This is a genomic window from Pseudomonas sp. R-28-1W-6, from assembly GCF_009799925.1.
GTDB lineage: Bacteria > Pseudomonadota > Gammaproteobacteria > Pseudomonadales > Pseudomonadaceae > Aquipseudomonas.
The window spans coordinates 363,474-421,144 of the sequence record NZ_WELK01000003.1; the positions used below are offsets into that span (position 1 = coordinate 363,474).

Consider the following 57,671-nt stretch of genomic DNA (forward strand, 5'->3'; position numbering starts at 1 on the left):
AAGACGTTTTAATCAGCAGTACCCGCAAACTATTCGACCTCGACCGGATCGGCGACCAGGCGATCCAGCGCCTCGATCACCGGGCGCGGCTTGAGTTCGCGCAGGCAGTTGTAGTGGCCGAAGCGGCAGGTGCGCTCGAAGCACGGGCTGCAGTCCAGGCCCAGGCGCACGATCTCCACCTGCTCGGCCAGCGGCGGGGTGAACTGCGGCGAGGTGGAGCCGTACACCGCCACCAGCGGACGATTCAGCGCGGCGGCCACGTGCATCAGCCCGGAGTCGTTGGAGACCACCGCGCTGGCGGCGGACAGCAGATCGATGGCCTCGGCCAGCGAGGTTTCTCCAGCCAGGTTGACCGCTTCCTCGCGCAGACCGGGAATCAGGCGATTGCGGATTTCCTCGCCGACGGCATGGTCGTTCTTCGAGCCGAACAGCCACACCTGCCAGCCGGCGCGGATCTTCAGCTCGGCGACCTTGGCGTAGTGCTCGGACGGCCAGCGCTTGGCCTCGCCGAACTCGGCGCCGGGGCACAGCGCCAGCACCGGGCGGTCCAGGCTCAGGCCGAACTTGGCCAGGGCCGCGGCACGGCTGGTCTCGTCGATCGCCAGGCGCGGCTGCGGATAGGGCTTGGCCAGCTCGGTGCCGGGCTCGAAGGCGAGCGCCATGAAACGCTCGATCATCAGCGGGTAGCGCTCCTTGTCCAGCGCGCGGATGTCGTTGAGCAGGCCGTAGCGCAGCTCGCCCTTCCAGCCGGTACGCAGCGCAATGTCGGCGAAGAACGGTACCAGGGCGGACTTGAACGAATTGGGCAACAGGATCGCCTGATCGTACTGGCCGGCCAGGGACTTGCCGATGCGCCGGCGGCTGGCGATGTCCAGCACGCCGTGGCCCAGCGGGAAGCTCAGCGCCGCGCGCACCTCGGGCATGCGTTCGAGGATCGGCCGGCTCCACTCGGGCGCCAGCACGTCGATCTCGCAGTCGGGGTGACGCTGCTTGAGGCAGACGAACAGGGTCTGCGCCATCACCATGTCGCCTACCCAGCTCGGCCCAACGATCAGTATTTTCATGTTCATTCCAGAAACGACCAGGGAGGCTTGCGCCTCCCCGTCATGCCGTAGAGGGCGGGTTACTTGACCAGGGTGCGCCACTCCGGGTGGGCACTGGTCTGGCCGGTGACCAGGTCGAAGTAGGCCTTCTGCAGCTTCTCGGTGACCGGGCCACGGCTGCCGATACCGATGGTGCGGCCGTCCACTTCGCGGATCGGCGTGACTTCGGCGGCGGTGCCGGTGAAGAAGGCCTCGTCGGCGATGTACACCTCGTCGCGGGTGATGCGCTTCTCGACCACCTGGATGCCCAGCTCGCCGGCCAAAGTCAAAATGGTGCTGCGGGTGATGCCGTTCAGGCAGGAGGTCACTTCCGGGGTGTACAGCACGCCGTTCTTGACCAGGAAGATGTTCTCGCCGGAACCCTCGGCCACGTAGCCTTCCGGGTCCAGCAGCATGGCCTCGTCGGCGCCGCCGGAGATGGCTTCCTGCAGGGCCAGCATCGAGTTGATGTAGTTGCCGTTGGCCTTGGCGCGGGTCATCGAGATGTTGACGTGGTGGCGGGTGAAGGAGCTGGTGCGCACCTTGATCCCGGTCTGCAGCGCCTCGTCGCCCATGTAGGCGCCCCAGTGCCAGGCCGCGACTATCACCTGGGTCTTCAGGCCGGTGGCGCGCAGGCCCATGGCTTCCGATCCGTAGAACACCATCGGGCGGATGTAGGCGCTTTCCAGGTTGTTCTCGCGCACGGCGGCGCGGGTGGCCTCGTTGATCTCGTCTTTGCTGAACGGGATCTTCATGCCCATGATGTGCGCCGAGTCGAACAGGCGGTCGGTGTGCGCCTGCAGGCGGAAGATGGCCGTGCCCTGCGGGGTGTTGTAGGCGCGCACGCCTTCGAACACGCCCATGCCGTAGTGCAGGGTGTGGGTCAGCACATGGGTGGTGGCGCTGCGCCATTCCACCAGTTTGCCGTCATACCAGATCACGCCATCACGGTCGGCCATCGACATAGTTGCCTGCTCCTCGAGTGTTCGCTTGGTTCATCGGTTGCACTGCCGGTGGCGCGCCGCGAACGGCGGCCGCCGACGGATTCGTTCGGCGCCTCAGCGCAGGCCCAGCTCGCCCCAGATGCGCATCACCCCGCGGCGCTCGGCCGCGAACTGCTCGCCGCCGACCGTACCCGCCTGCTTCTGCAGGGCCTGGCGGTGCGCCGCGGCGCGGTAGGCCTTGTAGGCATCCTGCAGCAGGGCGACGTCTTCGGCGGGGATCAGGCCGGCATCACGCAGGCCGTCGAGAATGCGCATATTGTCGGTGAAACGCAGCAACTGCGGGTGTTCTCGCGACCACGCCAGGGCCGCGTATTGCACCATAAATTCAATATCGACGATACCTCCGGCGTCCTGCTTCAGATCGAAGGAGGTCGCCGCATCGAAGGCATTGGCCGCGGTGCCGGCGGCGGTGGCCGGGCTGCCGAGGTTGTCGCGCATCTTCGCGCGCATCTCGCTGACTTCGCCGCGCAGGGTCGCCAGGTCACGCGGGCGCCCGAGCACCGCCGCGCGCACCCGCTCGAAGGCGGCGCCCACCCGCGGGCAGCCGACCAGCACGCGGGCGCGCACCAGCGCCTGGTGCTCCCAGGTCCAGGCCTCGCTCTCCTGGTAGCGCTGGAAGGCACCCAGGGAGCTGACCAGCAGGCCCGAGGCGCCGGACGGACGCAGGCGCATGTCCACCTCGTAGAGCTGCCCCGAGGTGGTCTGGGTGGTCAGCAGGTGGATGATGCGCTGGCCCAGGCGGGCGAAGAACTGCGCACCATCGATCGGCTTGGCGCCGTCGGTCTCGGCCTGGGAGTCGCCGTCGTGGATGAACACCAGGTCCAGGTCCGATCCATGGCCCAGTTCGATGCCACCGACCTTGCCGTAGCCGACGATGATGAAGTCCGGATCGCACTGGCTGCCGTCGGCGCGCCTCGGCGCCCCGTGCTTGGCCACCGTGTGGCGCCAGGCCAGGGCCAGCACCTGCTCGAGGATGGCCTCGGCCAGCCAGGTCAGGTAGTCGCTGACCTTCATCAGCGGCAAGGTGCCGGCGATCTCCGAGGCGGCCACGCGCAGGCGGTGGGCCAGCTTGAAGTGGCGCAGGGCCTCCATCTGCTGCTCCAGGTCGTCCTCAGGAATGCGCGTCAGGCGCTCGCGCAGCTCGGCGGACAGTTCCTCGCCCTGGGGCGGGCTGAACAGCCGGCCCTCGTTGAGCAGCTCGTCGAGCAGCAGCGGGAAGCGGCTGATCTGCTCGGCGATCCACGGGCTGGCCGCACACAGGTTGAGCAGGCGTTGCAGCGCCGAGGGATTCTCGGTGAGCAGCACCAGGTAGGCCGAGCGCCGCGCCACGGCCTCGACCAGCGGCAGCACGCGCTCCAGCACCAGGTCCGGGTTGGCGTGCTCCACCGCCTGGGCCAGCAGGCGCGGGATAAAGGCATCCAGGCGCTCGCGACCGAGGCGCTGCATGGTGCGCACCTGCGAGCCACCGCGCAGGTCGATCAGGCGCTTGAGCGCCGCCGCCGGTTCACTGAAGCCGGCCTCGGCCAGCTGGCGGCAGGCCGTCTCCTCGTCCAGCGCCTCTTCCCACAGCGGCAGCCATTCGCCACCGATGCACACCTCGACCTCGGCGCCCTCCTCTTCGTCCGGGTCGGCGATGACCTGGCGGAAGTGCCACTCGATGCGTCCGCGCCAGTGCATCAGCTGCTCGTGGAACGCGGCCCAGGAGTCGAACCCCATGATGCAGGCGACCCGCAGGCGATCCTGCTCGTTGTCCGGCAGCATCTGCGTCTGCCGGTCGGCGATGGCCTGCAGGGCGTGCTCGACATAGCGCAGGAACTCGTAGCCCTGGCGCATCTCGACCACCACCGCCGGCGGCAGGTAGCCCTGCCCCTCCAGGGTGGCCAGCACCTTGAGCAGCGGCCGCTGCTGCAGGCTGAGGTCGCGACCGCCGTGGATCAGCTGGAAGGCCTGGGCGATGAACTCGATCTCGCGGATGCCGCCGGAGCCCAGCTTGATGTTGTCGGCCATGCCCTTGCGCCGCACTTCCTGCTGGATCAGCAGCTTCATCGCGCGCAGCGCCTCGATGGCGGAGAAGTCCAGGTAACGCCGGTAGACGAACGGCCGCAGCATCTCCAGCAGTTGCCGGCCGGACTCCTGGTCGCCGCCAACCACCCGCGCCTTGATCATCGCGTAGCGTTCCCAGTCGCGGCCCTGGTCCTGGTAGTACTGCTCCAGGGCATTGAAGCTGAGCACCAGGGCGCCGGACGAGCCATAGGGGCGCAGGCGCATGTCGACGCGGAACACGAAGCCCTCGACGGTGGTGGCATCCAGCGCCTTGATCAGGCGCTGGCCCAGGCGGATGAAGAACTCCTGGTTGTCCAGCGAGCGCCTGACCCCCTCGGTCTCGCCGCCCTCGGCGTAGCCGAAGATCAGGTCGATATCCGAGGACAGGTTCAGTTCATGGGCGCCCAGCTTGCCCATGCCCAGCACCACCAGATGCTGGGGCAGGCCGCTGCGCCGGCCGATCGGCGTGCCGAACTGGGCGCAGTGCTGCGGGTACAGCCAGCGGTAGGCCAGGTCGATACAGGCATCGGCCAGGTCGGACAGATCGCGGCAGGTCTCGCCCAGAGCGGCCAGGCGATTGACGTCGCGCCAAATGATGCGCACCTGCTGGCGATTGCGGAAACGCCGCAGGCGCCGGGCCAGCTCGTCCTCATCGGCGCAGTCGAGCAGGCAGGCCTGCAGCTGGCCGCGCAGCTCCCCCGGCGCCAGCGCGCGCTCCAGCTCGCCGCTGCCGGCCAGCTCCGGCAGCAGCTCGGCATCGCGCTGCACCTGCTGATAGACGAAGTCGCTGAGGGCGCACGCGCGCTGCCAGGCGGCCGCGCGCGCGGCGGGCCAGTCCGCGGACTGCAGGGCACTGGCGCGCTGGGCGAGGGGCTGAAGCGGGGCCGGCAAGGCGGCCAATGACGGCAGGCTCATGGTCTATCCTTGGGAGCGGAACGCGGCACTCGGCGATGGCCGGCGCCGCCTTCCGGCGGTCGAATATTTGTAGTTTTACTACTAAAGATTGTGTCTCCAGCACTGCGCGAGCCGTCGATTTGTAGTAAAACTACAGACAGCCGGTCTAACCCCGGCAACAACGACTTTAACGTAGCCCGCCCAAAAAGCGTGCACGAGCCCAGGCTTTCCGATTCTGGAAGCCTTTCCGCCCTGGAGCAAGCCATGCAAGACCTTGATCCCGTCGAAACCCAGGAGTGGCTGGACGCCCTGGAATCCGTTCTCGACCAAGAGGGCGAGAAACGCGCCCACTACCTGCTGACCCGCATGGGTGAACTGGCCACCCGCAGCGGCACCCAGCTGCCCTATGCGATCACCACGCCCTACCGCAACACCATCCCGGTCGGCCACGAGGCGCGCATGCCCGGCGACCTGTTCATGGAGCGGCGGATCCGCTCGCTGGTGCGCTGGAACGCGCTGGCCATGGTGATGCGCACCAACCTGAAAGACCCGGACCTGGGCGGCCACATCTCCAGCTTCGCCTCCAGCGCCACCCTGTACGACATCGGCTTCAACTACTTCTTCCAGGCCCCAACCGAGGAGCACGGCGGCGACCTGATCTTCTTCCAGGGCCACGCCTCGCCGGGCGTGTATGCCCGCGCCTTCATGGAAGGGCGGATCAGCGAAGAACAGATGAACAACTTCCGCCAGGAAGTGGACGGCAAGGGCCTGTCCTCCTATCCGCACCCCTGGCTGATGCCGGACTTCTGGCAGTTCCCCACCGTGTCGATGGGCCTGGGCCCGATCCAGGCGATCTACCAAGCGCGCTTCATGAAGTACCTGGAAAGCCGCGGCTTCATCCCCGCCGGCAAGCAGAAGGTCTGGTGCTTCATGGGCGACGGCGAGTGCGACGAGCCGGAATCCCTCGGTGCCATCTCCCTGGCCGGCCGCGAGAAGCTGGACAACCTGATCTTCGTGATCAACTGCAACCTGCAGCGCCTGGACGGCCCGGTGCGCGGCAACGGCAAGATCATCCAGGAACTCGAAGGCGTGTTCCGCGGCGCCGAATGGAACGTCAACAAGGTCATCTGGGGCCGCTTCTGGGACCCGCTGCTGGCCAAGGACAAGGACGGCATCCTGCAACGGCGGATGGACGAGGTGGTCGACGGCGACTACCAGAACTACAAGGCCAAAGACGGCGCCTTCGTGCGCGAGCACTTCTTCAACAGCCCCGAGCTGAAGGAGATGGTCAAGGACCTCTCCGACCAGGAAATCTGGAACCTCAACCGCGGCGGCCACGACCCGTACAAGATGTATGCGGCCTACCACCAGGCGGTCAACCACCAGGGCCAGCCAACCGTGGTGCTGGCCAAGACCATCAAGGGCTACGGCACCGGCGCCGGTGAAGCGAAGAACACCGCGCACAACACCAAGAAGGTCGATGTCGACAGCCTGAAGAAATTCCGCGACCGCTTCGACATCCCGGTCAAGGACGAGGAGCTGGAGAACCTGCCCTTCGTCAAACCCGAGCCGGGCAGCGCCGAGGCGCGCTACCTGCAGGAGCGCCGCGACAAGCTCGGCGGCTTCGTGCCGCAGCGCCGCGCGCAGAGTTTCAGCATCCCCACCCCGCCCCTGGAAACCCTCAAGGCCATCCTCGACGGCACCGGCGACCGCGATATTTCCACCACCATGGCCTTCGTGCGCATCCTCGCCCAGCTGGTCAAGGACAAGGACCTGGGCTCGCGCATCGTGCCCATCGTGCCGGACGAGGCGCGTACCTTCGGCATGGAAGGCATGTTCCGCCAACTGGGCATCTACTCCTCCGTGGGCCAGCTGTACGAGCCGGTCGACAAGGACCAGGTGATGTTCTACCGCGAGGACAAGAAGGGCCAGATCCTCGAGGAAGGCATCAACGAGGCCGGCGCCATGTCCAGCTGGATCGCCGCCGGCACCTCGTACTCCACCCACAACCAGCCGATGCTGCCGTTCTACATCTTCTATTCGATGTTCGGCTTCCAGCGCATCGGCGACCTGGCCTGGGCCGCCGGCGACAGCCGCGCCCGCGGTTTCCTGATCGGCGGCACCGCCGGACGCACCACGCTGAACGGCGAAGGCCTGCAGCACGAGGACGGCCACAGCCACATCCTCGCCGCGACCATCCCCAACTGCCGCACCTTCGACCCGACCTACGCCTACGAGCTGGCGGTGATCATCCGCCACGGAATCAAGGCGATGACCGAGGAGCAGCAGAACGTCTTCTACTACATCACCGTGATGAACGAGGCCTACGCCCAGCCGGCCATGCCGGAAGGCGTCGAGGACGGCATCATCAAGGGCATGTACCTGCTCGAAGAGGACAAGAAGGAAGCCGCCCACCACGTGCAACTGCTGGGCAGCGGCACCATCCTGCGCGAAGTGCGCGAGGCGGCGAAGATCCTGCGTGACGAGTTCAACATCGGCGCCGACGTGTGGAGCGTGCCGAGCTTCAACGAACTGCGCCGCGATGGCCTCGCCGTGGAGCGCTGGAACCGCCTGCATCCGGGGCAGAAGCCGCAGCAGAGCTACGTCGAGCAGTGCCTGGCCGGACGCAAGGGCCCGGTGGTGGCCAGCACCGACTACATGAAGCTGTTCGCCGAGCAGATCCGCCAGTGGGTGCCGAGCAAGGAATACAAGGTGCTCGGCACCGACGGCTTCGGCCGCAGCGATTCGCGGCAGAAGCTGCGCCACTTCTTCGAGGTGGACCGCTACTGGGTGGCGCTGACCGCCCTGGAAGCCCTGGCCGAGCGCGGCGAGATCGACGCCAAGGTAGTGGCCGAGGCCATCGTCAAGTTCGGGTTCAACCCCGACAAAGCCAACCCGCTGGATTGCTGAGGAGCTGAGCGATGAGTGAATTGATTCGCGTGCCCGACATCGGCAGTGGCGAGGGCGAAGTGATCGAACTGCTGGTCAAGGTCGGCGACCGTATCGAAGCCGACCAGAGCCTGCTGACCCTGGAGTCGGACAAGGCCAGCATGGAGATCCCCGCGCCCAAGGCCGGGGTGATCAAGAGCCTGAAGGTCAAGCTGGGCGACAAGCTGAAGACCGGCGACGAACTGCTGGAACTGGAAAGCGAGGGCGCTGCCGCCGCGGCGCCTGCGCCGGCTGCCGCCGCGCCTGCGGCAGCCGCCGCAGAACCTGCGCCGGTGGCCGCCGCTGCGGCCCCGACAGCAGCGCCGGCCGCAGAAAGCGTGCAGGACGTCCAGGTGCCGGACATCGGCTCGGCCGGCAAGGCCAAGGTCATCGAAGTGCTGGTCAAGGCCGGCGACGTGATCGCCGCCGACCAGTCGCTGATCACCCTGGAGTCGGACAAGGCCAGCATGGAAATCCCCGCGCCGGCCGCCGGCACCGTGGAAGCCGTGCTGGTGCAGCTGGGCGCCGACGTCGGCACCGGCGACCTGATCCTCAAGCTGCGCGTGGCCGGAGGCGCTGCTTCAGCAGCGTCATCCGCCCCGCAAGGGGCCGGTGCTGCGACTCCGGCCGCCGCCCCGGCAGCTCCTGCACCGGCAGCCTCGGCACCGGTACACACCACCCCGGCCGGCGCCGCTCCGGCCGTAGTCGCGGAAGTCGGCGCCATCGCCGCGCTGTCGGCCGCCGCAGCCGCCGTGGCCAATGCCCCGGCCAGCCGTGACGGAGCCAAGGTGCATGCCGGCCCCGCCGTGCGCATGACTGCCCGCGAGTTCGGCGTCGACCTGGCCGCCATCAACGGCAGCGGGCCGAAAGGGCGCATCCTCAAGGAAGACGTGCAGGCCTATGTGAAGGCCATGCTGCAGAAGGCCAAGGAAGCGCCGGCCGGTGCCACTGGCGGTGCCGGCATCCCGCCGATTCCGGAAGTGGACTTCAGCAAATTCGGCGCCATCGAAGAAGTGCCGATGACCCGCCTGATGCAGGTCGGCGCCAGCAACCTGCACCGCAGCTGGCTCAACGTGCCGCACGTGACCCAGTTCGACAACGCCGACATCACCGAGCTGGAAGCCTTCCGCGTGGCGCAGAAGGCGGTGGCGGAGAAGGCCGGCGTGAAGCTGACCGTGCTGCCGCTGCTGCTCAAGGCCTGCGCCTACCTGCTACGCGAGCTGCCGGACTTCAACAGCTCGCTGGCACCAAGCGGCAAGGCACTGATCCGCAAGAAGTACGTGCACATCGGCTTCGCCGTGGACACCCCGGACGGCCTGCTGGTCCCGGTGATCCGCGACGTCGACCAGAAGAGCCTGCTGCAGCTGGCCGCCGAGGCCGCCGAACTGGCGGAGAAGGCGCGCACCAAGAAGCTCTCGGTGGATGCCATGCAGGGCGCCTGCTTCACCATCTCCAGCCTCGGCCATATTGGCGGCACCGGCTTCACGCCGATCGTCAACGCGCCGGAAGTGGCGATCCTCGGGGTGAGCAAGGCGACCATGCAGCCGGTGTGGGACGGCAAGGCCTTCCAGCCGCGCCTGACCCTGCCGCTGTCGCTGTCCTACGACCACCGGGTGATCAACGGCGCCGCCGCCGCGCGCTTCACCAAGCGCCTCGGCGAGGTGCTCGGCGATATCCGCACCCTGCTGTTGTAACGACGCAAACCAAGCCGCCATGCCCAACCGGGCATGGCGGCTTTTTTGTGCCCGCACGATTCGCGCCGGCGGCGCGGCAACTGCCCAGGCCGGTCATCCCCCCGGGCAGGCCTCGCGTCAGTGGCGCCTGGCAAGATCGCCGGCAGGCTCTAAGGTTTTATAACCAGCCCACGCATGTGGAGGGAGCATGGAGATTCGCATCGTCGCCATCGAGAGTCAGCCACCGGTATGGCGGGTCTACCTCAACAGCTCGTTCATCGTCTGCCACAGCGCGGCCGCAGCGCGGGACACCGCGCACCGGGCCCTGGCCAGCTGCCGGCCATCCTGGCGCCAGCTGCTCGGCCGGCCGCGCAACCGATGGGGCGCCGACCGCGCGCCCTTCGTCGTGCTCTAAACGGAATACCGGCACAGAAAGCACGAGGCCCGGAGTGCCGGGCCTTGCTGGGAGAGCGCCTAGAACCCGTTCAAAGTCTCGCGAGCTAGAGCCAGGCAAGGCGCAACGACCACCGGGAGTAACAGCCGCAGGCTGGCCCGAAGGGTGAGCGCCAGCGAATCAACTGGGCGAAGAAGCGCAGTTTACGCGTTGTAAATGAGCATTCTGAGCCCGATTGACCAGCCTTCGGCTGTTACTGCGTTGCAACGCAGCATGGTCGACGCGCAGCAGACTTTGAGCAGGTTCTCAGCTCTTCTGCAGATTGCGGATCAAAAAGCTGATCGCCTTGGCCAGCTCGGCAGCCCCGTCATGGTCACGCAGCACCCGCAGCCACGGGCTGCCATCGGCCGGGTTCTGCAGCACGCAGACGATGCCGCTGGCCGGGCATTCGTAGCGGATGTAGGGGTCGAGACCGAACACCGACAGGCGCTGGTTGCTCACGGTCAGGCCGGTGCCCTTCTCCGCCCGCGACTCCTGGCGCACCAGCAGTTCGCCCGGGGCGGAAACGCTCAGCTGGTAACGCAGGTCGCTGCGCTGCGCCTGGCCCACCTGGTAGGCGGCGCGCAGGGCGTAGGTGTCCAGCAGGGCGTTGCTGTGGGCCAACAGCGCCTTGCGCTCGTCGCTGGTCAGATACAGGCGCTTGAGCTCGCTCAGGTAGCGTCCCTGCTCGTCGCCACCCAGCTGAGCCTCGGCCGCCGTCACCGCCGTGGCAGTGGCGCCACCACCCAGGCTCAGCAACAGCAATAACCCGCTCAGTCTTCTTGTCAGTCCCAGCCGCATAATGCACCCTTGCCGAACTTGATTGATGACACAGGCTCTTGGCCTGAACCCCAGCAGCATACTGGAAGCCAACCGCTTGATGAAAAGCCATCCCGATGCTGCCAGCCGTAAGGCAGCCGAGGTTGTGACGCAGTTGCCAGTGCCCTCGCGGCTCGGCATGCTGCGCTTCGAGCGCTTAAACGAACCTAGCTGGGCCCTGCTCTACCTCGACCCGGCCTGCGAACGCCAACTCGGCGTGGCCGCCAGCGAGCTGTGCGGCCTGCTCGACTCGCCCTTCGCCAGCCTGATGGAGCCGCAGGCGCGCTACCGCCTGCATGACCAGATCCAGCAGCAGCTGGCCAGCCTGCCGCACTACTCGGTGCACTACAGCCTGCACACGCCCCACGGCCCGCTCAACCTGCTGGAAATCGGCGAGGTCTTCCAGCAGCACAACCACGCGTTGCTGCGCGGCTACCTGATGGTCACCGCCGAGGCCGGCACGCCGCAGCACGAACAGCGCCAGGCCCAGCTGGAGGCGCAAAACAGCCGCCTGCAAAGCTCCCTGGAGCTCTACCAGCGCTCCCAGGAAGACCACCTGCAACACCTGGTGCGCTCGCGCGCCCAGCAGAGCCTGATCGTGCGCCTGGCGCGGCATCGTTACGGCGCGCTGGCGCCGCTCAAGGAAGCCGCCGAACTGATCACCCAGGCCGCCTGCGAGACCTATGACGTGGCCCGCGCCAGCATCTGGCAGCTGCGCGGCAACCTCCTGGAACCGGTGGCCCTGTACCGGCGTGACCTCGACCGCCACGAGCTGCCCGCCAGCATCGACACCAGCCAGTTCCCGAACTACCTGGAAGCCCTGCACAGCGGCCGCGTCATCGACGCGCACAACGCCCTGCGCGACCCGCGCACCGCCGAACTGGCGCACAGCCACCTGAAGGCGCTGGATATCCACGCCCTGCTCGACGCCAGCATCCGCCTGGGCGGCGAGGTGGTCGGCGTGCTGTGCCTGGAGCATGTCGGCGCCACGCGGGTGTGGCAGGCCGACGAGATCGCCTTCGCCGGCGAGCTGGCCGACCAGTTCGCCCAGGTCATGAGCACCCAGCAGCGTCGCGATGCCACCAGCGCCCTGCACCTGTTCCAGCGCGCCGTCGAACAGAGCGCCAGCGCCTTCCTGCTGGTCGACCGCGATGGCCGGGTGGAATACGTCAACCCGAGCTTCACCTCGATCACCCAGTACAGCAGCGAGGAGGTCCAGGGCCGGCGCATTGCCGACCTGCCGGCGCTGGAGAACCTCGGCGACGTGCTGTTCGATGCCCAGTCCGGGCTGGCCGAGCGCAGCAGCTGGCAGGGCGAGTTCCGCAGCCGGCGCAAGAACTTCGAGCCGTACTGGGGCCAGCTGTCGATCTCCAAGGTGTACAACGACGACGGCCAGCTGACCCACTACATCGGCATCTACGAAGACATCACCCAGAGCAAGCTGGCCCAGCAGCGCATCGAACGCCTGGCCTACAACGACAACCTCACCGGCCTGGGCAATCGCCCCTACTTCATCCGCGGCCTGGAGGAGCGCTTCGCGCGGGGTGGCAGCCAGCCGTTCTGCCTGCTGCTGGTCGACATCGACAACTTCAAGCGGATCAACGACAGCCTCGGCCACCTGACCGGCGACAAGCTGCTGGTCAGCCTGGCCCGGCGCCTGCGCAACAGCCTGGCGCAGAACACCAGCCTGGCACGCTTCGCCAGCAACGAATTCGCCGTGCTGCTCGATGGCGCCGACGAGCAGCAGGGTCTGCGCCTGGCCGCCGAACTGCTGCAGATCCTCGACAAGCCGCTGTTCGTCGACAACCAGCTGATCAACATCACCGGCTCGCTCGGTCTGGCCTGCGCGCCAGCCCACGGCGACGACCCGCACAGCCTGATGAAGCATGCCGGCCTGGCCCTGCACAAGGCCAAGGCCAACGGCAAGCACCAGGTGCAGGTGTTTACCGAGGCGCTGAATGCCGAGGCGCACTACAAGCTGTTCGTCGAGAACAACCTGCGCCGCGCCCTGACCCAGAACGAGCTGGAGGTCTACTACCAGCCCAAGCTGTGCCTGAAGAGCGGCCAGCTGATCGGCCTGGAGGCCCTGCTGCGCTGGCAGCACCCGGAGAAGGGCATGATCAGCCCCGATCAGTTCATCGGCGTCGCCGAGGAAACCGGGCTGATCATCCCCATCGGCAAGTGGGTGACGCGCCAGGCCTGCCGCGCCAGCCTGGAACTGGCGGCGCTCGGCATGGGCCAGGTGCAGGTGGCGATCAACCTGTCGCCCAAGCAGTTCACCGACCCCGACCTGGTCGGCTCGATCGCCGCCATCCTCGCCGAGGAACAGCTGCCGCCGCACCTGCTGGAGCTGGAGCTGACCGAGAGCCTGCTGCTCGAAGGCAGCGCCGACACCCGCCAGCAGATCGCGCGGCTCAAGGCCCTCGGCCTGACCCTGGCGATGGACGACTTCGGCACCGGCTACTCCTCGTTGAGCTACCTGAAGAAGTTCCCGATCGACGTGATCAAGATCGACCGCAGCTTCATCAAGGACATCCCGGCCAACCAGGACGACATGGAAATCACCGCCGCGGTGATCGCCATGGCCCACAACCTGCGCCTCAAGGTGGTCGCCGAGGGAATCGAGACCGCCGCCCAGCTGGCCTTCCTGCGCCGCCAGCGCTGCGACGTCGGCCAGGGCTTCCTGTTCGACCGGCCGATCCCCGGCCGCGAGCTGATCGACAGCCTGCGCCGCTACCCCTGCCGCAGCGGCGCAGACTGAAGCGCGCCGCTGCGACGTCCATCAGCCCGCTCCGGCAGTGCGGCGTCACGGGGTAGACTGTAGCCATCATCTGTTGCCCCGAGACTCCCGCCATGGTCCTGCGCTCGCAAATCCTCGCCCACAAGCTCGAACTGCCGACGGCCGAACAGGCCCTGCCCGGTCGCGCCACACCGATGCCGGTGCCGGCCCAGCACTTCGTCAACGGCAACCCGCTCAAGCCGCCCTTCCCCGCCGGCATGCAGCAGGCGCTGTTCGCCCTCGGCTGTTTCTGGGGCGCCGAGCGGCGCTTCTGGCAGCAGCCGGGGGTGTGGAGCACGGCGGTCGGCTACGCCGGCGGGCATACGCCGAACCCGAGCTATGACGAAGTCTGCTCCGGCCTGACCGGGCATACCGAAGTGGTGCTGGTGGTGTTCGACCCGCGGCAGACCAGCTATGAGGCCCTGCTCAAAGTGTTCTGGGAGTCGCACAACCCGACCCAGGGCATGCGCCAGGGCAACGATGTCGGCACCCAGTACCGCTCGGCCATCTACTGCAGCGACGCCGCCCAGCTGCAGGCCGCGCAGGTCAGCCAGGCGATGTTCCAGGGCCAGCTGGAAAAGGCCGGGTTCGGCCCGATCACCAGCGAGATCGCCGAGGCGCCGCCCTTCTACTATGCCGAGGCCTACCACCAGCAGTACCTGGCGAAGAACCCCGGCGGCTATTGCGGGTTGGGCGGCACCGGCGTGTGCCTGCCCGGCTGAGACCGACGACAAAAGCGCTTACACTTACCGGCAGCCTGCTGGCGACGCGCGCCACGCTGGGCCACTCATAACAAAAAGGAGCCCGTGCCCACGGCCAGCCATGCACAGCCCGCGCTTTTCCGATATCCACGAGATCCCGCCGAAGGCCTTCAGCCCGGCTGCCCTGACCCTGCAGCTAGCCCCCTGGCTGCTGATCGGCGCGGCGCTCTGGGGTGGCCTGCCGCTGTGGATCGCCGTAGTCTGCGGCGCCATTCTCAGTCTCGGCCTGCTGCCCGCGCTGGCCACCGCGACCCACTGGCCGGCGCTGATGCAGCCGCGCCCGGCAACTGCGACGACACCCGACTGGCTGCCGCCGCTGGCCGCCGACCTCAGCGCCCAGAGCGCCACCCAGGTGCAGCAGCTCGAACGGCTGCAGCACCAGCTGCACGCCCATGATGCCGCCCAGCAACAGCATTGGCAGCAGCTGAGCGAACAACTGGCGCAGCAGCGCACCCAGGCCATGCACCTGCTGGCGCCCATCCAGGCCGCCGCGCGCGATACCCAGGGGGCGCCCCCCGGCAGCGAGGCGGCACTCGCCAGCCTGGCGCACAGCCTGCAGCAAACCCGCGACCTGGCCGGCGAACTGGCCAGCCAGATGCGCCAGGTCACCAGCCAGGCCGAGGCGATCCTGCGCGCCAGCGATGACATGGACTCGATTGCCAAGCAGACCAACCTGCTGGCCCTGAACGCCGCCATCGAGGCGGCGCGAGCGGGCGACAGCGGACGCGGCTTCGCCGTGGTCGCCGACGAGGTACGCGCCCTGTCCAGCCGCTCGGCCGACTTCTCCCAGGAGATCCGCCGCACCGTGCTCGGCATGCGCGACGACCTGCAGCGCGCCGACCAGCACGCCTGCGGCCTGGCCGAGGCCGATCAGTCGGCCGTCGAGGACGCCCGCCTGCAGATTGCCGGACACATCGCCCTGCTCGCCGAGCAGCACAGCCAGGCCATGGGCGCCACCGCTCGGCTGGAGGAACTGCTACAGGCAACAGCAGCCCAGGCCAACGCCATCAGCCTGCCGCCACTGGATACCCGCGCCATGGCCGAGTTGCAGCAACATGGCCAGGCACTCGGGCAACTGGCCGAGCAGTTGCAGCTACGGGCGACGGCTGAGCAATAACCCGCAGACGGGACAGATTCACGTCCCGCCAAGAGCCTGCTCCAGTAGGGTGCGCCGCGCGCACCATCGGCATCGCGCAGACCCCGGTGCGCACGGCGCACCCTACGAAAGCTGCACCCAGCAAGCCTTTCAGGGTGGGAGCGCATCGCTTAACCACCAGGCGGCCCGGAGCGAACCAGAGCCATTCCCGAACAACCTCTTACAGCGCCTGCGTCGGCTCTCCCGCCTCGGCCTTCAGCCCCGGCTTCCAGCTCTTCAGCAACTGGCCGACCCGGTAGCCGCGCCAGCCGAGCATGCGCGAGGCGGTCAGCACCCCGGCCATCAGCGCGCCGCCGACCCCGGCGGTCACCGTATCGGCGCCGGTCAGGTAGAGGCCCTTGATCGGCGTCTGGCTGTGGATCCAGTGCTGCTCGAAGCGCGCCACCGTATGGTCGATGCCATAGATCTCGCCCTGCTCGTTCCACTGGTACCACTCGGTGGACAGCGGCGTGCCCAGCTCGCAGAAGTCCAGGGCGCCACGCAGTTGCGGCTGGTGCTGGTAGAGGGTCTCCAGCAGCTGCTCGGTCAACTCGGCCTTGAACGCCTCGTAGTCGGCGCCGCGCTTGCCCCAGGTGCTGCCCTTCCACTGGGCGAACCACTGCGGCTGGGTCGGCGCGACGATTTCCACCGTGGCCTTGTCGGGGTAGTGCGCCTCCCAGGCCGGGTCCTTGGCCGAGGGGAAGCTGATGTAGATCAGCGGCATCGCCGGGTTCTGCCCGGCCATGAAGCTGCTGACGTTGTGGTCGTGATCGTGGCCCGGGTAGACCCAATAGTTGGTCTTCGGCAGCTTCAGCGCGGCGGCGCTGCCCTTGAAGCCGGCGTACAGGCACAGGGTGGCGGCCGACAACTTGACCTTGGGCAGTTGCGCCAGCAGGCCATGGTCGTTGGCCACCTGCGGCTCGAGCAGGCGGGTATAGGTGGGCACCAGGCCGGCGCAGCTGACGATCTGTGGCGCACGGATCTCGAAGCCATCCTTCTGCATGCGCACGCCCACCGCACGCCCCTTCTCCACCAGGATCTTGTCGACCCCGGCATAGGTGAACACCTGGCCGCCGGCCGCCTCGATCACCGGGATGATGGTTTCGGAAATCTTCGTCGCGCCGCCCACCGGGTAGTTGCCGCCGGTGATGTAGTGCTTGGCGACCATGGCGTGCATGACGAAGGCGGCTTCGGCCGGCGGCAGGCCGTAGTCACCCCACTGGGCGGTGAGCACGCCGATCAGCTCCTGGTTGCTGGTCAGGCCTTCGAGTACCTCGCGGGTGGTCTTGAAGAAGTAAGCCGGCAGCCACAGGCGGCGCAGCTTGCCGTAGAGCATGCCCAGCGAGCGCGGCAGGGCTTGCCCGGCGAAGAAGCGCGGCACCCTGGCGCTGACCTCGCTGAGCAGGTCGACATAGCGATCAATGGCCGCGGCCTCCCCGGGGAAGTGCTGCTTGATCTCCGCCTTGAATTCCTCCCGCCCGGCCACGTAGTCGTAGGTCTGCTCGCCGATGACGATGCGGTCGTAGTGGGCATCCATCGGCGCCCATTCGAGCTTGCCATCGCTGATCACGTCGAACACCCGGCGGATCGCCGACCAGGGTTTGTGCACCTCGCCGATGTAGTGCACGCCCACGTCCCACTCGTAGCCTTCGCGCTCGTAGCTGTGGGTGTAGCCGCCGGCAGTGTAGTGCTGCTCCAGCACGCACACGCGCTTGCCGAGCTTGGCCAGCAGCGCGGCGGTGGTCAGGCCGCCGATGCCGGAGCCGATGATGATGGCGTCGTAGTCATCGCGAACCAGGCGCGGACGGAAGCGGGTACCGGTGCGTTTCATGGGTGGCTCCTGCGTTATTCTTGTTATGCAATTTTTTGCATACTAGGCAGCACTGGCCGACCATGCAACTTTTTGCATAATCCGTATACTGCGGCACACCCCAACAGCAGTCGGTAAAACCCGCCCATGTCGCTCAAGCACGCCATCCTCATCCTCCTAGAAAGCGAACCGGGCAGCGGCTACGACCTGCTCAAGCGCTTCAAGGATGGCCTCGGCTACTTCTGGAACGCCAAGCACCAGCAGGTCTACCTGGAACTGAAGAAGCTCAGTGAAGCCGGCTGGCTGGCGTTCGAGGCCGAGGCCCAGGACACCCGCCCGGACAAGAAGATCTACCGCCTCACCCCGAGCGGCCACGCCGAGCTGCTGCGCTGGCTGGACGAGCCGGTGCAGCCGAACAAGATCAACGATGCGCTGCTGGTCAAGCTGTATGCCGGCGCGCATACCTCGCTGGACAACCTGCGCGAGGAAATGCAGCGTCACGTGGCCGTGCACCGCAAGACCCTGGACAGCCTGCTGCACATCGAACGCGACTACCAGGCCTTGGCCGAGGAGCAACGCCAGGCGCTGCGCCTGCCCTACCTGACCCTGCGCCGCGGCATCCTCGGCGAGCAGTCGTGGCTGGCCTGGGCGGACGAAGTCGTGCAGGAACTGGAGCGCGGCTGAGCGCCCTTGCTGCTCAGGCAGGCAGACGCGGTTTAACCCGGATGTCGCAGGGGGCGCCGGCTCTTTTGTCAGCCCTGATGGTCCGCCCGCCCCACCGGACCTACTTCTCCTCGATCAGCCAGTCCAGCCGCCAGTCGCCCTTGCTCTGCGCCAGCTTGCCCGCCAGCCAGGGCAGCAGCTGTTTCAGCTCCTCTTCCAGGCCCCATGGCGGGTTGGCGATGGCCAGGCCGGAGCCGGAAAGGCGGCTGGCGTCGTCCGGGCTGTGGACGAACAGTTCGACGCGCAGCAGCTTGGGCGCGCTGGATTTCTCCAGGCCCTGGTAGAAGCGCTTGAGCTGGCGCTCGTCCTTGATCGGGTACCAGATCGCCACCACCGTCTGGCGCATGCGGGCGATGGTTTCGTTCAGCGCGGTGACGCAACGCTCCAGTTCGTCGGCCTTCTCGAACGGCGGGTCGATCAGCAGCAGGGCGCGCTTTTCCGCCACCGGCAGCAGGGCGCGCGGCACGTGCCAGCCTTCGCCCAGGTGCACGGCCACGCGGCGGTCGCCCTTCATGTTGTCCTTCAGCAGCTGGCCGTCCTGCGGGTGCTTCTCGTTGAGCAGCACGCGGTCCTGCATGCGCGTCAGCTGGCGCGCCAGCTCGGGCGAGCCGGGGTAGTAGCGCAGCTGGTCGTCCGGGTTGAGCGCGTGCAGCACGCCGAAGTAGTCGGCGGTCAGTTCGGGCAGGTCCGGCGCCTCCCACAGGCGGGCGATGCCGTCCAGCCATTCGCCGGTGCGGCTGGCCTCATCGCCCTTGAGGTCGTACAGACCGACGCCGGCATGGCTGTCGAGGCAGACGAACGGCGCCTCCTTGCGTGACAGCAGGGCGATGATCCGGCTCAGGGTGATGTGCTTGAGCACATCGGCGTGGTTGCCGGCATGGAAGGCGTGACGGTAGTTCATGGGGTCTTCATCTGTGGGTAGGCGTTGCAAGCAGCGGATTGTAGCCCGGATGGCCGGCGCGCCGCATGGCCTGGCAGCGGCCGGGTTCTACCGCTTTATCACGCCTGTGTATCTTGCTAGGCAGCCTTCATTCACCGACCTAGACTCCAGCCATTCCCCTGGAGGCACGCCCCATGTCCGAGACCCTGCTCAGTTCCCGCAACCTGGCCTTCGAACTCTACGAGGTGCTGGACGCCGAAGCCCTGACCCGGCGCGAGCGTTTCGCCGAGCACAACCGCGAGACCTTCGACGCGGCCATCGGCACCGCCCGCGGCATCGCCGAGGAGCTGTTCGCCCCGCACAACCGCAAGAACGACGAGCACGAGCCGCAGTACGTGGACGGCGCCGCGGTGCTGATCCCGGAAGTGGCGCCAGCGCTCAAGGCCTTCCACGAGGCCGGCTTCCTCAACGCCACCCGCGACTTCGAGCACGGCGGCATGCAGCTGCCCAACCTGCTGTCGCAGGCCTGTTTCGCCCACTTCCAGGCGGCCAACATCGCCACCAGCTCCTACTCGATGCTGACCATGGGCGTGGCCAACCTGATCGAAGCCTTCGGCAATGACGAGCAGAAGCGCAAGTACCTGCAGCCGATCATCGACGGCCGCTTCTTCGGCACCATGGCCCTGACCGAGCCGCACGCCGGCTCCTCGCTGTCGGACATCCGCACCAAGGCCGAGCCGCACGCGGACGGCAGCTACCGGATCAAGGGCAACAAGATCTTCATCTCCGGCGGCGACCAGCCGATTTCGGAGAACATCGTGCACATGGTGCTGGCCAAGCTGCCGGACGCCCCGCCCGGGGTGAAGGGCATCAGCCTGTTCATCGTGCCCAAGTTCCTGGTCAACGACGACGGCAGCCTGGGCAAGCGCAACGACGCTCTGCTGGCCGGTCTGTTCCATAAGATGGGCTGGCGCGGCACCACCTCCACCGCGCTGAACTTCGGCGATAACGACGACTGCATCGGCTATCTGGTGGGCAAGCCTCACCACGGCCTGGCCTACATGTTCCAGATGATGAACGAGGCGCGCATCGGCGTCGGCATGGGCGCCATCATGCTCGGCTATGCCGGCTACCTGTACTCGCTGGACTACGCGCGCAACCGTCCGCAGGGCCGCCACCCGGATGGCAAGGACCCGACCTCCAAGCAGGTGTCGATCATCGAGCACGCCGACGTGCGGCGCATGCTGCTGACCCAGAAGGCCTATGTCGAAGGCGCCTTCGACCTCGGCCTGTACGCCGCCCGGCTGTTCGACGACACCGAGACCCTGGAGACCGAGGAACAGCGCAAGACCGCCCTGGAACTGCTCGACCTGCTCACCCCGATCGTCAAATCCTGGCCGTCGGAGTTCTGCCTGAAGGCCAACGAGCTAGCGATCCAGATCCTCGGCGGCCACGGCTACACCCGCGAATACCCGGTGGAGCAGTACTATCGCGACAACCGCCTGAATCCGATCCACGAAGGCACCCACGGCATCCAGTCGCTCGACCTGCTCGGGCGCAAGGTCTCGATGAACGGCGGCGCCGCGCTCAAGCAGCTGCTCAAGCTGATCCACGGCACCTGCCAGCGCGCCAGCCAGTACGACTCGCTGACCGCCCTGCGCCAGCCGCTCGAGCAACTGCTGGCCCGTCTGCAAACGGTGACCCTGGCCCTGCTCGGCGACCTGATGGCCGGCAAGGTCAACCAGGGCCTGGCCAACTCGGCGCTGTACCTCAAGGTGTTCGGCCACACAGTGATCGGCTGGCGCTGGCTGGAACAGGCGATCCGCGCCGAGGAAGGCCTGACGCGCGGCAACGCCGCCGACGCCGACTTCTACCAGGGCAAGCTGCAGGCCGCGCGCTACTTCCTGACCTGGGAAGTGCCGGGCTGCCACCACGACCTGGCCATCCTCGAGGCCCGCGACGACACCTGCCTGGGCATGCACGACGCCTGGTTCTAAGCGTCGCTACGAACCGCGTAGGGTGCGCCGTGTGCACCATGGCCTTGTGCATAACCCCGGGTGCGCCCGGCGCACCCTAGGGATCTTGCCAAGCCCACGAAGCCACCCACCCGCCGCCAAAGGCATCGGCTAACCATCTGATTTATCTGGCAAGAAAAGCCCCGCCCAGGCGGGGCTTTTCTTTTGACAGCCCGGCAAAGCCACGGGTTAGAATCCGGCATGACCTCTGCATAGCAGCGGCGCCCCCGCCCTTTCGCCCGGAGTACGCCCTTGGACGCCAGCACCATCAACAGCCTGTTTCTGATCGGCGCGCTGCTGGTGGCCATGAGCATCCTGGTCAGCGCCTTCGGCTCGCGCTTCGGCATCCCGATCCTGGTGATCTTCCTCGCGGTCGGCATGCTCGCCGGCACCGACGGCCCCGGCGGCATCGTCTTCAACGACTACTCGCAGGCCTACCTGGTCGGCAACCTGGCGCTGGCCATCATCCTTCTCGATGGCGGCATGCGCACACGCGTGTCGAGCTTTCGCGTGGCCCTGTGGCCGTCGCTGTCGCTGGCCACCATCGGCGTGCTGGTCACCGCCGGGCTGACCGGCGTGGCCGCCGCCTGGCTGTTCCAGCTGAGCTGGCTGGAGGGCCTGCTGATTGGCGCCATCGTCGGCTCCACCGATGCCGCGGCGGTGTTCAGCCTGCTCGGCGGGCGCGGGCTCAACGAGCGGGTCAGCGCCACCCTGGAAATCGAATCGGGCAGCAACGATCCGATGGCGGTGTTCCTCACCGTGACCCTGATCGAGATGCTCGCCAGCGGCGAGTCCGGCTTCAGCTGGAGCTTCGTCGTGCACCTGATCCAGCAGTTCGGCATCGGCGGCCTGCTCGGTCTCGGTGGCGGCTGGCTGCTGTTGCAGGTGATCAACCGCATGAGCCTGGCCAACGGCCTGTATCCGCTGCTGGTGGTCAGCGGCGGGATCATGATCTTCGCGGTCACCAATGCCGTCGGTGGCAGCGGCATCCTGGCCATCTACCTGTGCGGCCTGCTGCTGGGCAACCGGCCGATCCGCTCGCGCCACGGCATCCTGCACATTCTCGACGGCCTCACCTGGCTGGCGCAGATCGGCATGTTCCTGGTCCTCGGCCTGCTGGTCACCCCCCACGAGCTGCTGCCGATCATCCTCCCGGCCCTCGGCCTGGCGCTGTGGATGATCCTGCTCGCCCGGCCGCTGTCGGTGTTCCTCGGCCTGCTGCCGTTCCGCGCCTTCCACGACCGCGAGAAGGCCTTCATCGCCTGGGTCGGCCTGCGCGGCGCGGTGCCGATCATTCTTGCCGTGTTCCCGCTGATGGCCGGCCTGCCGAATGCCCAGCTGTTCTTCAACGTGGCCTTCTTCATCGTCCTGGTCTCCCTGGTGCTGCAGGGCACCAGCCTGCCCTGGGCAGCCAAGCTGCTGAAGGTCACCGTACCGCCGGACCCGGCGCCGATCTCCCGCGCCGGCCTGGAGACCCACCCGACCAGCGAGTGGGAGCTGTTCATCTACCGCCTGGGCGCGGAGAAGTGGTGCATCGGCGCGCCACTGCGCGACCTGAAGATGCCCGAAGGCACGCGCATCGCCGCGCTGTTCCGTGGCCGCGAGCTGCTGCACACCTCCGGCAGTACCAAACTGGAAGCCGGCGACGTGCTCTGCGTGGTCGGCCACGAACACGACCTGCCGACCCTGGGCAAGCTGTTCATCGAGGCGCCGACGCGAACCCAGGACCTGCGCTTCTTCGGCGACTTCATCCTCGAAGGCGATGCTCAGCTCAGCGCCGTGGCCGCCCTCTACGGCCTGAAACTGCAAGGCGCCGAGGGCCAGCTGCACCTGGGCCGCTTCATCGCCCACCAGATCGGCGGCCAGCCGGTGGTCGGCGACCAGGTGGAATGGAACGGCCTGACCTGGACCGTGGCCGTGATGGAAGGGAACAAGGTGCGCAAAGTCGGCGTCAGATTCCCCGAAGGACAGGGCAAGCCCGGCCCCGGCCTGTTCCTGTAAGCACTTGTCCGGCAATCGGCAGCCGCGCACGCCACGCGACTGCCGGCCTGGCATATCATTAGCCGCATCATTTCCCGAGCCGCCCGAAGCGACCATGTCCGTATTACGCCCCTACCTCGCCGCCGCCCTGCTGGGCTTCTGCCTTCTGACCGCCGGCCATGCCGCCGCCGAAGCCCCGACCCGCGCGGCGGTGCAGCAGAGCCTGGACGGCCTGGCCGAGCGCAAGCTGCCGGAGGCCGAACAGAAGGCCCTGCAGCAGACCCTGGAGCAGACCCTGGCCTTTCTCGCCAGCCAGGCCGACAGCGAGCAGCGCCTGGAGGACCTCAAGCGCCAGCTCAGCGATGCGCCACGCCTGATCGGCGAGGCCCAGCGCGAACTCACCCGGCTCAAGGCCAGCCCGGTCAAACCGGTCGGCGAGCGCTACGGCAAGTCCAGCGCCACGCAGCTGGAAACCCTGCTCAGTGAACGCACCAGCCAGCTCTCCGCCTGGCAGCAGGAACTGGCCGAGGCCAACAGCCTGCTGATCACCGCGCAGACCCGCCCGGAGCGCGCCCAGGCCGAGATCAGCAGCAACCAGACCCGCACCCTGAAGATCAACAACCTGCTCAAGGTCGGCAAGGATGCCGGCAAGCCGATCGGCGCCGAGCAGCGCGACCAGCTCAGCGCCGAACTGGCGGCGCTGACCGCGCTGACCGAGCTGCGCCGCCAGGAGCTGGCCGGCAACAACCTGCTGCAGGACCTCGGCAACAGCCGCCACGACCTGCTCACCGAGCGCATCCGCCGCCTGGAACAGGAAAGCCTCGACCTGCAGTCGCTGATCAACGACAAGCGCCGGGAAAGCAGCGAGCAGACCGTCGCCGAACTGTCGCGCGAGGCCGAGAAGGCCACCCCGGACAGCCTGCTGGCCAAGGAAAGCGCGGAAAACCTCAAGCTCTCCGACCACCTGCTGCGCATCACCGACCGCCTCAACGAGCTGACCCGCCTCAACCTGCAGACCAAGCAGCAACTGGACAGCGTCAACCAGGCCGACCAGGCCCTGGAAGAGCAGATCGACGTGCTCAGGGGCAGCCTGCTGCTGGCCAAGATCCTCTACCAGCAGAAGCAGGCCCTGCCGCAACTGCAACTGGACAAGAACCTGGCCGACCAGATCGCCGACATCCGCCTGTACCAGTTCGAGCTGAACCAGAAGCGCGATGCGCTGAACAATCTCACCGAGTACGTCGACGGCCTGCTGGCCTCGCAAGCGCAGGAACAGATCACTCCCGAACTGCGCAAGACCCTGCTGGAACTGGTCACCACCCGCAGCGAGCTGCTCGACCGGCTGAACCGCGAACTGAATACCCTGCTCAACGAGTCGATCACCCTGCAGCTCAACCAGAAGCAGCTGCAGGCCACGGCCAGCACCCTGAGCAACACCCTCGAAGAACAGATGTTCTGGATCCCCAGCAACAAGCCGCTGGACCTGGCCTGGCTGAAGCAGGTACCGACCCTGCTGGAGCGCCAGCTGAATGCCGTGCCCTGGGGCGCCGGGGTGCGCGAGCTGGGCGCCGGCCTGGTCGACCGGCCCTGGCTGTTCATTCCGCTGCTGCTGCTGATCGGCGCCCTGATCTGGCGGCGCAGCTGGCTGTACGAAAAACTGCGCGGCCTGCATCAGGACATCGGCCACTACAAGCACGACAGCCAGCTGCACACGCCGCTGGCGATCTTCATCAACATCCTCCTGGCGCTACCGGTCACCCTGTTCCTCACCCTGTGCGGCGTGGCCCTGCTGATCGATGCGCGCGGGCAGAACGCCAACCTCGGCACGGCCCTGCTGGAAATGGCCCAGGCCTGGCTGGTGTTCTACACCCTGTACCGCATCCTCGCCCCGCATGGCGTCGGCGAGCTGCATTTCCGCTGGGAGCGGCCGCGGGTGGCCTTCCTCAACACCCAGGTACGCCGCCTGGGCCTGGTGGTCATGGCCCTGGTCGGCGTGGTGGCGGTGGCCGAGCATCAGCCGGCCGCCCTGGCCGAGGATGTCATAGGCATCGGCGTGGTGCTCAGCTGCTACGCCCTGATGGCCTGGCTGCTCGGCCGCCTGCTGCTGGCCGGGCCGATGCACGAGCGCGCCCCGGCATTGCGCGTGGTGGTCGGCGTGGGCTTCACCGCCCTGCCGATCGGCCTGTTCGCCGCCGTGTGCTTCGGCTACTACTACACCGCGCTGAAACTGACCGACCGGCTGATCGACACCCTCTACCTGCTGGTGCTGTGGTTCATCCTCGAAGCGGCCTTCGAGCGCGGCATGGCCGTGGCGGCCCGGCGCCTGGCCTACCAGCGCGCCCTGAGCAAGCGCCAGGCGCCACCCAAGGAAGGCCTGGAGGGCAGCGAGGCGGTGGTCGAGGAGCCGACCCTGGACATCGAGCAGATCAACCAGCAGTCCATGCGCCTGATCCGCCTGGCCCTGCTCGGCGGCTTCATCCTCTGCCTGTACTGGGTGTGGGCCGATCTGCTCAGCGTGTTCACCTACCTGGACAACATCACCCTCTACGAATACAGCAGCGGCAGCGGCGACGCGGCGACCCTGGTGCCGCTCAGCCTGCTCGACCTGCTCGGCGGCCTGATCATCGTCGCCATCACCGTGGTGCTGGCCAGCAACCTGCCGGGCCTGCTGGAAGTGCTGGTGCTGTCGCGCCTGTCGCTGGCCCAGGGCAGTGCCTACGCCACCACCACCCTGCTGTCCTACGCCATCAGCGGCATCGGCTTCGTCATGACCCTGTCGGTGCTCGGCGTCAGCTGGGACAAGCTGCAGTGGCTGGTGGCCGCGCTGTCGGTGGGCATCGGCTTCGGCATGCAGGAGATCTTCGCCAACTTCATCTCCGGCCTGATCATCCTGTTCGAGCGTCCGGCACGCATCGGCGACGTGGTGACCATCGGCAACCTGTCCGGCACGGTCAGCAAGATCCGCATCCGCGCCACCACCATCACCGATTTCGACCGCAAGGAAATCATCGTCCCGAACAAGACCTTCGTCACCGACCAGCTGGTCAACTGGTCGCTCAACGACACGGTCACCCGGGTCATCATCAAGATCGGCGTGGCCTACGAGACCGACCTGCCGCTGGCGCGCAAGCTGATGATGCAGGCCGCCATCGAGAACCCGCGGGTACTGCGCGAGCCCGAGCCGCTGCTGTACTTCCTCACCATCAGCGCCAGCACCTTCGACTACGAGCTGCGCTTCCACGTGCGCGAGCTGGGCGACCGCAACGCCGCCACCGACGAAATCCTCACCCGCATCGCCCTGAGCTTCCGCGAGCACAAGGTGGAGATGGCCTTCAACCAGGTCGAGGTGATGATCAAGAACCTGCACGGCCAGGAACTCAACCTGACCACCGGGCAGATGGTCGCGGCCACGGCCGCCGCCGATAGCCAGCAGCCAAAACTGCCGCCCGCCGCGCCGGCCGTCGATCCGCAGTAGCGCGCGCCAGCCGATAGGACTGGCCGGCTGGACGCTTCGCGACAAAACCGAGCAAAATGCTCGGAATTGTCGCGGAGCCCTGCAGTGAAAGCCCTCATCGACCTCGTCTTCGATAACCGCTACGCCCGCCTGGGCGATGCCTTCTCCACCCCCGTGCTGCCCGAGCCGATCGAGGCGCCGCGTCTGGTGGTGGCCAGCCCGGCGGCCATGGCCCTGCTCGACCTCGATCCGGCCGAAGCCGACAGCGAGGAATTCGCCCAGATTTTCGCCGGGCACAAGCTGTGGAGCGACGCCGAGCCGCGCGCCATGGTCTATTCCGGACACCAGTTCGGCAGCTACAACCCGCGTCTGGGCGATGGCCGCGGCCTGCTGCTGGGCGAGGTGGTCAACGCTGCCGGCGAGCACTGGGACCTGCACCTGAAAGGCGCCGGCCAGACTCCCTGGTCACGCATGGGCGACGGCCGCGCGGTGCTGCGCAGCTCGATCCGCGAATTCCTCGCCAGCGAATACCTGCATGCCCTGGGCATCCCCACCAGCCGCGCGCTGTGCGTGACCGGCTCAAGCACTCCGGTGTGGCGCGAGAAGCGCGAAAGCGCGGCGATGGTCCTGCGCCTGGCGCAGAGCCATGTGCGCTTCGGCCACTTCGAGTACTTCTACTACACCAAGCAGCACGAGCAGCTGCGCCAGCTGGCCGAGCACGTGCTGGCCTGCCATTTCCCCGAGTGCCAGGTCCAGCCACAGCCCTTCGCCGCGCTGTTCCGCGAAGTGGTGGAGCGCAACGCCGCGCTGATCGCCCAGTGGCAGGCCTACGGTTTCTGCCACGGGGTGATGAACAGCGACAACATGTCGATCCTCGGCATCACCTTCGACTACGGCCCCTATGCCTTCCTCGACGACTTCGACGCCAACCATATCTGTAACCATTCCGACGACTCGGGGCGTTACAGCTTCAGCAACCAGGTGCCGATCGCCCAGTGGAACCTGGCCGCCCTGGGGCAGGCGCTGACGCCGCTGGTCGAGGTCGAGCAGCTGCGCGCCAGCCTGGAACTGTTCCTGCCGCTGTACCAGGCGCACTACCTCGACCTGATGTGCCGGCGCCTGGGCCTGAGCAGTGCCGAGGACGGCGACGAGGAGCTGATCCAGCAGCTGCTGCAACTGATGCAGCAGAGTCGCTCGGTGGACTACAGCCTGTTCTTCCGCCGCCTCGGCGAGCAGGCGCCGCAGGCTGCCGTTGCCGAACTGCGCGACGATTTCGTCGACCGCGCCGCCTTCGATGCCTGGGCAAGCAGCTATTGCGCCCGCAGCGCCCGCGACGGCGCCAGCCAGGAAGACCGACGCCCGCGCATGCACGCGGTCAACCCGCTGTACGTGCTGCGCAACTACCTGGCGCAGCAGGCCATCGAAGCCGCCGAGGCCGGCGACTACGCCCCGGTGCGCGAACTGCACTCGGTACTCGCCCGCCCCTTCGCGGAACAGCCGGGCATGGCCCGCTACGCCGAGCGCCCGCCGGAGTGGGGCAAGCACCTGGAAATCAGCTGTTCGTCCTGATGCCAGCCCGAGCGAACATGGTTTATCGGTTAAACCGAATAAGCATATAAACCTATCCAAACATTCTTAGACTATCTAAGCGAAGGCCATTATCTTTTCGCCCCTGTGCGGCTGCCTGATGCCTGCCCGATACCTCATACGAGATTCACACGCTTAAGGAAGCCCATGTCCTGGGACTCGCTACCGCTTATTTTCGTCGCCGCCCTGCTGGTCTGGCTGCTGGTTTCCTTCGTGCGCGAGAAATGGAGTCCGGACGTGGTCGCGGCAATCGCCGTGGCCGCCCTGCTGGTGGCGCAGATCCTCACCCCCGGTGAAGTACTCGGCGTACTGAGCAACTCGGCGCCGGCCACCATCGCCTGCATGTTCGTGCTGTCCGCGGCGCTGGAGCGCACCGGCTGCATCGATGCCCTGGGCAACTGGCTCGGCGACCTGGTCGGCAATAACCCGGTGCGCATGCTGGCCGGCCTGATGCTCACCGCGCTGATCATCTCGGCCTTCCTCAATAACACCCCGGTGGTGGCCATCCTCACGCCAGTGGCCATCGCCCTGGCCAAGCGCGCCAATGGCTCGCCCTCCAAGCTGCTGATCCCGCTGTCCTTCGCCACCGTACTGGGCGGCATGCTGACCATGATCGGCACCTCGACCAACATCCTGGTCGACGGCGTGGCACGCAAGGCCGGCCTGGAGCCCTTCGGCATGTTCGAGATCACCCCGGCGGCACTGGTGTTCTGCGTGGTCGGCTTCGTCTACCTGATGCTGTTCAGCGACCGCCTGCTGCCGAATCGCGACACCCTGTCCAAGCAGCTGCGGCCGGACCTGGGTCGTACCTTCATGACCGAATTGCTGGTGCCGCACGACTCGCCGGTGATCGGCAAGAGCCTCAGCGAAGCCCACCTCAACGGCGGCAGCGGTTTGCAGGTGCTGAAAATTTTCCGTGACCAGCAGGAACTGACCGAACCGGCCGCCGAGACCCTGTTGCAATCCGGCGACCTGCTGGTCCTGCACGGCCAGGTCAAGGACATGGTCGACATGCGCGAGAGCAATCGCCTGACCTTCAACCGCGGCGAAGCCTTCGAGACCGTCAGCAGCCATGACGTGATCCTCGCCGAGGCCATAGTCGGGCGCGGCTCGCGCTACAGCCACCGGCCGATGCGTGACCTCGACCTGACGGCGCGCTACGGCATCGCCGTGCTCGCCGTGCATCGCCAGGACGAGAACATCCAGGGCAACCTCGACGAGCTGCAGCTGCAGTTCGGCGACGTGATGCTGGTCGAAGGCACTCCCGCACAGATCAAGCGTTTCGCCGACAACGGCGAGCTGATCAGCCTCAACACCGTGCAGGAGCGCGCCTACCGCCGCGACAAGGCGCCCATCGCGATTATCGCCACCCTGGCCGTGATGCTGCTGGCCGCCTTCGAACTGATGCCCATCGAGGGCCTGGCGATGATCGCCTGCGCCGTGGTGATCGCCACCCGCTGCCTAGATATCGAGGACGCCTACAAGGCGGTGGACTGGAAGATCCTCAGCCTGATCTTCGGCATGCTGGCCATCAGCATCGCCATGGCCAAGGTCGGCCTGATCGACCTGATCGTCAGCCACACCATGATGGCCATTCCCAATGCCAGCCCGTTGCTGGTGCTCGGCTTCGTCTACCTGCTGACCACTGTCCTCACCGAGATCCTCTCCAACAACGCGGTGGCGGTGCTGGTCACCCCGGTAGCGATCGGCATCGCCCAGAGCCTGGGCCTCGACCCGCGCCCCTTTGTGGTCGCGGTGATGTTCGCCGCCAGCGTCAGCTTCGCCACCCCGATCGGCTACCAGACCAACACCTTCGTCTACAACGCCGGCGGCTACCGTTTCAGCGATTTCATGCGCATCGGCATCCCGCTGAACATCCTCATGGTCGGCGTCGCCATGCTGGTGATTCCGCTGATCTGGCCGCTCAACCCGGCATAACTCCTAGCGAAAACGATCTAGCCCAAAGCCCGTTTCATTGCTCCAGCGCATTGACCGGGCCTTGCCGCCTTCTCCATGCTGCGAACCTTCCAATCTGCCCCTGAAGGAACGCTTGCATGAAACTGGAAACCCTGGCCATCCACGCCGGTTACAGCCCTGACCCGACCACCAAGGCGGTGGCGGTACCGATCTATCAGACCAGCTCCTTCGCCTTCGACGACACCCAGCACGGCGCCGACCTGTTCGACCTGAAGGTCGCCGGCAACATCTACTCGCGCATCATGAACCCGACCAACGCCGTGCTCGAAGAGCGCGTGGCGGCGCTGGAAGGTGGCATCGGCGCGCTGGCCGTGGCCTCCGGCATGGCGGCCATCACCTACGCGATCCAGACCGTGGCCGAAGCCGGCGACAACATCGTCTCGGTGGCCAAGCTCTATGGCGGCACCTACAACCTGCTGGCCCACACCCTGCCGCGCTTCGGCATCCAGACCCGCTTCGCCGCCCACGACGACATCGCCGCCCTGGAGGCGCTGATCGACGAGCGGACCAAGGCGGTGTTCTGCGAATCCATCGGCAACCCGGCCGGCAACATCGTCGACCTGGCAGCCCTGGCCGCCGCCGCGCACCGCCATGGCGTGCCGCTGATCGTCGACAACACCGTGGCCACGCCGATCCTCTGTCGGCCGTTCGAGCACGGCGCCGACATCGTCGTGCACTCGCTGACCAAGTACATCGGCGGCCACGGCACCAGCATCGGCGGCATAGTCGTCGACTCCGGCAAGTTCCCCTGGGCCGAGCACAAGGCGCGCTTCCCGCTGCTCAACACCCCGGACCCGTCCTACCACGGCGTGACCTACACGGACGTTTTTGGTGCGGCCGCCTTTATCGGCCGCTGCCGCGTGGTGCCGCTGCGCAACACCGGCGCGGCGCTGTCGCCGTTCAACGCCTTCCTCATCCTGCAAGGCCTGGAGACCCTGGCCCTGCGCATGGAGCGCCACTGCGAGAACGCCCTGAAGGTGGCGCACTACCTGCAGAACCACCCGCAGGTGGCCTGGGTGAAGTATGCCGGCCTGCCGGACCACCCGGAGCATGAGCTGGCCCTGCGCTACACCGGCGGCAAGCCGGCCTCGATCCTCTCGTTCGGCATCAAGGGCGGCCAGGAAGCCGGCGCGCGCTTCATCGATGCCCTGCAGCTGGTGGTGCGCCTGGTGAATATCGGCGACGCCAAGTCGCTGGCCTGCCACCCGGCCTCCACCACCCACCGCCAGCTCAACGACGCGGAGCTGGAACGCGCCGGGGTGCCGCGCGACATGGTGCGCCTGTCGATCGGCATCGAGCACAGCGACGACATCCTCGCCGACCTGGCCCAGGCGCTGGAGGCTGCGGCGAGCTGATCGCCCTTGATATCCGCGCAAGCGACTCCAGATTAGGCATACCGCCTCTGGAGTCGCCCATGTCCAACCCCCTGCTGATCCCCTGCCCGCACTGCAACGGCCTCAACCGCATTCCCGGCGAACGCCTGGGCGATGCGCCGCGCTGCGGCCGCTGCAAGGCCGACGTGCTGCCCGGCCAACCCTTCGCGCTGACCCAGGCCAGCTTCGCCGCACAGAACAAGGGCGACCTGCCGCTGTTGATCGATGTCTGGGCCAGCTGGTGCGGCCCGTGCCGCAGCTTCGCACCGATCTTCGAGCAGGCCGCCGACCAGCTGCGGGGCCGCTGCCGCCTGGCCAAGCTGGACAGCGAAGCCAATCCGCAACTGTCCGCCGAAATGGGCATCCGCTCGATCCCGACCCTGATCCTGCTCAAGGGCGGCGTCGAAGTGGCCCGCCAGAGCGGCGCCCTGCCGCTGCCGCAACTGCTCGGCTGGTTGCGCCAGCACGGCATCTGAGCGGCAGCCGCCGCGCACGACACGCCTCCTGAGCGGATCGGTCAGCCCCGGCGAGCGCACCCGTCATTGCCGCGCGCCCGGCAGGCGCTAGGCTGGCGGCATCCCCCATGAGGAATGCCGCCCATGCCACTGCCCGCCGAAATGGCCCGCCTGTTCACCGAAGAGAAGATCGCCTTCGTCAAGCGCTGCGGCCTCAAGGCCGAGGTTCTCGAACCCGGACGCGTGCGCCTGCGCATGCCGCTGGAGGGCAACCAGAACCATATCGGCAGCATGTACGCCGGCGCCCTGTTCACCCTGGCGGAAATCCCTGGCGGCGCGCTGTTCCTCACCAGCTTCGACGCCCAGCGCTTCTACCCCATCGTCAAGGAACTGAACCTGAACTTCCGCCGCCCGGCCGGCAGCGACATCCTGGTCGAGGCCTGCCTGGACGCCGCCGAGATCGCCCGCATAGAGGACGAGGCCGAGCGCGTGGGCAAGGCCGAGTACCACCTCGAACTGCAACTGCGCGATGCTGGTGGCGAAGTGGTGGCACAGAGCTGCGCGTTGTATCAATTACGCAAGCACTGACACACGGAACTTGCCGCGGATCAAAAGCAGGTCTATCAATGGGGGTCACACTAAAAACCCTCCAGAGGTTGCAGCACGTCGCGGCAGTTCGCGACGCAAAGGGGACTCCAGATGATCAAGCACATCCTTATCGCCCATGACTTGCGCAGCACTGCCGACCTCGCCCTGCGCCGCGCCGCGCAGCTGGCCCGCCAGCACAATGCCCGCCTGACCCTGCTCCACGTGCTCGACAGCCGCCTCGGCCAGGCCGAGCAGGACCGCGTCCACCAGGAGCTGGACAACAGCCTGACCCGGTTCGCCCCGCCCGGCAGCGAGCTCAAGCTGTGCCTGGGCAAACCCGCCGACGCCGTGCTGGAGCAGGTGCAGCAGCTCGATGCCGACCTGCTGGTACTCGGCGCCCACCACCAGCGCCATGAATTCTTCTCCGGCACCACCCTCGACCGCATCGCCCGGCGCTGTCCGGTGCCGCTGCTGCTGGTGGCCCGCGACGAAGACCAGCCCTACCGCGAGGCGGTTGCCGCCCTGGACTTCTCCCTGTGCGCCTGCACCGCCCTCAACCGCGCCTGCCAGCTGCTGCCGGCCGAAGCCAACATCCACGCCCTGCATGTGTTCGAGCCGCAGAAGAACCAGGCCGACAGCGCCACTCAACTGGCGACCCAGCACGCCCTGATCGACCAACTGATCGCCGACGAATCCCAGCAACTGCCACCCGGCAGCCCGAGCCTGTCCCATGAGATCAAGCAGGGCGGCATCCTGCGCGGCCTGCAGGAGTGCATTGGCAGCCGCCAGCCGCAGTTGCTGGTACTCGGCTGCCATGGCCGCGGCGCGCTGTCCCAGGCCCTGCTCGGCAGCCTGGCCCAGCACTTCCTGCACAAGGCGCCGTGCGACGTGTTTGTGGTGCGTTGAAAGCAGATAAAAGAAAGGCGCCCTCAGGCGCCTTTCTTGTTAGAGCCAGGGACTCAGCTTTCCAGCAGCTTGTGCAGCTCGACGAACTGCTGGGTCAGCTTGTGGCTGCGATCCAGGTGGATCAGCGGGATGCAGGCCTGGTGCGACTCGCGCATGCGCACCGAGCTCATCAGATTGACCGGTAACACCGGCAGACCTTCGGCAATCAGCTCGTCGAGCAGCTGCTGCGGCAGGGTGGCGCGCGGCTGGAACTGGTTGACCACGATGCCTTCGACTTCCAGGCCTTCGTTATGGTCCTCGCGCAGCTCCTCGATCTCGCGTAGCAGGCCGTACAGGGCCTGGCGCGAGAAGCTGTCGCAGTCGAAGGGGATCAGCACGCGGTCGGCGGCGATCAGCGCGGAGACGGTGTAGAAGTTCAGCGCCGGCGGGGTATCCAGGTAAATCCGCTCGTAGTCCTCGCCCAGCTCCTCCAACAGCTTGCGCAGCTTGTTGATCTTGTGTTTCTGCTCCAGCTTGGGCTGCAGATCGGCCAGCTCGGCGGTGGCGGTGACCACATGCAGGTTGTCGAACGGCGTTTCGTAGATATCCACCGAGCCCTTCTTGGCGAACGGCCCGGACGACAGGCTGCCCTTGAAGAACTCGGCGATGCCCATGGGAATGTCGTCGCCGGTCAGCCCGGTCAGGTAATGGGTCGAATTGGCCTGGGCATCCAGGTCGATCAGCAGGGTGCGATAGCCCTCCGCCGCGCTCACCGCCGCCAGGTTGCAGGCGATGCTGGACTTGCCCACACCGCCCTTCTGGTTGAACACCACTCGCCGCATGCCACACCTCCCTGAGCCCGAATGGAGAGGATTCTATGCAAAGCGCGGGGCAAGGGCGAGGAGTTCGGCAAAAAGCGCAAGACTGGCGCTGCGGGCAACTGTGTCAAAATTTGCGCAGTCAGCACGCTGACGGGATAATACCGGCTCCTCGCCATGACTTTTGCCGCAGCTCGCCTGCTGGCAGGGGTGTCGCTGTAGACAAGGAAGCCCAAAGGGGCCGGGAAGAGTGCTCCGCGTGACACATTTCAATATCGCCAGCTGGCGCGCCTGGGCTCCCGGGCTGGACGCCGACCACGACTGCCAGGCCTGGCTGCATGCCCCGCGGCACCTGAACGACAACGGCGAGCAACCGGACGTCAGCTTTCTCCCGGCCATGCAGCGGCGCCGCCTGAGCCGCCTGGCGCGCATGCTGTTCCACGTCGCCTGGCCCATCGCCGAAGCCCGGGGCCCGCTGCCGCTGGTATTCGTCAGCCGACACGGGGAAACCCCGCGCACCCTGAACATCCTCGCCGACCTGGCGCACAACGAGCCGCTGTCGCCGACCCAGTTCAGCCTCTCGGTGCATAACGCGATCATCGGCCTGTGGTCGATCCTGCGCGCCGACCGCAGCGAAATGAGCGCCCTGGCCGGCGAAGCCGATGGCCTCGAACAGGGCCTGCTGGAAGCCGCCAGCCTGCTCGGCGACGGCGTGCCCGCCGTGCTGCTGGTGGTCGCCGAGGAAACCCCGCCGGCGCTGTATGCGCCGTTCATCGACGATGTGCCGTTTTCCTACGCCGTCGCCCTGCTGCTCACCCCCGGCAGCGACTGGCAACTGAGCCTGCAGCCCGGCAGCGGGCCGCGCGCCGAGTGGCCGCACGCCCTGCAGCTGGCGCGCGCCCTGAGCAGCGGCCGGCGCGCGCTGCAGCATCATTGCAAGAACCGTCACTGGAGCTGGTCATGCAACAAGGCCTGAGCCAGCGCAGCGCCCCCTACGCCTGGCGCCTGCTCGCCACAGCCCTCAGCTTCGGCCTGTTCGGCATCGGCGGCGTGCTGCTGCGCGTGCTGGTGTTCCCGCTGCTCGGCCTGCTGCCCGGCGACGCCCTGGCCCGGCGCACCCGCGCCCGCGCCGTGGTCAGCTGGACCTTCTACCAGTTCGTCCGTTTCATGTACCACAGCGGCGTGCTGACCTATGAAGTCGAGGGCAGCGAACGCCTCGGCCGCCCCGGGCAGCTGGTGATCGCCAACCACCCCTCGCTGATCGACGTGGTGGTACTGATCGCCTTCATCCGCGACGCCAACTGCGTGGTCAAGCAGAGCCTGTGGGACAACCCGAGCATGCGCGGGCCGATCCGCGCCGCCGGTTTCATCAGCAACAGCGGCAGCCTGGACATGCTCGACGAGGCCGCCGGCGCCCTGCAGGAAGGCCAGACCCTGATCATCTTCCCCGAAGGCACGCGCACCACGCCGGGGCAAACCCCGGAGTTTCACCGGGGCGCCGCGGCCATTGCCGTGCGCGGCGCGCGCCTGGTGACCCCGGTGGTGATCAGCGTCAGCCCGACCACCCTGACCAAGGCCGAACCCTGGTACAGCATTCCGTCGCGCCGTTTTCACTTTCGCCTGCGCGTGGGCGAGGATATCGACCCGCGGCAATTCACCGCGCAGGCCCCGCTGCCCATCGCCTCGCGCAAACTCAACGACCATCTGCACCAACACTTTATGAAGGAGCTCGCAACAGATGAGCGATCTGCAAACTGAGATCAAGAACCTGATCATCGAAGCCCTCGGCCTCGAAGACATGGTCGCCGAAGATATCGCTGCCGACCTGGCCCTGTTCGGCGACGGCCTGGGCCTGGATTCGGTGGACGCCCTCGAACTGGGCCTGGCGATCCAGAAGCGTTTCGGCATCAAGATCGACGCCGAAGCCAAGGACACCCGCCAACACTTCGCCAACGTGGCCAGCCTGGCTGCCTTCGTTGCCGCGAAACAGGCCGCCTGAGGACGCCGCGATGCAAAGCCGTGAAGAAATTTTCGCCACCCTGCAGGACGCCCTGGTCGAGCTGTTCGAGCTGGACGCCGAGCGCGTGACCCTGGACGCCAACCTGTACCAGGACCTGGAAATCGACAGCATCGACGCCGTCGACCTGATCGACCATATCAAGCGCCAGACCGGCAAGAAGATCGCCGCCGAGGAATTCAAGGCCGTGCGCACCGTCGGCGACGTGGTCGAGGCCGTGTACCAGGTGGTCCACGCCGCCCCGGCGCAAGGCTGAACATGAGTCAGTTGCTGGGCCTGCTGCTGGTGGTGGCGGGGCTGCTTTATCCCTTTGCCGTGTACTTCGGCATGCAGCACCTGTCGCCGCGCGTGTTCGCCCTGCTGCTCGGCGGCCTGTGGCTGGCGCGCGCCCTGGTGCAACGCGGCAAGCCGGGCAGCCGCTGGATGGCCGGCGTGGCCCTGGGCTTCTGTCTGCTGCTCGGCCTGGCCGGTGAGCCGGAGCTGCTGCGCTGGTACCCGGTGCTGCTCAACGGCCTGCTGCTGGCGCTGTTCGGCCTCAGCCTGAAGTTCGGCCCGCCGCTGATCGAGCGCCTGGCGCGCCTCGGCGAGCCCGACCTGCCGGACGTGGCGGTGCGCTACACGCGCCGGGTGACCCAGGTGTGGGCGCTGTTCTTTCTGGGCAACGGCCTGGTGGTGATCGCCCTCAACCTGTGGGCGCCACTGAGCTGGTGGACCCTGTATACCGGGCTGATCGCCTACGGCCTGATGGGCTTGCTGTTTGCCGGTGAGTGGCTGGTGCGCCAGCGTGTAAGGAGAAGTGCATGACCTGGTTGCCCCTCAGCGACCTGCTGCTGGAGGCCCAGCCGGGCCGTCCGGTCACGCCGGACATGGCGCATGCGGCCCTGCGCCAGCGCGCCCTGGCCCTGGCCGGCGCGCTGCAGGCGCGCGGCGTGCGCCGCCTGGCCGTGCATATCGAGGATGCCGGCGAGCTGGCCATCGCCCTGCTCGGCGCCTGGCGGGCTGGCGTGCAGGTGCTGCTGCCGGCCGATGCGCAGGCGCAGACCCGCGAGCGCCTGGGCGCCCAGGTCGAGCTGTGGCTGGACAACCTGGACGGCCTGGACGGCGAACCGCTGCCCGCCGCCGCCCTCGATCTCGACCAGTGCCACCTGACCCTGTGCACCTCCGGCTCCAGCGGCGAGCCCAAGCTGATCGACAAATCCCTGCGCCAGCTGGCCAACGAAGTGGACGCCCTGGAGCAGTTGTGGGGGGCCGAGCTCGGCGGTGCCACCATCCTCGGCAGCGTCGCCGCCCAGCATATCTACGGCCTGCTGTTCCGCGTGCTCTGGCCGCTGTGCGCCGGGCGGCCGTTCCTGCGCCGCGCCCAGCCGTTCCCCGAAGACCTGCAACGGGAAAGTCTGCAGCATCCGACGTTTGCCTGGATCGCCAGCCCGGCCTTGCTCAAGCGCATGGGCGACAACCTCGACTGGCCGGCCCTGCGCCAGGTGCGTCGGGTGTTTTCCTCCGGCGGCGCCCTGCCGGCCGAGACCGCCGCCGAGCTGCACGGCCTGCTCGGCCAGTGGCCCACGGAAATCTATGGCAGCTCGGAAACCGGTGGCATCGCCTGGCGCCAGGGCGGCGAATACTGGACGCCGTTTGCCGGCGTCGAGCTGGGGCAGAATGCCGACGGCGCGCTCAACCTGAGTTCACCATACCTCCCAGCCGGGCAGCGCGAACAGACCGCCGACGCGGTGGAGATTGGCAGCGATGGGCGCTTCGTCCTGCGCGGGCGCCTGGACCGCATCGTCAAACTGGAAGAAAAACGCATCTCCCTGCCCATGCTGGAACAGGCCCTGCTCAGCCACGAGTGGGTCGCCGACGCGCGTCTGGGGGTGATCGAGCAGGGCCGTGCCTACCTCGGCGCGCTGGTCGCCCTCAGCCCGAGCGGCCTGCACGCCCTGCGCAACCAGGGACGCAAGACCCTGATCGAAACCCTGCGCCAACACCTGGCCGGGCACTGCGAGGCGCTGGCCCTGCCACGCCGCTGGCGCCTGCTCGCCGAGCTGCCCTACAGCAGCCAGGGCAAGCTGGCCCAGGCCGAGGTCGAGCGCATTCTGGCCAGCGAGCGGCCGACCCGCGTGGCGCCGCGCTCGGCTATCGAACAGGACGGTGAATGGCAGCTGGAGCTGGACATACCGCCGGACCTGGCGCACTTCACCGGCCACTTTCCGCAGACCCCGGTGCTGCCCGGCGTGGTTCAGGTCGACTGGGCCCAGCAACTGGCCCGCGAGCTGATTGCCGACCTGCCGCCGCGTTTCTGCGGCATGGAAGTGCTGAAGTTCCAGCAGCTGGTCCGCCCCGGCGACCGCCTGCAGCTGAGCCTGCGTTTCGACGCCGAGCGCGGCAAACTGTACTTCGCCTATCGCAACGGCGAGGCGGCCTGCTCCTCGGGTCGCATCCTGCTGGAGGCCGCCGGTGCATAAGGCCTGCGCGGTGATTCCGGTGTACAACCACGAGCATGCGCTGCCTATCGTGGTCGCCGCCCTGCGCGACGCCGGCCTGCCCTGCGTGCTGGTCGACGACGCCTCCAGCCCCGCCTGCGCCGCGGTGATCGATCAACTGGCCGAACAGGCCGATACCTTCCTGGTGCGCCTGCCGGTCAACCAGGGCAAGGGCGGCGCGGTGATGGCCGGCCTGCGCGAGGCGCAGCGCCTGGGCTTCAGCCACGCGCTGCAGGTCGACGCCGATGGCCAGCACGACCTCAGCGATGTCGCCGGCTTCCTCGGCGAATCCCGCGTCCACCCGCAGGCGCTGGTCTGCGGCTATCCGGTGTACGACGACAGCGTGCCGAAGAGCCGCCTGTACGCGCGCTACCTGACCCACGTCTGGGTATGGATCAACAGCCTGTCGCTGGCGATCCGCGACTCCATGTGCGGCTTCCGCGTCTACCCGCTGCCCGCCACCCTGGCGCTGATCGACAGCTGCCAGCTGGGCAAGCGCATGGATTTCGACACCGAGATCCTGGTGCGCCTGGCCTGGCGCAACCAGCCGATGCGCTGGCTGCCGACCCAGGTGCACTACCCGCTGGACGGCCTCTCGCACTTCCGTCTGTGGCTGGACAACGCGCTGATCTCGAAGATGCACGCAAAACTGTTCTTCGGCATGCTGCTGCGCGCCCCAATGATCCTCTGGCGGCGGTGGCAGGCATGAGCGAGCAACCGGCAGCCCACTGGGCCGGCCAGCGCGAGCGCGGCAGCTATGCGCTGATGAAGCTCACCGCGGTGCTGGCACGCCTGCTCGGCCGGCGCCTGATCAGCCCGCTGATCTACGCCATCGTCCTGTACTTCTTCGTCTTCGGCGCCCAGGCGCGGCGCAGCATCTGGCAGTACCAGGCCAATCTCGCCACCTGGAGCGGCCGCAACGAGCTGCGCCCGACCTGGCGCCAGGTGTTCCGCCAGTTCATGAGCTTCGCCGACACCCTGCTGGACAAGCTCGACGTGTGGAACGGCAAGCTCGGCCTGGAGCAGATCACCCTGGTCGACCCGCACGACCTTCGCGGCCAGCTGCACCGCCAGGAGCGCGGGCAGATGCTGGTCGGCGCGCACCTGGGCAACCTCGAGGTGTGTCGCGCCCTGGCTGAACTCGGCGAGCATGTGACGATGAACGTGCTGGTGCACACCAAGCACGCCGAACAGTTCAACCGCCTGCTCGGCGAAGCCGGCGCCAGTCACCTGCGCCTGATCCAGGTCAGCGAGCTGGACCCGGCGATCATGCTGCAATTGTCCGAGCGCCTGGAACGCGGCGAGTGGCTGGCGATTGCCGGCGACCGCGTGCCACTGCACGGCGGGCGCAATGTCAGCGTGGACTTCCTCGGCAAGCCCGCCGCCTTCCCGCAAGGGCCCTGGCTGCTGGCCGGGCTGCTGCACTGCTCGGTCAACCTGCTCAACTGCCTGAAGATCGACGGCCGTTACCGGGTGATCATCGAGCCGTTTGCCGAGCGCATCGAGTGGAAGCGCAGCGAGCGCGAGGCGGTGATCCGCCAATGGGTACAACGCTATGCCGAGCGCCTGGGCCAACGCTGCCTGGACGCGCCGTTGCAATGGTTCAACTTCTATCCGTTCTGGAATGCACATGACGACACATCAGCCTGACCCGGTGATCTTCGGCGAAGCCCACCTGTCCATCGAGCAGGTCGTGGCCCTGTCCCAGCGCCAGGCCCGCGCGCAGCTGCAGAACGACGCCGCCTACCGCGAGAAGATCGCCAAGGGCGCGCGCTTCCTCGACACCCTGCTGGACAAGGAAGGCGTGATCTACGGCGTCACCACCGGCTACGGTGATTCCTGTGTGGTGGCCGTGCCGCTGCATCAGGTCGAGGCGCTGCCCAAGCACCTGTTCACCTTCCACGGCTGCGGCCTGGGCAAGCTGCTCGATCCGGCCAGCACTCGCGCCGTGCTCGCCGCGCGCCTGCAGTCGCTGTGCTACGGCATCTCCGGCGTGCGCGTGGAGCTGCTGGAGCGCCTGCAGGCATTCCTCGATCACGATGTGCTGCCGCTGATCCCGGAAGAAGGCTCGGTCGGCGCCAGCGGCGATCTGACGCCGTTGTCCTACGTCGCCGCCACCCTCAGCGGCGAACGTGAAGTGCTGTACCAGGGCGAACGCCGCAGCGCCGCCGAGGTGCACAACGAACTGGGCTGGACGCCGCTGGTACTGCGGCCCAAGGAAGCCCTGGCGCTGATGAACGGCACCGCAGTGATGACCGCCCTGGCCTGCCTGGCATTCTCCCGCGCCGACTACCTGCTCAAGCTGGCTACCCGCATCACCGCGCTCAACGTGGTGGCACTGGAAGGCAACCCGGAACACTTCGACGAGCGCCTGTTCGCCGCCAAGCCGCACCCGGGGCAGATGCAGGTCGCCGCCTGGCTACGCCAGGACCTGGCCATCGACGCGCCGACCGCGCCGCTGCACCGCCTGCAGGACCGCTACTCGCTGCGCTGCGCCCCGCATGTGCTCGGCGTGCTGGCCGACAGCCTGGGCCTGCTCCGCCAGTTCATCGAGACCGAGCTGAACAGCGCCAACGACAACCCGCTGATCGACGCCGAGGCCGAGCGCGTGTTGCACGGCGGGCATTTCTACGGCGGGCATATCGCCTTCGCCATGGACAGCCTGAAGAACCTGGTCGGCAACGTCGCCGACCTGCTCGATCGCCAGCTCGCCCTGCTGGTCGACGTGCGCTACAACCACGGCCTGCCGAGCAACCTGTCCGGCGCGCCGAGCGTCACCGCGATGATCAACCACGGCTTCAAGGCCGTGCAGATCGGCACCAGCGCCTGGACCGCCGAGGCGCTGAAAAACACCATGCCGGCCAGCGTGTTCTCCCGTTCCACCGAGTGCCACAACCAGGACAAAGTGAGCATGGGCACCATCGCCGCGCGCGACGCCCTGCGCAGCCTGGAGCTGAGCGAACAGGTCGCCGCCGCCACCCTGCTGGCCGCCAATCAGGGCGTCTGGCTGCGCCAGCGCGATGGCAAGATCGATATCCCCGCACCCGTTGCCGCCATGCGCGAGCAGCTGGCCGCCGACTTCCACCCGGTGATCGAGGATCGCGCCCTGGAAGGCGAACTGCGCCTGTGCCTGCAGCGCATCCGCGCCCAGCACTGGAGGCTCTATGCGTAAGCCGGCCCTGGTGCGCACGGCGCACCCTACGACCTGCATCGCACACCGTGTAGGGTGCGCCGTGCGCACCACCCGCCAGGGAGCCGCCCATGCGTAGTGCAGGCGTATTGCAGGCCGAGATCGAGCTGGTGGTGCCGTTCTTCGACGTCGACATGATGGAGGTGGTCTGGCACGGCCACTACGTCAAATACTTCGAGGAAGCGCGCTGCGCCCTGCTCGACAAGCTCGGCCACAACTACCGGCAGATGCGTGACGCCGGCTACGCCTGGCCGGTGATCGACCTGCAGCTGCGCTACATCCGCGGCGCCCAGTTCGGCCAGAGGATCAAAGTGCGTGCCGATCTGGTCGAGTGGGAAAACCGCCTGAAGATCCACTACCTGATCACCGATGCCGCCAGCGGCGAGCGCATGACCCGTGGCAGCAGCGTGCAGGTGGCGGTGGAGATCGCCACGCGGGAGATGCTGCTGGCTTCGCCTCGCGTGTTTGTTGAGGCGGTGGAGAGGGCTATTGCGTGATCTTTCCGAGCCCGGCTGGTTTTCTACGTTTGCTGAACGCTCTGTTTCGCCCCGTTGAACAGCGCTCGGCTGGTTTTCTGCGTTGCATGAGCGTTTTATTTCGCCCCGCCGGGCGAGTCACTTTCTCTTTGCGCGCGCAAAGAGAAAGTAACCAAAGAGAAAGCGCGCCCCACATCCGGCCCTGGCTGCGCCAGGGTTCCCTCGTTCCATCCCTGCTCCAGGGGCACGCCGCGAAGGGCCATCCCTGGCCCATCGCGGCTCTCGCGGCATCCATGCCGCTCAACCCCTTACGCACGGATTCCACTCGGCCTCCTGAGGGGGCCCCGTATCCCGGCACACACGACACAGCTACAGCCACAGACAACCATTGGCTTCAACACCGCGCAGTCTTACCAGGCGCGCCAACTCCCCGTCAGGAGGCCGAGTGCAGGTACTGCGCAGGGGGACGCGAGGCAGGACGCCGAGCGAGTCACGAAGGACGGGGCCGCCTAGGCGGGATGTCCCTTCGTGACGGCCCCCGGAGCAGTGCCGGAGCGAGGGGAGTCGAGCGCAGCGAGACCCGCATGTCGGGGTGCCCTTCTTTTTGGTTACTTTTTCTTGGGCAAGCAAGAAAAAGTGACGCGCCCGGGGGGGCGCAAGCAAAAGCCAAGGCCAGCACAGCAATCAGCCATGCCCTGAAAGCCTGCAGCCTACTGCTCCTGACCATCACCCCAACCGCCCATGCCTTCGACCTGACCGAACTGGGCGCACAACTGGCCAAGCCGGCCGTGGTGCGCGGCCCATTCATCCAGGAAAAGCACCTGCGCGCCCTGCCCCAGCCGCTGACCAGCCAGGGCGAATTCGTCCTCAGCCGCGACGCCGGCCTGCTCTGGCAGCTGCGCAGCCCGCTGACCCAGGACTACCGCATCGACGCCGCCGGCATCGCCCGGCGCACCGCCCAGGGCTGGCAACTGCAGCCCGGCCAGGATGTGGCCGCCCAGCAGAGCCGGCTGTTCCTCGCCGTGCTCAAGGGCGATCATTCGGGCCTGGCCCGCGACTTCGAGCTGCAACTGAGCGGCACCGGCGAGGCCTGGCAACTGACCCTGATCCCGCACTCGCTGCTGCTCAAGCAGATCTTCAGCCGCATCCGCATCGACGGCGGCGACTTGGTCGAACGCATCGAACTGGTCGAGACCCAGGGCGACCACACGCTCATGCGCATGCCGCAGAGCCAGGCGGGCGATGCCCTCAGCGCCCAGGAGCGAGACGCCTTTGCCCGCTAAGCCCTGCGCCGCCCAGCGCCACCTGCCGCGCCTGTTCAGCATCGCCCTGCTGGCGCTGCTGGCCCTGGCCGTCTGGCAGTGGCGCAACGGCCCGCCGGTGGCGGCGAGCATGCTGGCCCTGCTGCCCCAGGGCGCCGGCGACGAGCTGGTGCAGCAGGCCGAGCGGCGCATGCAGGAGCCGCTGAACCGCGAGCTGCTGGTGCTGGTCGGCCATCCGCAGCGCCAGCAGGCGATTGCCCTGGTCCAGCGGCTCGGCCAGCAGTGGCAGGCCAGCCAGCGCTTCGAGCGGGTACAGTGGAGCCTGGACAGCGACCTGGCCGTGCTGCGCCAGCAACTGCGCGGCCACCGCCTGGCCCTGCTGCCGGCGGCGGATCACCAGCTGCTGATCGAGCAGCCGGACCTCTTTATCCAGCAACGTGCCGCCCAGCTGTTCGATACCTTCGCCGGCTTCAGCCTGCTGCCGCCCGAGCAGGACTGGCTGGGTATCGGTAGCCGCGCCCAACAGGCATTGAACCCGGACAGCCGGATCCAGGCCGACCTCGGCAGCGGCGCCCTGCTGCTGGAAGAACCGGGCATGACCTGGGCCCTGCTGCGCGTGCGCACCCTGGGCAGCGCCTTCGACATGCAGGCGCCACCGGCGATTGCCGCCAGCGTGGCGGCGGCGCGGGCCGAGGTGACGGCCGCCGGGGGCCAGCTGCTGGCCGCTGGCGGCGTGCTGTATGCCGCGGCCGGGCAGGCCAAGGCCACCCGCGAAGTCAGCTGGATCGGCGGTATCGCCATCCTCGGCACTCTGCTGCTGTTGCTGCTGGCCTTCCGCCGCCCGCGCGTGCTGGTCAGCCTGCTGCCCATCGGCGTAGCGCTCATTGCCGGCTGCACCGCCTGCGTGCTGGTGTTCGGCCAGATCAACGTGCTGACCCTGGTGCTCGGCGCCAGCCTGATCGGCGTGGCCGCCGACTACCCGCAGCACTACCTGAGCAAGAGCTGGGGCAGTTCCAAGTGGACCAGCTGGGGCGCCCTGCGCGCCACCCTGCCGGGGCTGACCCTGAGCCTGGGCACCAACCTGGTCGGCTACCTGGCGCTGGCCTTCACCCCCTTCCCGGCGCTGACCCAGATCGCCCTGTTCTCCGCCGCCGGGCTGATCGGCGCCTACCTCTGCTCGGTGTGCCTGCTGCCGGCCTTGCTCAATGGCCTGCGCCTGCGCCCGCCACCCGGCCTGCTGGGCTTCAGCAGCACCCTGCTGGCCCTGCGCACGCGCCTGCTGGGCCGTGTCGGCAGCCTGCCGCTGCTGGCCCTGTTGCTGCTGTTCTGCGCCGGCGGCCTGTGGCAATTGCACCCGCAGAACGATATCCGCCAGTGGCTGGGCCAGGAGCCGCAACTGCTCGCCGAGGCCCAGCGCATCGCCGAGTTGAGCGGGCAGCAGCCCACCAGCCAGTTCTTCCTGGTGCGTGCCCGCGACGAGGCGCAGTTGCTCGAACGCCAGGCCGCCCTCGCCCAGCGCCTCGACCGGGCCGTGGCCGCCGGCCAGTTGCGCGGTTACCGCGCGCTCAGCCAGCTGGTCGCCGCCGACAGCCAGCACCAGCCGCTGCGCGAGGCCCTGCAACGCCTGCCGCAGCACTGGCAGCCGCTGCTGGCCATGGGCATTCCAGCCGCCGCACTGCAGGCCGAGCTGAACCAATTGACCAACGCCCCACCACCGAGCATCGACCAGGCCCTGGCCGGCCCGCTGGGCGAAGCCTGGCGGCCGCTGTGGCTGGGCAGTAACGCCGAGGGCGTGGCAGGCCTGGTCAGCCTGCAGGGCCAGGCCGACAGTGCCCTGCTGCACAGCCTCGGCGCGGACCTGCCCGGGGTGCAGCTGGTCGACCGCCTCGGCGAGCTGAACGGCCTGTTCAGTGCCACCCAGCTCAGCGCCGCGCAGCTCAAGCTGGTCGCCAGCGCCGCGATCCTGTTGCTGCTGTGCATCCCCTTCGGCCTGGCCGGTGCCCTGCGCGTGGTCTGCCTGCCGCTGCTGGCGGCCCTCGCCGCCCTGGCCGGGCTCGGCTGGCTGGGCCAGCCGCTGACCCTGTTCAGCCTGTTCGGCCTGCTGCTGATCACCGCCATCGGCGTCGACTATGCCATCCTTATGCGCGAAGGCATCGGCGGACCGGCGGTCAGCCTGCTCGGCACCCTGCTCTCGGCGCTGACCAGCTGGCTGTCGTTCGGCCTGCTGCTGGTCAGCGACACCCCCGCCATCGCCAACTTCGGCCTGGCGATCAGCCTCGGCCTGCTGTTCTGCTTCATCCTCGCGCCCTGGGCCGGCAGCCGTGAGCCCCAGGCCAAGGCGGTGCCGGCATGAGCATCGCGCTGTTCTGGCTCGGCCTGCTCGGCCTGTTCGCCGCCGCCACCTGGCTGGGCGGCCGGCTGCGCCTGATCCCGATTGTCAGCCAGCTGCTGCTGGCCACCCTCGGCCTGCCGCTGCTGATGCAGTGGAGCGCGCCCCTGGGTTTCGGCGCCAGCGAGCTGCTCGCCGCCGACTGGCTCAAGCCGCTGTACGGCGTGGCCTTCACCCTGCTGCTGGGGCATATCCTCAGCGACGTGATCGACCTCGACCTGCAGGCCGACAGCGTGAAGATCGCCCTGCCGAGCTTCTTCCTGCCGTTCTTCTGCGGCCTGGCTTGTGCGCTGTGGCTGCTGCCGGCGCAGAGCCTGCTGGGCGGCATCGCCGTCGGCCTGCTGTTCGCCCTGACCGCCATCCCGGTGCTGTTCCTCTACCTGCAGCACCTGCGCTACCCCGCCCCACGCATCCGCCAGCTGCTGCAGGCGGCGATCCTCATGGACCTGCTGTGCTGGCTGATCTTCGGCCTGGCCCAGGGCAGCAGCCAGCCGGCTACCCTGCTCTGGCCGCTGCTGGCCGCCAGCCTGCCGCTGCTGTTCAAGCTGCTGCCGTGCCGCTCGGCGCGCTTCAACGGCCTGTGTTTCCTGGTGCTGCTGCTGGTCATGCAGCAGCTCAAACTGAATGCCCTGGTGTTCGGCATCGCCTACCTGCTGTGCAGCGCCGCGCTGCATGTACCGCTGCGCCTGCCACTGCCGAGCAGCGTGTTCGCCGCCCTGCAGACCTGGCTGGCGGTGCCGCTGATCCTGGCCTACGGCCTGCTGCAGATCGACTGGCAGAATGCCTGGCTGGGCTATTCCTGGCTGCAGTTCGGCGCGCTGTTGCTGCTGCCGATCGCCAGCAAGCTGCTGGGCAACTGGCTGGGCCTGAGCTGGGCGGCCGGGCGCCTGGCACCGAGCCCCGGGCAGTGGCGCGAGAGCGTGCTGCTGAACACCCGCGGCCTGACCGAAATCGTCTTCCTCAACCTGCTGCTGCAGCAGCAGGTGATCAGCACCCAGCTGTACTTCGCCCTGATGCTGATGGGCCTGATCTCCACCTTGCTGCCGGCCCTCACCGGCGCCTACCCTCGCCCTGCCAATGCTAATAACGAGGCACGAAGCCGCTATGAACACTCCTGAACTCGAACAACGCCAGGTCGTGGTGATCGGCGCCGGCCCCTCCGGCGCCATCGCCGCCGCCCTGCTCAAGCGCAACGGCCACGACGTGCTGGTGCTGGAGCGTCAGCGCTTCCCGCGCTTCTCCATCGGCGAGAGCCTGCTGTCGCACTGCCTGGACTTCGTCGAGGAAGCCGGGATGCTCGATGCGGTGCAGGCCGCCGGCTTCCAGACCAAGCACGGCGCGGCCTTCGCCTGGGGCGAGCGCTACACCGAGTTCGACTTCCGCGACAAATTCACCCCGGGCAAAGGCTCCACCTACCAGGTGCTGCGCGCCAGCTTCGACCAGGTGCTGGCCGATGACGCCGAACGCCAGGGCGTGGAGATCCGCTACGAGGAAGAGATCACCGCCGTCGACTTCAGCGGCGCGCGCAGCGGCGCCTGCCCGCGCCTGACCGTACGCCGCCTGGCCGATGGCGGCGAGTACCAGGTCGAGTGCGCCTTCGTCCTCGACGGCAGCGGCTACGGCCGCGTGCTGCCGCGCCTGCTCGACCTGGACATCCCGTCCAACCTGCCGATGCGCCGCGCGCTGTTCACCCATGTCGAAGACCGCATCGCCGCCGCTGCTGGCTTCGACCGCGAGAAGATCCTCATCACCACCCACCCGACCCTGCGCAACGTGTGGTTCTGGACCATCCCGTTCAGCAACGGCCGCTGCTCGCTGGGCGTGGTCGCCGAGGCCGGGCGCTACGCGGGCTACCCCGAGGACATGGAAGCCTGCCTGCGCCAGTTCGTCGCGGAAACCCCATCGCTCGGCAACGTCCTGCAAGACGCCCTGTGGGACACCCCGGTGCGCGAGCTGAAAGGCTACTCGGCCAACGTCAAGAGCCTGCACGGCCCGGGCTTCGCCCTGCTGGGCAACGCCGCCGAATTCCTCGACCCGGTGTTCAGCTCCGGGGTCACCATCGCCATGCGCTCGGCGAGCATGGCCGCCGGCCTGCTGCACCGCCAGCTGAGCGGCGCGGCGGTGGACTGGGAGCAGGACTTCGCCATCCCGCTGAAACGCGGCGTCGACACCTTCCGCGCCTACGTCGAGGGCTGGTACGACGGCAGCTTCCAGGACGTGATCTATTACCAGAAGGCCCAGCCGGAAATCCGCCAGATGATCTGCTCGATCCTCGCCGGCTACGCCTGGGACCTGACCAACCCCTATGTCGCCGAGCCCAAGCGCCGCCTCGGCGTGCTCGCCGAAATCTGCGCGCTGAACTGAGCCGGACATGCCATTGCTACGCGCCACCTGCGTCCTCCTGCTCGGCCTGCTGCTCAGCGCCTGCGCCAGCCGCACGCCGCTGCCGGAATCCGCGCCGAGCCTGAGCCTGCCGCTGTCGCTGCATATCCAGCGCGCTCAGGCCGGAACCCGTGCGGACTGGCTGCTGGTGGTGCAGGGCGAAGGCAGCGCGCTGCGCTGGTCGCTGTTCGACCCGCTCGGCGTGCCGCTGGCGCGCCAACTGCTGGAGAGCGGGCAGTGGCACAATGACGGCCTGCTGCCACCGAATGCCGAGGCCCGCGAGCTGTTCGCCGCCCTGCTGTTCGCTTTGACGCCCAGCGCCGAGCTGGCCCAGCGCTACCCGCAAGGCGACTGGCAACTGGCCGGCGCGGGCCAGCGCCGGCTCAAGCCGGACTGGCGGATCGACTACCGCACGCCGCTGCACTTCACTTTGAACACCTCGCCCGACCTGCACTACCGGGTCGCGCCGCTGCAACCGGAAGCAAGCCCTTGATGCCCAGTTACCTCAACGCCCTCGGCCTGCTCTGTGCCCTCGGCCAGGGCCAGCAGGCCGTGGCCCGCGCGCTGCTGGCCGGCGATGCCTCGGGCATGCGCGCCGAGCCCAGCTGGGTCGCCGAACGCGCCCTGACCGTCGGCGCCGTGCGCGGCGAACTGCCCGCGCTGCCCGACCTGGCGCTGCCGCCGAGCCGCAACAACCAGCTGCTGCTGGCCGCCGCCCTGCAGATCGAAGCGCCGCTGCGCGCAGCCATCACTCGCTACGGCGCCACCCGCGTCGGCGTGGTGCTCGGCACCAGCACCTCGGGCATCGAGGAAGCCAGCCAGAGCATCGCCCAGTACTACCACCAGGGCGCGCTGCCGGCGCACTACCACTACGCCCAGCAGGAGCTGGTCGCCCCGGCCAGCTTCCTCGCCGCCTGGCTGGGCCTGGACGGCCCCTGCTACAGCATCTCCACCGCCTGCACCTCCAGCGCCCGCGCCCTGCTCAGCGCCCATCGCCTGCTGCAACAGGGGCTGTGCGATGCGGTGATCTGCGGCGGCGTGGACAGCCTCTGCCGGCTGACCCTGAACGGCTTCTCCGCGCTGGAGGCGGTGTCCGCCGAGCCGTGCAACCCCTTCTCACGCAACCGTCACGGCATCAATATCGGCGAGGGCGCGGCGCTGTTCCTGATGACGAAAGAACCGGCGCCGATCGCCCTGTTCGGCGGCGGCGCCAGCTCCGACGCCCACCATATTTCCGCGCCGCATCCGCAAGGCCTCGGCGCCCAGGCGGCAATGCGCAGCGCCCTAGCCAGCGCCGGCGTGGCCGCAGAACAGATCGATTACCTCAACCTGCACGGCACGGCGACCACGCACAACGACGCCATGGAAAGCCTGGCCACCGCGGCGGTGTTCCCGACCGGGGTGCCCTGCTCCTCGAGCAAGCCGCTGACCGGCCACACCCTCGGCGCCGCCGGGGCGCTGGAAGCGGCCTTCTGCTGGCTGACGCTGAGCGAGCACAACCCGGAGGCGCTGCTGCCGCCGCACCTGTGGGATGGCCAGGGCGAGCCCGAGCTGCCGGCCCTGCAGCTGGTTGCGCCTGGCACGCGCCTGAACAAGGCCGGCGGCCGCCGGCTGATGAGCAACTCCTTCGCCTTCGGTGGCAGCAATGTCAGTCTGATCCTCGGAGATGCACCATGAGCCTGTGGCCGATCGCCGAACTGATTCCCCATGCCGGCAACATGATCCTCATCGACGAAGTGCTGCGCTTCGGCGACGACGACGTCGAGACCCGCCTGACCGTGCGCCCCGGCGGCCTGTTCAGCCAGGCCGACGGCAGCCTGCCGGCCTGGCTCGGCGTCGAGCTGATGGCGCAGAGCATCGCCGCCTACGCCGGCTGCCAGGCGCGCCAGGCCGGCCTGGCGGTGGAGCTGGGCTTCCTGCTCGGCACGCGCAAGTACGAGTGCAATGTCGAGTGCTTCCCGGCCGGCAGCACACTGCATATCCAGGCCACCCGCACCCTGCAGGACGACAACGGCATGGGCGTGTTCGAGTGTCGCCTGAGCGGCCCCGGCATCACGGCCTTCGCCCGCCTCAACGTATTCCGCCCACCGCAGGTGGCCAGTTATCTTCAGGAAGAATTTCAGGAACCCCAGCCATGAGCGAAAAACAGTCATGAGCGAAACCATTCTGGTCACCGGCTCCAGCCGCGGTATCGGCAAGGCCATCGCCCTGCGCCTGGCACGTTCCGACTACGACCTGGTGCTGCACTGCCGCGCGCGCCGCGATGAGGCCGAAGCGGTGCAACGGCAGATCGTCGAGCTGGGCCGGCAGGCGCGCATCCTGCAATTCGACGTGTCCGATCGCGCCGCCTGCCGGGAGGCGCTGGAGGCCGACATCGAGCAGCACGGCGCCTACTACGGCGTGGTGTGCAACGCCGGGCTGACCCGCGACGGCGCCTTCCCGGCACTCTCCGAGGACGACTGGGACCAGGTGCTGCGCACCAATCTGGACGGTTTCTACAACGTCCTGCACCCGCTGTGCATGCCGATGATCCGCCGCCGCAAGGCCGGACGCATCGTCTGCATCACCTCGGTCTCCGGGCTGATCGGCAACCGCGGCCAGGTCAACTACAGCGCCTCCAAGGCCGGCGTGATCGGCGCGGCCAAGGCCCTGGCCATCGAGCTGGGCAAGCGCAAGATCACGGTCAACTGCGTGGCGCCGGGGCTGATCGATACCGAGATCCTCGACGAGCAGGTGCCGGTGGAGGAAATCCTCAAGATGGTCCCGGCGGCACGCATGGGCACCCCGGAAGAGGTCGCCGGGGCAGTGAATTTCCTGATGTCCGAGGAGGCGGCGTACATTACCCGCCAGGTCCTCGCCGTGAATGGTGGATTGTGTTGATGAAACGTGTGGTCGTCACCGGCATGGCCGGCATCACTTCGCTGGGCAGCGACTGGCCGAGCATCGAAGCGGCCTTCCAGGCGGGGCGCAGCGGCATCCGCTACATGGCGGAGTGGGACCGCTTCAGCGAGCTGAACACCCGCCTTGGCGGCCCGGTGGACGACTTCGTCCAGCCCAAGCGCTGGACGCGCAAGCAGACGCGCAGCATGGGCCGGGTATCCAAGCTGGCGGTGTACGCCGCCGAGCGCGCCCTGGAGCACGCCGGCCTGCTCGGTGACGAACGCATTCAGGACGGGCGCATGGGCGTGGCCTGCGGCTCGTCCACCGGCAGTACCGAGGAGATCAAGGCGTTCGGCAACATGCTGCTGAACTCCGTCGCGGATGGCCTCAACGCCAACTCCTACATCCGCATGATGCCGCACACCACGGCGGCCAATATCAGCATCTTCTTCGGCCTCAAGGGCCGCCTGATCCCCACCTCCAGTGCCTGCACCAGCGGTAGCCAGGGCATCGGCTACGCCTACGAGGCGATCAAGTTCGGCCGCCTGCCGATGATGCTGGCCGGCGGCGCCGAGGAGCTGTGCCCGACCGAGGCCATGGTGTTCGACGCGCTTTACGCCACCAGCCTGAAGAACGCCACCCCGCACCTGTCGCCGCGCCCCTACGACAGCGGCCGCGACGGCCTGGTGATCGGCGAAGGCGCCGGCATCCTGGTGCTGGAAGAGCTGGAACACGCGCTGGCGCGTGGCGCCACCATCCATGCCGAGATCGTCGGCTTCGGCTGCAACTCCGACGGCATCCACGCCACCAAGCCGGAACAGGCGACCATGCGCGGCGCGATGGAGTTGGCCCTGGCCGATGCCGGCCTGCCCGCGTCGGCCATCGGCTACGTCAACGGCCACGGCACCGCCACAGAGCAGGGCGACATCGCCGAGACCCAGGCCACCCACAGCCTGTTCGGCCCACAGATGCCGATCAGCTCGCAGAAGAGCTTCCTCGGCCATACCCTGGGCGCCTGCGGGGCGCTGGAGTCCTGGTTCAGCATCGAGATGATGAATGCCGACCGCTATGCGCCGACCCTCAACCTCGACCAGATCGACCCGGCCTGCGCCGAGCTGGACTACCTGCGCGGCGAGTTCCGCCAGATGCACAACCAGTACGTGATGAACAACAACTTCGCCTTCGGCGGGGTAAATACCTCGCTGATCTTCAAGCGCTGGAACTAAGAAGACCGGAGTCGTCGCGCCGGGTCCATCGGGCGCGCCAGAATCCAGCGCCAGTTGCACCTGGCGCCACCCCCGCTCCAACCCAAGCCTCGTCAAGGAGACGACAATGCAAATGAAGAACTGGACCCTCGCCGCCCTGCTGTTCGCCGCCACCCTGCCGGCCGTCAGCCAGGCCCGCGACACCACCCTGTTCCCGGATTTCCAGGCCGCCGTACAGGAAGCCACCGCCGCCGGACGCCTGGATGGCAGCGTGAAGTTCTACCTGGCCGGCACCCAGCCTGCGGGCAAGCTCAGCGTCGTGCGCTCGGGCGTGACCACCAGCAAGAAGACCAACGCCTTCAACAAGAGCGACGAAGGCGCCTGTTCCTGGGCCCTGCAATCGGCGCTGATCACCATGCAGAACGCCGCCAAGGCCGCCGGCGCCAATGCCGTGGTCAACCTGGCCAGCAACTACAAGAACATCGAGTACAAGAACGCGCAGAACTACGAATGCCACGCCGGCGCGATCATGGCCGGTGTGGCGCTCAAGGGTGACCTGGCGATCGTCAAGTAACAGGCTAACGCCGCTCACTCGCGAGTGAGCTGGCACGGCAGAAAAGAAAAGGGCCGCAGATGCGGCCCTTTTTCATGCGTCGGCGGTCAGCCGTGATACTGCGCCGACAGCTCGTGTACCGCCTCGAAGAAGGCGCCGGCATGGGCCGGGTCGACTTCCGGGGTGATGCCGTGGCCGAGGTTGAACACCTGGCCGCTGCCGTGGCCGTAGCTGGCCAGGATCCGCCCCACCTCGGCACGGATCGCCGCCGGGTTGGCATACAGCACGCTCGGGTCCATGTTGCCCTGCAGGGCCACCTTGGCGCCGACGCGGGCGCGGGCGCTGCCGATGTCGCAGGTCCAGTCCAGGCCCAGGGCCTCGGCGCCGGTCTCGGCCATGGACTCCAGCCACAGGCCGCCGCCCTTGGTGAACAGGATCACCGGCACGCGGCGACCGTCGTGTTCGCGGATCAGGCCGTCGACGATCTTCTTCATGTAGGCCAGGGAGAACTCCTGATAGGCCGCGGCCGACAGGCTGCCGCCCCAGGAGTCGAAGATCTGCACGGCCTGGGCACCGGCCTTGATCTGCCCGTTGAGGTAGGCGGTGACCGACAGGGCCAGCTTGTCGAGCAGGGCGTGCATGGCCTGCGGGTTGTCGTAGAGCATGGCCTTGGACTTGCGGAAGTCCTTGGACGAGCCGCCCTCGACCATGTAGGTGGCCAGGGTCCAGGGGCTGCCGGAGAAGCCGATCAGCGGCACGCGGCCGTTCAGCTCGCGGCGGATGGTGCGCACCGCGTCCATCACGTAGCCCAGGTCCTGTTCCGCATCGGGAATCGGCAGGGCCTCGATATCGGCCAGGCTGCTGATCACCTTCTGGAAGCGCGGGCCTTCGCCGGTCTCGAAGTACAGGCCCTGGCCCATGGCGTCGGGAATGGTCAGGATGTCGGAGAACAGGATCGCCGCGTCCAGCTGCGGGTAGCGATCCAGCGGCTGGATGGTGACCTCGCAGGCCAGCTCCGGGTTCTTCATCAGGTTGACGAAGTTGCCGGCCTTGGCGCGGGTGGCGCGGTACTCCGGGAGATAGCGACCGGCCTGGCGCATCATCCACACCGGGGTGACGTCGACGGGCTGCTTGAGCAGGGCACGGAGGAAACGGTCGTTCTTCAGGGCGGTCATGGCAGAGTCCTAGAAAAAAGTGCGGGCATTTTCGCAGAGCGCAAAACAAAAGGCACGGCGAGTGCCGTGCCTTTTGTCTGTCGCGACGATTTGCCGCGCGAAACGCCGTCAGACCTGCAGGTAATCCAGGATGCCTTCGGCGGCGTTGCGGCCTTCGAAGATCGCCGTCACCACCAGGTCGGAACCACGCACCATGTCGCCACCGGCGAAGATCTTCGGGTTGCTGGTCTGGTGCTTGAACTGGCTCTGCTCCGGCGCCACCACGCGGCCCTGGCTGTCGGTGGCGATCTGGAAGTCGGCAAACCACGGCGCCGGGCTCGGGCGGAAACCGAAGGCGATCAGCACGGCATCGGCCGGGATGATTTCCTCGGAACCGGGGATCGGCTCGGGGCTGCGACGGCCACGGGCGTCCGGCTCGCCGAGACGGGTCTCGACCACCTTGACGCCTTCCACCTTGTCCTCGCCGACGATGGCGATGGGCTGGCGGTTGAAGAGGAACTTCACGCCCTCTTCCTTGGCGTTCTTCACTTCCTTGCGCGAACCCGGCATGTTCTCTTCGTCGCGACGGTAGGCGCAGGTGACCGACTTGGCGCCCTGACGGATGGAGGTGCGGTTGCAGTCCATCGCCGTGTCGCCGCCGCCGAGTACCACCACGCGCTTGCCCTTCATGTCGATGAAGTCCTCGGCGGACTTCTCGAAACCGAGGTTGCGGTTGACGTTGGCGATCAGGAAGTCCAGCGCGTCGGTCACACCCGGCAGGTCTTCACCGGGGAAGCCGCCCTTCATGTAGGTGTAGGTGCCCATGCCCATGAACACGGCATCGTATTCGGCCAGCAGCTGGTCGAGGGTGATGTCCTTGCCGATTTCGGTGTTCAGGCGGAACTCGATGCCCATGCCGGTGAAGACTTCACGGCGACGGCTGAGCACGCTCTTTTCCAGCTTGAACTCGGGGATGCCGAAGGTCAGCAGACCGCCGATTTCCGGGTTCTTGTCGAACACCACCGGGGTCACGCCGTTGCGCACCAGCACGTCGGCACAGCCGAGACCGGCCGGGCCGGCACCGATCACCGCGACGCGCTTGCCGGTCGGCTTGACCTTGGACATGTCCGGGCGCCAGCCCATGGCAAACGCCGTGTCGGTGATGTACTTCTCCACCGAACCGATGGTCACCGCGCCGAAGCCGTCGTTGAGGGTGCAGGCACCCTCGCACAGGCGGTCCTGCGGACACACGCGGCCGCAGACTTCCGGCAGGGTGTTGGTCTGGTGGCTCAGCTCGGCGGCGGCCAGGATGTTGCCTTCGGAAACCAGCTTCAGCCAGTTGGGAATGAAGTTGTGCACCGGGCACTTCCACTCGCAATAGGGGTTGCCGCAACCCAGGCAACGGTGTGCCTGGTCGGCGGCCTGGGCCGGTTTGAAGGGTTCGTAGATCTCCACGAACTCCTTCTTGCGCTGGCGCAGGAGCTTCTTCTTCGGATCCTTGCGCCCGACTTCGATGAACTGGAAGTCATTGTTCAGACGTTCAGTCATTTCAAAACCTCATCAACTACTTCAGGCGCAATTACTGCGGGTTAGCACGGGTGCTGCTGAGCAGCGAGCCCAGGCTTGCCGCTTTCGGTTTGACCAGCCAGAACTTGCGCAGGTAGTCGTCCAGGTTTTCCAGCAGGTTGCTGCCCCACTCGCTGCCGGTCTCCGCCACATACTCGGCCAGTACGCCCTGCAGGTGGCTGCGGTAGGCTTCCATGGCTTCGTTGTTGATGCGTTGGATTTCCACCAGCTCGTGGTTGACGCGGTCGACGAAGGTGTTGTCCTGGTCGAGCACATAGGCGAAGCCACCGGTCATGCCGGAACCGAAGTTGACCCCGGTCTTGCCCAGCACACAGACGAAGCCGCCGGTCATGTATTCGCAGCAATGGTCGCCGGTGCCTTCCACCACGGCGTGGGCGCCGGAGTTGCGCACGGCGAAACGCTCACCCGCGGTACCCACGGCGAACAGCTTGCCGCCGGTGGCGCCGTACAGGCAGGTGTTGCCGATGATCGCCGATTCCTGGGTCTTGAACGGACTGCCCTTGGGCGGAACGATGACCAGCTTGCCACCGGTCATGCCCTTGCCGACGTAGTCGTTGGCATCGCCTTGCAGGTACATGTTCAGGCCGCCGGCGTTCCACACGCCGAAGCTCTGCCCGGCGGTGCCCTTGAAGCGGAAGGTGATCGGCGCGTCCTTCATGCCCTGGTTGCCGTGGGCCTTGGCGATCTCGCCGGAAATCCGCGCGCCGATCGAGCGGTCGCAGTTGCAGATATCCAGTTCGAACTCGCCGCCGCTCTTGCCGGCAATCGCACCCTTGGCCATCTCGACCATCTTCTCGGCCAGCAGGCCCTGGTCGAACGGCGGGTTGCGGTCGACTTCGCAGAACTGCGGCTTGTCGACCGGCACGTGGTCGCTGCCCAGCAGCGGCGACAGGTCCAGGTGCTGCTGCTTGGCGGTTTCCCCCGGCAGCATCTCGAGCAGGTCGGTGCGCCCGATCAGCTCGCCCAGGCTCGGTACGCCCAGCTTGGCCAGCCACTCGCGGGTGTCCTCGGCGACGAAGGTGAAGTAGTTCACCACCATCTCGACGGTGCCGATGAAGTGGTCCTTGCGCAGCTTGTCGTTCTGCGTGGCGACGCCGGTGGCGCAGTTGTTCAGGTGGCAGATGCGCAGGTATTTGCAGCCCAGGGCAACCATCGGCCCGGTGCCGAAACCGAAGCTCTCGGCGCCGAGGATGGCGGCCTTGATCACGTCGAGGCCGGTCTTCAGGCCGCCGTCGGTCTGCACCCGCACCTTGCCGCGCAGGTCGTTGCCGCGCAGGGTCTGGTGGGTTTCGGCCAGGCCGAGTTCCCACGGGCTGCCGGCGTACTTGATCGAGCTCAGCGGCGAAGCGCCGGTGCCGCCGTCGTAGCCGGAGATGGTGATCAGGTCGGCGTAGGCCTTGGCCACACCGGCGGCGATGGTGCCGACGCCGGCTTCCGCCACCAGCTTGACCGAGACCAGCGCCTGCGGGTTGACCTGCTTGAGGTCGAAGATCAGCTGCGACAGGTCTTCGATCGAGTAGATGTCGTGGTGCGGCGGCGGCGAGATCAGGGTCACGCCGGGCACCGCATAGCGCAGACGGGCGATCAGTCCGTTGACCTTGCCGCCCGGCAGCTGGCCGCCTTCGCCGGGCTTGGCGCCCTGGGCCACCTTGATCTGCAGCACTTCGGCATTGACCAGGTATTCCGGGGTCACGCCGAAACGGCCGGTGGCCACCTGCTTGATCTTCGAGCTGCGCACGGTGCCGTAGCGGGCCGGGTCTTCGCCGCCCTCACCGGAGTTGGAGCGACCACCGATGCGGTTCATCGCCTCGGCGATGGCTTCGTGGGCTTCCGGCGACAGTGCGCCGAGGGAGATCCCGGCGGCATCGAAGCGCTTGAAGATCGACTGCAGCGGCTCGACCTGATCGAGCGCCAGCGGCTGCTCGGCCAGCTTGACCTGCAGCAGGTCGCGCAGCATCGACACCGGGCGGGTGTCGACCAGCGCGGCGTATTCCTTGTACTTC

47 protein-coding genes (2 of these 47 cut by a window edge) are annotated in these 57,671 nt (G+C 67.5%); 36 read left to right on the forward strand and 11 right to left on the reverse strand.

Annotation, left to right across the window (positions count from 1 at the left end):
* The 4 genes from waaC to glnE all read right to left on the reverse strand — a co-directional run.
* Positions 1–28, reverse strand: the 5' portion of a protein-coding gene (gene waaC / locus F3I62_RS09345) for a lipopolysaccharide heptosyltransferase I (protein ID WP_160489372.1). Its footprint begins 977 nt before the window's first position; 28 of the gene's 1,005 nt are visible here — the first part of the coding sequence; its start codon is at positions 26–28; its stop codon lies off the left edge, out of view.
* A gap of 1 nt (position 29) precedes the next feature.
* Positions 30–1,064 (reverse strand): lipopolysaccharide heptosyltransferase II, encoded by a 1,035-nt coding sequence (gene waaF / locus F3I62_RS09350; RefSeq protein ID WP_160489373.1) that lies wholly within the window; start codon positions 1,062–1,064, stop codon positions 30–32.
* Positions 1,065–1,123: 59 nt separating this feature from the next.
* Positions 1,124–2,047 carry a branched-chain amino acid transaminase gene (locus tag F3I62_RS09355; RefSeq protein WP_160489374.1) on the reverse strand — a complete coding sequence of 308 codons (924 nt, stop codon included), beginning with the start codon at positions 2,045–2,047 and terminating at the stop codon, positions 1,124–1,126.
* 93 nt (positions 2,048–2,140) lie between these two features.
* A complete protein-coding gene (glnE, locus tag F3I62_RS09360; protein ID WP_160489375.1) occupies positions 2,141–5,044 on the reverse strand; it encodes a bifunctional [glutamate--ammonia ligase]-adenylyl-L-tyrosine phosphorylase/[glutamate--ammonia-ligase] adenylyltransferase in 2,904 nt (967 codons plus the stop codon).
* 243 nt (positions 5,045–5,287) lie between these two features.
* Between glnE and aceE the strand changes: the two genes are divergently transcribed.
* From aceE to F3I62_RS09375, 3 genes are all read left to right on the forward strand, one after another.
* Positions 5,288–7,933, forward strand: coding sequence for a pyruvate dehydrogenase (acetyl-transferring), homodimeric type (aceE, locus tag F3I62_RS09365; RefSeq protein WP_160489376.1), 2,646 nt, complete (start codon positions 5,288–5,290; stop codon positions 7,931–7,933).
* Between the two features lie 11 nt (positions 7,934–7,944).
* Positions 7,945–9,645, forward strand: coding sequence for a dihydrolipoyllysine-residue acetyltransferase (aceF, locus tag F3I62_RS09370; RefSeq protein ID WP_160489377.1), 1,701 nt, complete (start codon positions 7,945–7,947; stop codon positions 9,643–9,645).
* A gap of 187 nt (positions 9,646–9,832) precedes the next feature.
* Complete coding sequence (locus tag F3I62_RS09375) at positions 9,833–10,039, forward strand: hypothetical protein (RefSeq protein WP_160489378.1); 207 nt, start codon at positions 9,833–9,835, stop codon at positions 10,037–10,039.
* Positions 10,040–10,324: 285 nt separating this feature from the next.
* Here F3I62_RS09375 and F3I62_RS09380 read toward each other — a convergent pair whose 3' ends face one another.
* A complete protein-coding gene (locus F3I62_RS09380) occupies positions 10,325–10,858 on the reverse strand; it encodes a hypothetical protein (RefSeq protein WP_160489379.1) in 534 nt (177 codons plus the stop codon).
* A gap of 79 nt (positions 10,859–10,937) precedes the next feature.
* Here F3I62_RS09380 and F3I62_RS09385 point away from each other — a divergent pair, with 79 nt between their 5' ends.
* From F3I62_RS09385 to F3I62_RS20520, 3 genes are all read left to right on the forward strand, one after another.
* Positions 10,938–13,637 (forward strand): bifunctional diguanylate cyclase/phosphodiesterase, encoded by a 2,700-nt coding sequence (locus F3I62_RS09385; RefSeq protein ID WP_160489380.1) that lies wholly within the window; start codon positions 10,938–10,940, stop codon positions 13,635–13,637.
* A gap of 92 nt (positions 13,638–13,729) precedes the next feature.
* On the forward strand, positions 13,730–14,377 hold the full coding sequence (msrA, locus tag F3I62_RS09390) for a peptide-methionine (S)-S-oxide reductase MsrA (protein WP_160489381.1): 648 nt from the start codon (positions 13,730–13,732) through the stop codon (positions 14,375–14,377).
* Between the two features lie 499 nt (positions 14,378–14,876).
* The gene (locus F3I62_RS20520; protein ID WP_256667732.1) at positions 14,877–15,533 is read left to right on the forward strand and encodes a methyl-accepting chemotaxis protein; all 657 of its coding nucleotides are present in this window, start codon (positions 14,877–14,879) and stop codon (positions 15,531–15,533) included.
* Positions 15,534–15,732: 199 nt separating this feature from the next.
* On the opposite strand, the gene F3I62_RS09400 is transcribed toward F3I62_RS20520, so the two are convergent.
* A complete protein-coding gene (locus F3I62_RS09400) occupies positions 15,733–17,382 on the reverse strand; it encodes an NAD(P)/FAD-dependent oxidoreductase (protein ID WP_160489382.1) in 1,650 nt (549 codons plus the stop codon).
* Positions 17,383–17,508: 126 nt separating this feature from the next.
* On the opposite strand from F3I62_RS09400, the gene F3I62_RS09405 reads away from it, so the two are divergent.
* Positions 17,509–18,045, forward strand: coding sequence for a PadR family transcriptional regulator (locus F3I62_RS09405; RefSeq protein ID WP_160489383.1), 537 nt, complete (start codon positions 17,509–17,511; stop codon positions 18,043–18,045).
* 100 nt (positions 18,046–18,145) lie between these two features.
* Here F3I62_RS09405 and F3I62_RS09410 read toward each other — a convergent pair whose 3' ends face one another.
* Positions 18,146–18,985, reverse strand: coding sequence for a 23S rRNA (adenine(2030)-N(6))-methyltransferase RlmJ (locus F3I62_RS09410; RefSeq protein ID WP_160489384.1), 840 nt, complete (start codon positions 18,983–18,985; stop codon positions 18,146–18,148).
* Between the two features lie 173 nt (positions 18,986–19,158).
* On the opposite strand from F3I62_RS09410, the gene F3I62_RS09415 reads away from it, so the two are divergent.
* The 9 genes from F3I62_RS09415 (at position 19,159) to F3I62_RS09455 (ending at position 33,299) form a co-directional block, all read left to right on the forward strand.
* On the forward strand, positions 19,159–20,961 hold the full coding sequence (locus F3I62_RS09415; RefSeq protein ID WP_160489385.1) for an acyl-CoA dehydrogenase: 1,803 nt from the start codon (positions 19,159–19,161) through the stop codon (positions 20,959–20,961).
* A gap of 270 nt (positions 20,962–21,231) precedes the next feature.
* Positions 21,232–22,980 carry a potassium/proton antiporter gene (locus F3I62_RS09420; RefSeq protein ID WP_160489386.1) on the forward strand — a complete coding sequence of 583 codons (1,749 nt, stop codon included), beginning with the start codon at positions 21,232–21,234 and terminating at the stop codon, positions 22,978–22,980.
* 94 nt (positions 22,981–23,074) lie between these two features.
* Positions 23,075–26,434 (forward strand): mechanosensitive channel MscK, encoded by a 3,360-nt coding sequence (gene mscK, locus F3I62_RS09425; RefSeq protein WP_160489387.1) that lies wholly within the window; start codon positions 23,075–23,077, stop codon positions 26,432–26,434.
* A gap of 84 nt (positions 26,435–26,518) precedes the next feature.
* Positions 26,519–27,982 (forward strand): protein adenylyltransferase SelO, encoded by a 1,464-nt coding sequence (gene selO, locus F3I62_RS09430; RefSeq protein WP_160489388.1) that lies wholly within the window; start codon positions 26,519–26,521, stop codon positions 27,980–27,982.
* A 165-nt stretch (positions 27,983–28,147) separates the two neighbouring features.
* A complete protein-coding gene (locus F3I62_RS09435; protein ID WP_160489389.1) occupies positions 28,148–29,938 on the forward strand; it encodes an SLC13 family permease in 1,791 nt (596 codons plus the stop codon).
* Between the two features lie 116 nt (positions 29,939–30,054).
* Positions 30,055–31,332: a bifunctional O-acetylhomoserine aminocarboxypropyltransferase/cysteine synthase gene (locus tag F3I62_RS09440; protein WP_160489390.1), complete on the forward strand. Its 1,278-nt coding sequence runs from the start codon at positions 30,055–30,057 to the stop codon at positions 31,330–31,332.
* Positions 31,333–31,391: 59 nt separating this feature from the next.
* Positions 31,392–31,826 (forward strand): thioredoxin TrxC, encoded by a 435-nt coding sequence (trxC, locus tag F3I62_RS09445; RefSeq protein ID WP_160489391.1) that lies wholly within the window; start codon positions 31,392–31,394, stop codon positions 31,824–31,826.
* 123 nt (positions 31,827–31,949) lie between these two features.
* A complete protein-coding gene (locus F3I62_RS09450; protein ID WP_160489392.1) occupies positions 31,950–32,393 on the forward strand; it encodes a PaaI family thioesterase in 444 nt (147 codons plus the stop codon).
* Between the two features lie 111 nt (positions 32,394–32,504).
* Positions 32,505–33,299: a universal stress protein gene (locus tag F3I62_RS09455; RefSeq protein ID WP_160489393.1), complete on the forward strand. Its 795-nt coding sequence runs from the start codon at positions 32,505–32,507 to the stop codon at positions 33,297–33,299.
* A 53-nt stretch (positions 33,300–33,352) separates the two neighbouring features.
* Here the strand turns inward: F3I62_RS09455 and F3I62_RS09460 are convergent, their stop codons facing one another.
* Positions 33,353–34,120: a ParA family protein gene (locus F3I62_RS09460; RefSeq protein ID WP_160489394.1), complete on the reverse strand. Its 768-nt coding sequence runs from the start codon at positions 34,118–34,120 to the stop codon at positions 33,353–33,355.
* A 235-nt stretch (positions 34,121–34,355) separates the two neighbouring features.
* Between F3I62_RS09460 and F3I62_RS09465 the strand changes: the two genes are divergently transcribed.
* The 20 genes from F3I62_RS09465 (at position 34,356) to F3I62_RS09560 (ending at position 52,948) form a co-directional block, all read left to right on the forward strand.
* On the forward strand, positions 34,356–35,072 hold the full coding sequence (locus F3I62_RS09465) for a beta-ketoacyl synthase chain length factor (protein ID WP_160489395.1): 717 nt from the start codon (positions 34,356–34,358) through the stop codon (positions 35,070–35,072).
* The gene (locus tag F3I62_RS09470; protein ID WP_160489396.1) at positions 35,057–35,854 is read left to right on the forward strand and encodes a 1-acyl-sn-glycerol-3-phosphate acyltransferase; all 798 of its coding nucleotides are present in this window, start codon (positions 35,057–35,059) and stop codon (positions 35,852–35,854) included. The genes F3I62_RS09465 and F3I62_RS09470 overlap by 16 nt, the downstream gene beginning before the upstream one ends.
* Complete coding sequence (locus tag F3I62_RS09475; RefSeq protein WP_160489397.1) at positions 35,835–36,095, forward strand: phosphopantetheine-binding protein; 261 nt, start codon at positions 35,835–35,837, stop codon at positions 36,093–36,095. Before F3I62_RS09470 ends, F3I62_RS09475 begins: the two co-directional genes overlap by 20 nt.
* 10 nt (positions 36,096–36,105) lie before the next feature.
* Positions 36,106–36,369, forward strand: coding sequence for an acyl carrier protein (locus tag F3I62_RS09480; protein ID WP_160489398.1), 264 nt, complete (start codon positions 36,106–36,108; stop codon positions 36,367–36,369).
* Positions 36,370–36,371: 2 nt separating this feature from the next.
* Positions 36,372–36,917, forward strand: coding sequence for a hypothetical protein (locus F3I62_RS09485; RefSeq protein ID WP_160489399.1), 546 nt, complete (start codon positions 36,372–36,374; stop codon positions 36,915–36,917).
* Complete coding sequence (locus tag F3I62_RS09490) at positions 36,914–38,572, forward strand: acyl-CoA synthetase family protein (protein WP_160489400.1); 1,659 nt, start codon at positions 36,914–36,916, stop codon at positions 38,570–38,572. Before F3I62_RS09485 ends, F3I62_RS09490 begins: the two co-directional genes overlap by 4 nt.
* Complete coding sequence (locus F3I62_RS09495; protein ID WP_160489401.1) at positions 38,565–39,299, forward strand: glycosyltransferase family 2 protein; 735 nt, start codon at positions 38,565–38,567, stop codon at positions 39,297–39,299. Before F3I62_RS09490 ends, F3I62_RS09495 begins: the two co-directional genes overlap by 8 nt.
* Positions 39,296–40,240, forward strand: coding sequence for a glycosyl transferase (locus F3I62_RS09500; RefSeq protein WP_160489402.1), 945 nt, complete (start codon positions 39,296–39,298; stop codon positions 40,238–40,240). The genes F3I62_RS09495 and F3I62_RS09500 overlap by 4 nt, the downstream gene beginning before the upstream one ends.
* A complete protein-coding gene (hutH, locus tag F3I62_RS09505) occupies positions 40,221–41,762 on the forward strand; it encodes a histidine ammonia-lyase (protein ID WP_160489403.1) in 1,542 nt (513 codons plus the stop codon). Before F3I62_RS09500 ends, hutH begins: the two co-directional genes overlap by 20 nt.
* A gap of 89 nt (positions 41,763–41,851) precedes the next feature.
* The gene (locus F3I62_RS09510) at positions 41,852–42,277 is read left to right on the forward strand and encodes a thioesterase family protein (RefSeq protein WP_160489404.1); all 426 of its coding nucleotides are present in this window, start codon (positions 41,852–41,854) and stop codon (positions 42,275–42,277) included.
* Between the two features lie 674 nt (positions 42,278–42,951).
* Complete coding sequence (locus F3I62_RS09515) at positions 42,952–43,539, forward strand: outer membrane lipoprotein carrier protein LolA (protein ID WP_256667734.1); 588 nt, start codon at positions 42,952–42,954, stop codon at positions 43,537–43,539.
* Positions 43,499–45,871: a hypothetical protein gene (locus F3I62_RS09520; RefSeq protein WP_160489406.1), complete on the forward strand. Its 2,373-nt coding sequence runs from the start codon at positions 43,499–43,501 to the stop codon at positions 45,869–45,871. Before F3I62_RS09515 ends, F3I62_RS09520 begins: the two co-directional genes overlap by 41 nt.
* Complete coding sequence (locus F3I62_RS09525) at positions 45,868–47,025, forward strand: sodium:proton antiporter (protein ID WP_160489407.1); 1,158 nt, start codon at positions 45,868–45,870, stop codon at positions 47,023–47,025. Before F3I62_RS09520 ends, F3I62_RS09525 begins: the two co-directional genes overlap by 4 nt.
* Complete coding sequence (locus F3I62_RS09530; protein WP_160489408.1) at positions 47,012–48,271, forward strand: NAD(P)/FAD-dependent oxidoreductase; 1,260 nt, start codon at positions 47,012–47,014, stop codon at positions 48,269–48,271. The genes F3I62_RS09525 and F3I62_RS09530 overlap by 14 nt, the downstream gene beginning before the upstream one ends.
* A 7-nt stretch (positions 48,272–48,278) precedes the next feature.
* The gene (locus tag F3I62_RS09535) at positions 48,279–48,782 is read left to right on the forward strand and encodes a hypothetical protein (RefSeq protein WP_372240103.1); all 504 of its coding nucleotides are present in this window, start codon (positions 48,279–48,281) and stop codon (positions 48,780–48,782) included.
* Positions 48,782–49,966, forward strand: a complete 1,185-nt coding sequence (locus F3I62_RS09540; RefSeq protein WP_160489409.1) for a beta-ketoacyl-[acyl-carrier-protein] synthase family protein — start codon at positions 48,782–48,784, stop codon at positions 49,964–49,966. Before F3I62_RS09535 ends, F3I62_RS09540 begins: the two co-directional genes overlap by 1 nt.
* Complete coding sequence (locus F3I62_RS09545) at positions 49,963–50,427, forward strand: hotdog family protein (RefSeq protein ID WP_160489410.1); 465 nt, start codon at positions 49,963–49,965, stop codon at positions 50,425–50,427. Before F3I62_RS09540 ends, F3I62_RS09545 begins: the two co-directional genes overlap by 4 nt.
* Positions 50,428–50,440: 13 nt before the next feature.
* Entirely contained in the window at positions 50,441–51,169 is a 729-nt protein-coding gene (gene fabG, locus F3I62_RS09550) for a 3-oxoacyl-ACP reductase FabG (RefSeq protein ID WP_160489411.1), read from the forward strand.
* Positions 51,169–52,395, forward strand: a complete 1,227-nt coding sequence (locus tag F3I62_RS09555; RefSeq protein WP_160489412.1) for a beta-ketoacyl-ACP synthase — start codon at positions 51,169–51,171, stop codon at positions 52,393–52,395. Before fabG ends, F3I62_RS09555 begins: the two co-directional genes overlap by 1 nt.
* A gap of 106 nt (positions 52,396–52,501) precedes the next feature.
* A complete protein-coding gene (locus F3I62_RS09560; RefSeq protein ID WP_160489413.1) occupies positions 52,502–52,948 on the forward strand; it encodes an excinuclease in 447 nt (148 codons plus the stop codon).
* An 86-nt stretch (positions 52,949–53,034) separates the two neighbouring features.
* Here the strand turns inward: F3I62_RS09560 and hemE are convergent, their stop codons facing one another.
* The 3 genes from hemE to gltB all read right to left on the reverse strand — a co-directional run.
* Positions 53,035–54,102: a uroporphyrinogen decarboxylase gene (gene hemE / locus F3I62_RS09565; protein ID WP_160489414.1), complete on the reverse strand. Its 1,068-nt coding sequence runs from the start codon at positions 54,100–54,102 to the stop codon at positions 53,035–53,037.
* Between the two features lie 108 nt (positions 54,103–54,210).
* Positions 54,211–55,629 (reverse strand): FAD-dependent oxidoreductase, encoded by a 1,419-nt coding sequence (locus F3I62_RS09570; RefSeq protein ID WP_160489415.1) that lies wholly within the window; start codon positions 55,627–55,629, stop codon positions 54,211–54,213.
* A gap of 31 nt (positions 55,630–55,660) precedes the next feature.
* Positions 55,661–57,671: the final stretch of a glutamate synthase large subunit gene (gene gltB / locus F3I62_RS09575; protein WP_160489416.1), read on the reverse strand. It continues 2,435 nt past the right edge of the window; only the last 2,011 of its 4,446 coding nucleotides appear in the window; its start codon lies off the right edge, out of view; the stop codon is at positions 55,661–55,663.

Excerpts from the sequence above, each read along its gene's own strand:
- glnE (WP_160489375.1), bottom strand. The coding sequence starts at position 5,044 with ATGAGCCTGCCGTCATTGGCCGCCTTGCCGGCCCCGCTTCAGCCCCTC.
- F3I62_RS09410 (WP_160489384.1), bottom strand. The coding sequence starts at position 18,985 with ATGAACTACCGTCACGCCTTCCATGCCGGCAACCACGCCGATGTGCTC.
- F3I62_RS09435 (WP_160489389.1), top strand. The coding sequence starts at position 28,148 with ATGTCCTGGGACTCGCTACCGCTTATTTTCGTCGCCGCCCTGCTGGTC.
- F3I62_RS09400 (WP_160489382.1), bottom strand. The coding sequence starts at position 17,382 with ATGAAACGCACCGGTACCCGCTTCCGTCCGCGCCTGGTTCGCGATGAC.
- F3I62_RS09415 (WP_160489385.1), top strand. The coding sequence starts at position 19,159 with ATGTCCGAGACCCTGCTCAGTTCCCGCAACCTGGCCTTCGAACTCTAC.
- F3I62_RS09560 (WP_160489413.1), top strand. The coding sequence starts at position 52,502 with ATGCAAATGAAGAACTGGACCCTCGCCGCCCTGCTGTTCGCCGCCACC.
- F3I62_RS09500 (WP_160489402.1), top strand. The coding sequence starts at position 39,296 with ATGAGCGAGCAACCGGCAGCCCACTGGGCCGGCCAGCGCGAGCGCGGC.
- F3I62_RS09450 (WP_160489392.1), top strand. The coding sequence starts at position 31,950 with ATGCCACTGCCCGCCGAAATGGCCCGCCTGTTCACCGAAGAGAAGATC.
- F3I62_RS09530 (WP_160489408.1), top strand. The coding sequence starts at position 47,012 with ATGAACACTCCTGAACTCGAACAACGCCAGGTCGTGGTGATCGGCGCC.
- aceF (WP_160489377.1), top strand. The coding sequence starts at position 7,945 with ATGAGTGAATTGATTCGCGTGCCCGACATCGGCAGTGGCGAGGGCGAA.
- F3I62_RS09555 (WP_160489412.1), top strand. The coding sequence starts at position 51,169 with ATGAAACGTGTGGTCGTCACCGGCATGGCCGGCATCACTTCGCTGGGC.
- fabG (WP_160489411.1), top strand. The coding sequence starts at position 50,441 with ATGAGCGAAACCATTCTGGTCACCGGCTCCAGCCGCGGTATCGGCAAG.
- F3I62_RS09545 (WP_160489410.1), top strand. The coding sequence starts at position 49,963 with ATGAGCCTGTGGCCGATCGCCGAACTGATTCCCCATGCCGGCAACATG.
- F3I62_RS09525 (WP_160489407.1), top strand. The coding sequence starts at position 45,868 with ATGAGCATCGCGCTGTTCTGGCTCGGCCTGCTCGGCCTGTTCGCCGCC.
- F3I62_RS09535 (WP_372240103.1), top strand. The coding sequence starts at position 48,279 with ATGCCATTGCTACGCGCCACCTGCGTCCTCCTGCTCGGCCTGCTGCTC.
- F3I62_RS09380 (WP_160489379.1), bottom strand. The coding sequence starts at position 10,858 with ATGCGGCTGGGACTGACAAGAAGACTGAGCGGGTTATTGCTGTTGCTG.
- F3I62_RS09460 (WP_160489394.1), bottom strand. The coding sequence starts at position 34,120 with ATGCGGCGAGTGGTGTTCAACCAGAAGGGCGGTGTGGGCAAGTCCAGC.
- F3I62_RS09385 (WP_160489380.1), top strand. The coding sequence starts at position 10,938 with ATGAAAAGCCATCCCGATGCTGCCAGCCGTAAGGCAGCCGAGGTTGTG.
- F3I62_RS09540 (WP_160489409.1), top strand. The coding sequence starts at position 48,782 with ATGCCCAGTTACCTCAACGCCCTCGGCCTGCTCTGTGCCCTCGGCCAG.
- trxC (WP_160489391.1), top strand. The coding sequence starts at position 31,392 with ATGTCCAACCCCCTGCTGATCCCCTGCCCGCACTGCAACGGCCTCAAC.
- waaF (WP_160489373.1), bottom strand. The coding sequence starts at position 1,064 with ATGAAAATACTGATCGTTGGGCCGAGCTGGGTAGGCGACATGGTGATG.
- F3I62_RS09440 (WP_160489390.1), top strand. The coding sequence starts at position 30,055 with ATGAAACTGGAAACCCTGGCCATCCACGCCGGTTACAGCCCTGACCCG.
- F3I62_RS09485 (WP_160489399.1), top strand. The coding sequence starts at position 36,372 with ATGAGTCAGTTGCTGGGCCTGCTGCTGGTGGTGGCGGGGCTGCTTTAT.
- F3I62_RS09510 (WP_160489404.1), top strand. The coding sequence starts at position 41,852 with ATGCGTAGTGCAGGCGTATTGCAGGCCGAGATCGAGCTGGTGGTGCCG.
- F3I62_RS09475 (WP_160489397.1), top strand. The coding sequence starts at position 35,835 with ATGAGCGATCTGCAAACTGAGATCAAGAACCTGATCATCGAAGCCCTC.
- F3I62_RS09480 (WP_160489398.1), top strand. The coding sequence starts at position 36,106 with ATGCAAAGCCGTGAAGAAATTTTCGCCACCCTGCAGGACGCCCTGGTC.
- hutH (WP_160489403.1), top strand. The coding sequence starts at position 40,221 with ATGACGACACATCAGCCTGACCCGGTGATCTTCGGCGAAGCCCACCTG.
- F3I62_RS20520 (WP_256667732.1), top strand. The coding sequence starts at position 14,877 with ATGCACCTGCTGGCGCCCATCCAGGCCGCCGCGCGCGATACCCAGGGG.
- F3I62_RS09455 (WP_160489393.1), top strand. The coding sequence starts at position 32,505 with ATGATCAAGCACATCCTTATCGCCCATGACTTGCGCAGCACTGCCGAC.
- F3I62_RS09405 (WP_160489383.1), top strand. The coding sequence starts at position 17,509 with ATGTCGCTCAAGCACGCCATCCTCATCCTCCTAGAAAGCGAACCGGGC.
- F3I62_RS09470 (WP_160489396.1), top strand. The coding sequence starts at position 35,057 with ATGCAACAAGGCCTGAGCCAGCGCAGCGCCCCCTACGCCTGGCGCCTG.
- F3I62_RS09375 (WP_160489378.1), top strand. The coding sequence starts at position 9,833 with ATGGAGATTCGCATCGTCGCCATCGAGAGTCAGCCACCGGTATGGCGG.
- F3I62_RS09355 (WP_160489374.1), bottom strand. The coding sequence starts at position 2,047 with ATGTCGATGGCCGACCGTGATGGCGTGATCTGGTATGACGGCAAACTG.
- F3I62_RS09490 (WP_160489400.1), top strand. The coding sequence starts at position 36,914 with ATGACCTGGTTGCCCCTCAGCGACCTGCTGCTGGAGGCCCAGCCGGGC.
- msrA (WP_160489381.1), top strand. The coding sequence starts at position 13,730 with ATGGTCCTGCGCTCGCAAATCCTCGCCCACAAGCTCGAACTGCCGACG.
- hemE (WP_160489414.1), bottom strand. The coding sequence starts at position 54,102 with ATGACCGCCCTGAAGAACGACCGTTTCCTCCGTGCCCTGCTCAAGCAG.
- aceE (WP_160489376.1), top strand. The coding sequence starts at position 5,288 with ATGCAAGACCTTGATCCCGTCGAAACCCAGGAGTGGCTGGACGCCCTG.
- F3I62_RS09520 (WP_160489406.1), top strand. The coding sequence starts at position 43,499 with ATGCCCTCAGCGCCCAGGAGCGAGACGCCTTTGCCCGCTAAGCCCTGC.
- mscK (WP_160489387.1), top strand. The coding sequence starts at position 23,075 with ATGTCCGTATTACGCCCCTACCTCGCCGCCGCCCTGCTGGGCTTCTGC.
- F3I62_RS09570 (WP_160489415.1), bottom strand. The coding sequence starts at position 55,629 with ATGACTGAACGTCTGAACAATGACTTCCAGTTCATCGAAGTCGGGCGC.